The sequence below is a fragment of the Nostoc sp. 106C genome (assembly GCF_002154725.1).
Taxonomy (GTDB): Bacteria; Cyanobacteriota; Cyanobacteriia; order Cyanobacteriales; family Nostocaceae; genus Aulosira.
Genome location: NZ_MTAW01000089.1, coordinates 115,343 through 173,013 on the forward strand (window position 1 = coordinate 115,343; position 57,671 = coordinate 173,013).

A 57,671-nucleotide genomic window follows, 5' to 3' on the forward strand; every position below is an offset into this window, starting at 1 on the left:
ATTCCGCAGCAGCAACAAATTCCCCACCTGTAAATCGATATTGCCACCATGACCGGATTCTGTCCTGGCCTCGATGAAAGCTTGATTTTTTAATTGGATACTATTTGCATTAATTTTGAGACTGCCACTATCACCAGTGCCTTGATTGGTAACGGTAACAGTTCCTTGGTTCTTCAGGATGAGGTTTGGTGTCGTAATGTTAACCGTACCAGAATCAGCAGTCAGTTTATATTCTGATAGCCCAAATAACTTCTGCAAAACTGGGTTGAGAATCAGGGCAGAGGAGCTAATAGCACTTGGTGTTAATGGATTATAACCATTAACTTCAACAAATTCTGTAGCATCGATCTTCACATCCCCAGCGTGACCGATTAAGTATGAACTAGTGCCGATCGCACCACCATCTATAACTTTTAACCTGGCGGTATCTAGGGTTAAAGTTTTAGCATTGCCAACGTTGAAAGTGACTGAGGCAATTCTTGTGCCAAAAGGAGAGCTATTACTACTCTGCACGGTGGTATCTAGGTTGCGAACCACAATTTCACCGCTTGAACCAACACCCCGCGATACGGAAGACAGTCCGCCACCATAGGATACGAGTAAACTATCACCTTGGACAAGAATATTACCTGCATTTCCAGAACCAAAGGTACTGGTGTTAATAAAACTGCCACTGGCATTAAGGGGCGATAACCCAGATATTTCTACGTTTTTGGCATTAACCTGAATATTCCCACTGTCAGACGCCCCATAAGTGTTACTACTTAATATTCCTCCTTCATAGAGATTGAGTTTAGGGGTAATAACAGTGATACTGCTCCCAGTTCCCTGGCTCCAGGTTTCACTCCGAACCCCGCTGGCTGCACCAGTCAGATTGATGCTTTCGGTTGCCTGAAGATGCAAGTTGCCACCAGGAAGATTACCGTAATTTTGCGCCAGTAACAGTGAGCCATCGGTAAATTGAATCTGCTTACCTTGCACCTGCACAGAACCAGCATTGACTCCACTGACATCTAGTAGGGATTTTTGGGTAACTTGAATATCTCCAAAGCTGTGTACGTTCCCGTACCCCAGCGTATACCCTTGAGCCGTTGATATCAGGTCAACAGATTCTGAGCTACCCAAACTACCCAACTCAATATGACCAGTTTCAGCTGTCAGAGTGGCTCCATTTAGATTCAGATTACCACCCACCAACGCCAGAGTTTTTCCAGGTTCTACTTTCAGTTGTGTCAGACTAGGAGTACGGATAATTGGAGATAAGATATTAGCAATATTTAAGCTGTATCCCGTACTTTGAACGGCGATCGCTCCTGGATTTTGTCCCATTTGTAAGCCAACAGGCACACTCATCGTCAATACAGGGGGTGTTGTCGTGTCGGTAGCATTAAACTTGAAACCATCGCTGAAATTAATACTATTCGCTGTTGTTCCCACAAACGAGCCGCCAATATCCAATTTGGCATTTTGTCCAAATATAATCCCCGCAGGATTCATCAAAAACAAACTCACAGGATTATTCGCGTTGAGAGTTTGAATCAACCCATCAATATTGGAAACATTTCTACCACTTACCCGACTGAATATAGTTTTAATATTTGGTGTGTTAACTAAATCAAATGTTGCTGAACCACCTGTCGGGACAGAAAATTTACTGAAGCTATGAAATAAATTACTGCCTGCGGTACTACCATTGGTGATCGTGAAGTGATTGCTATTTGGGGAGACAATAGTATTGAGGCTACCATCAGAGGTAACTTGAGCATGGGCATAGCCGTGCCAAAGCAAAATGATTCCTAATGGCAGTATATAACCTACATAAATTCGATTCATCAATCCAAAATAAATAGGATATAATTTCATTTTTAGTAGATTTTTATATTGATTTTTGTAGTTAATTTAGTGTTCCCATAATCGTATTGTTGCTAACATTAACCAGCGACAAGGAAGGTATGAGAAATTTTTGAATTTTTCACAAAATTAACTCTGAGGAATCGCAGCACAGGTTAATGCTTGCTGAGTATGGGTAGAAGATTGTGCTGCAACTAACTCAACTTTTCCGTTAGCATTACGATGCCAAGAAGTGGCTTGGACAAGTTCTGGTGATGAAGGGATTTGAGTTTGTAAAGCTTGTGTTTTGCGGAATGCAGAGATATCGCGGATATCAGACCAAGTGCGATCGCTCCCTACTTCTCGTGTCGGATTTTGCGGCACACCACCTCGTCCTGTCGCCACGAAAGTACTACCAGTATTGGCAGAACAACCTGTAGCTATTTGTTGGGATGGATCGGTGACATTTACTGGTAATTCAACTAAACCCGAATTGGGATCGATACCAATATTATTAATTTCCACTGTCCCATTGACATTAAATGCGGAACTAGCTGTAATATCATTGGTCAAATCTGCTCTAGGAGTTAGAGTATTGCGGTATCCTAGACCGATAATACCTTGAGTAGTGATGTTAATATTACCACCACGACCTTGAACCGCATTGGCGATCATGTCGCTGTTTTCTAAACCTACAATCACAGGGGAGGTAATTGACAAGTTACCACCATTACCTGTGCCCGCAGATGTAGCAGAAATAACGCTATCGTGACGCATCAACAGATAATCTTGTAAGTTTAATCTGACATTTCCCCCGTTACCAGAGGCGGTGGATGCAGTGATGTTGCCTTGTTGGTCTAGAACAATTGAGTTAGCATTTATCTGTAAATCTCCAGCTTTACCAGTTCCATCATTTTTGACGCTCACCGCTCCTCCATCGATCAGGTGTAACAATGGTGTGTTGATTATTAAAGAACCTGAATTGCCAGTAGGTATCGGAGGGAGTTGAAAGATAGCTTGAGTAACAGCATCAGTCATCTCGGCGTTGGAAAAAATGCGAGCGGGTAATTCAGTGACACTACCTTCGGTAAAACTATCTGCAATATCGATGGATTCAGAAGCGTTGACTACCACGCTACCAGCCGAACCACTTGCTACAGTCGTAGAACCTAAAGACCCCCCCTTTTGGATTGTTAATCGAGCAGTATTGATAACTGCGCTATTTGCATTACCCGATCCCTGAGTGAAGGTAGCGAGACTACTGCCAGGATCTGTAATTTCCACTATATCGGTGGCATTTACTTGGATTGCTCCACTCTGTCCAGAACTGACAGCGACAGAAATAATATTACCGTTATCGAGAAGCTTGAGATCCCCAGTGGATACCGTGATGTTCCCTGCATTACCACTATTTAATGAAAATGTGACGATCGCAGTATAAATAGCTGGATTGGCGCGATTAAAGCCACCGATCTCGGTTCTACCGCCCACATTGGTGACAATGTTTGCACCTGCTGTTTGACTCCGAGTTCTAGTCACAATTCTTCCGCCATCTTGCAGGAAGAGGTTGGTGGCCGAGATTGCTATATCTCCTACCTGACCTGTACCAAAATTGTTACTTTGGATCAAACTTCCTAATTGACCGTTGGCTGTATTTCCTGTCAGACTTAGGGAACCTGTGGCATTAGCTGTAATTCCTCCAGAGGATTGTGTTCCCAGGTTTTGGAGCAAAGCAGCAGAACCCTCAGTCAAACTAATGTTTTGTCCTTGTAAGAGGATTGAGCCATTGCTACCAGTGGCATTCAGCAGCGATTGTTGCGCCAGATCAATATCATTAAATTGTTGCACGTTGGAATAATCACCAATCCAGCCTGTTGGAGTGGGTTTAAGTCCAACTTGTCCATTCTTGACACTGCCCACTTCTAGATGCCCACTGTCCTTGGTGGAAGCAACTCCACCGGAAAAGTTCACTCCAGCGCCAATCAAAGCTAGTGTTTGATTTGTTCCAGCTTGTAATCCGGGGGGGCTTTTGCTGGCATTAGCTTGACCAAAGCCAGTACTATCTGTCAACAGGTTTCCCCGTCCCCGCACGGTAATGGTTCCTGAGTTTTGACCCATCTGCAAGCCGATAGGTACACTCATAGTTAGTAAAGGAGTACTATTAGCATTTACTGCACTAAACTCTGCACCATCGCTAAATTTAATACTATTTGCTGTCGTTCCTAGAAATGAACCACCTATATTTAAACTGGCATTTTCTCCAAAAATAATCCCAGCTGAGTTAAGCAAAAACAGGTTGGCAGTACCATTCGCACGAATCAAACCATCAATATTAGATGTACTACCGCCAGTGACTCGCGCAAAGATATTCTCAATGGTGGTGGCGTTGTCGAACAAGGCAGAGCCTCCGGTAGGTACGGAGAATTGGCTGAAGCTGTGAAACAGATTATTGCCTGTGACAGTGCCATTAGTAATCGTGAAGTTATTGCCATTCTGGAAGACAGTAGTATTGAGGCTGCCATCTGAAGCTATCTGAGCATTTGCGTAGCTGTTGCCAAAGAACATGATTCCGATTGGTAGCAGTATAGAACCTGCCCATATTCGATTCATCAAACTCAAATAAACAGAAAACAGCCTCATTATTAGTCTCCTTTTATACCTAATTACTATTCCTTAAATGTTATTGTTCCTAACATGAGTGGGGAACTGTTTGAGCGCTGGAAGTCATGGCGCTTGCTTGACATTCAAAATATTTGAATTGCTGGACAAATCAACTCTTGGAACCGCAGCACAAGTTAACGGCGGCTGGATATGTGCGGGAGATTGTGCCGTAACTAATTCAACTTTGCCTTGGGCGTTACGATACCAGGAAGTAGCTTCCACAATGACATCTGGCAATGTAGGTGTTTTGGCAGTTACATTACTAGTTTGGCGATATGCAGAGATGTCGCGGGTATCAGACCAGGTGCGATCGCTCTTCACTTCTTGTGTGGGATTTTGCGGCATACCACCCCGTCCCGTAGCCACAAATTTACTGCCTTGCTTGCTGGCACAATCTGTAGCAATTTGCTGGGATGGATCGCTGACATTTGCAGGTAATTCTACTAAGCCAGAATTGGGATCTACGCCGATGTTATTAATTTCAACTGTGCCACTAATACCAAATTGGGAACTAGCGGTGATGTCATTTTCTGGGGTGAGTTCGGGACGAAACTGCAATCCAATTATTCCCTGAGTGGTGATTTGAATATTGCCACCCTTACCTTGAAAGGCATTAGCAATAATGTCGCTGTTTCCCACTCCAGCAACGATTGGTGCATTGATATTGATATTACCGCCATTACCATTACCGCCTGCGGTGGCTGCGATCGCGCTATTGCTACGCAGCAGCAACAACTTCCCAACATCTAAAGCGATATTCCCGCCATTACCCGATTCTGTTGCTGCTTGGATGCTGGCTTGACGCTCTAATCGAATGGTATGAGCTGTAATGTTGAGACTGCCACCATTGCCGCTACCTTGACTAGTAACACTCACTGTTCCGCCATCCATTAACATCAGGTTGGGTGTAGTAATGCTCACATTACCCGCATTGGCTGTTAGTATGTTTGGCAAACCAAATAGCTGCTGGAGTTGTGGGTTTAAGCTAAGGACAGATGAGTTGATGCTGCTGTAATTGCTTTGACTACGACCACTAATCTCGATTGATTCCGTGGCATTAATACTAATATCTCCACCATTACCTGTGAAGAAGGTAGTTGCAGCAACTGCCCCTCCATTGAGAATTTGTAACTTGGCGGTATCCAGCGACAATTTTTTAGCGTTTCCGGTTGCAAACGTGGTTGAGGCAATGTTGCTATAGAAGCCAAAGGGACTTTCTCCCATTACAGTCGTGTGATTGTTGCGAATTGTCACTTTTCCACTAGAGCCACTACCAAATGTAGCTGAACCTAATGAAGCTCCACCTGATACTACTAAACTATTGCCATTGACAAAGATGTCGCCAGCGTTACCCGAACTATAATAGCTAGAAGTACCAAGAGTACTAATGTCTCTAGGATTGCTTGGTGAAAATCCAGACAGTTCAATAGCAGTTGCCTGAATTTCGATATTGCCACTTGCAGCCGTTCCTATAGTTGAACTATTCAACCCTGCTCCCTCTTGGATTGTCAGCTTGGGAGTAATGACACTGATATTACCGCCTGCTGCGCTGCCGAAAGTTTCACTGCGAATTCCACTCCAAATTCCTGCATCGGTTCTACCAATCATGTCTATCGCTGCTGATGCTTGCAAGTGAATTTCACCACCGGGTAAATAACCGAAATTCTGCGTCAGTATGAGTGAACCATCAGTAAATTTAATGTTTTGCCCCTGAATCTGTACAGATCCTGCATTAATGCCACTTACATCAACTAGCGATCGCTGTGCTAGTTGAATATCGCCAAAGCTTTGCCCATTTTCATAACCCAAGGTATAGCCTTGTACTGTGGGTATGAGGCTGACCAATCCTACACCACTCACGCTGCCTAATTCTACTTGCCCCTGTTGAGCAGTTAGAGTTGCCCCATTCAGATCCAAATTGCCCCCTACCAAAGCTAGAGTTTGTCCTGGCTGTACCCGTAGTTCGCTAGCACTAGGAACCACACTGATCGGCGGCAATCCATTGGGATTGGGATTGCTCAAGGAGTGTCCTGTGCCTTGGACAGCGATCGCCGCCGGATTGCTGCCCATTTGCAAACCAATGGGAACATTAATGCTTAAAAGGGGCTGAGTTTGGGAATTAATCGCACTAAACTCTGCACCATCAGCAAACTTAATGCTATTTGCAGTTGTACCAACAAACGATCCACCAATATTCAGTTGAGCATTAGGGCCAAAGATGATGCCACTGGGATTGATCAAAAATAGGCTCACAGGATTATTACTGTTGATGGTTTGAATCATGCCATCAATGTGAGAAATGCTACCACCTGTAACCCGACCGAATATGGTAGTTATGTTTGGTGAGTTAACTAAATCAAAGATGGCTGAAGTACTAGTAGGAACGCTAAATTGCTGGAAACTGTGAAATAAATTACTGTTGGCAACACTGCCGTTATTGATGATAAAATTGCTACCACTTTGGGAAACATTTGTATTAAGAGTGCCATCAGATGTAACCTGGGCGTTGGCAAAGCCACACCAGAGAAATATGCTACCTGTCAAAATTCCATTAACCAAATCCCAGCAAACAGAGGGCGCTTTCATCTCTCGGTTTCCAACAATACTTATATAAATAGAGTTCCCTCAAAACGGCGAATACTGCACTGAGAAATACACTCCATTTTCTTGAAGCGATCGCTTTTCACCCTCTACTGATGTCAGCGGAATACCCCAATCCAAACGAGCTGAGAAGTTATTGCCCTGTTTCCATAGCAGCCCTAATCCCGTACCTACTAACGTACTTGGTGAGGGATTGTCGCCTTTGGTATTCCAACCTTTACCAACATCGATAAAGGGTGTCAGTTGCAGCACCCCTCCTAGCTTGGGCGCACGTAAAATTGGCAAGCGAAACTCTGCCGAAAACAACATGCCATTGTCTGTGAGTAATGTGTCTTGACGATAGCCTCGTACACTTACTTGTCCGCCCAGACCGAATTGTTCTAAAGGAACTAGAGAATCTGCTGCTAGTTGTAAATCGCCTCTAGCTAAAAACAAAGTATCTGGTGCTAACTGTCGCACCCACTGCGCCTGTCCCCGCCAGGCGAAAAAGCGGCTATCCGGGCCATCATCACTCACATTGGCATCGAACCAATCTACACCCAAGCTAAATTGCGATCGCACAGCAAACACGTGCTGATTGCTGCGCTGGGTATACTCCTGAAAGAAGCGGAGGGCAGAAATATTGGTTCTTCCTTGGGCATCTGCACCAGGCGAAAGTCGAAACGGGCCAATGTTATCAATGCCCAACTCTGTTTGGCTTTCTTGGCGCGAGAACGATAATCCGACAGCTAAATCCTGAGTAGGTTTTTGCAGCAATGGTTGGCGATAGCCAAATTCGTAAGATGTGGTATTTGATTGAATATCCAAGACGCTGAATGGTTCTTCAATCACGTTGTTCCAACCCTGGTTAAAACCAAACCAGAGAGTGCCGTTGTGAGGATTAATTGGTAGTGCGTAATTGAGATTGATTGTATTACTGCCATCGGTATTGGCGTATCCGACGCTCAGGGTGTCACCTAAACCAAGTAAATTGGCTTGTTGGAGATCTATTCCCCGACGGAAACTGCCAACACTGGGCGATCGCCCATTATCGAGGGTAGCTGTGAGTGAAAATGTGTCGGCTTCTTGAACCTCGACTTGCAATATATTGGTTCCCGGACTTACACCCATCTGCAATTCAGCTGATAGATTTTGAATCCGCGGATCGAGGCGCAGTAGTTGTAACTTTTCCATTAAGCGCGGGATATTTAAAGGTTTTCCCGCACCAAGTAGAATGCGATCGCGAATGTATTGACTGCGCAATCGTCTGTTACCAGTGATTTTGATTTCTTGCAGACTACCCTCGATTACCTGAATTTTGATTGTTCCGGCTTCTACTGTCTGCGGTGTAATCAATGCCCCTGTAGTGACATAACCGTTATCAATGTAAAGCTTGGCGATCGCATCTTTGATTTGCAGTAATTCTGCAAATGTCAGTTCTCTGCCAACGAAGGGATTGGTAATTGCAGCAAACTGTTGTGGTTTGAAGACTGTACTGCCAACAACTTCAATGCGATCGACTCGAAATTTGGCATTAGAGTCATCCTGTCCTGGAATTGATGGTTCTGGTAGTGTTGGTGGCGGAAGCAATTGATTGTTTTCTGGTGGCTTCGGTAATACATCCGCAGGTAAGGGAGTAGCAGGAACCTCTTCTATCCGTCCAGGCGGTAAGGTTTGAGGATTTGGAGTTTGGGCGAGTGCTTCCTGATACTGGCCTAGTACTGCTGCTAAAACAAAGCCGAATGTCAGAGGTTTCAGCTTAAAGCGAAATTTGAGAGGCCTATTCAATGTTGGCTTAGAGCCGACGGTAGTCATGTTTTAATCCTTTTGTCACTCCCCGACAAATTAACAATCAAGACAATTTGTAAGTAAAGCCAGTTTCGGTCAAGCTGTTGGTCAACCAATAGCCCTACTTCCAATCACAGGGAACTGTGCCCGTCAAATGTTCAATCAGAGATAATCAGTAAAATTCCCATGTGCTGCTTACAGTAATTGAGCTAAAGATAGAGAAGCTACCAATAAGCACCAATTAAATGAATACAAGTAATGATAAATTTTAGACTTTTATTATAAGTAATAATCCTGGGAAAATTCAGAAAAAATTAATTGTTAAATTACTCAATATGCTTGTTTGTAAGACTATATGTTGAGAAATCTTGATATGGAACAAAATGCAACTGTGCCTTTGTTTCCGCGTAATATACGCAATATCAGTTTGAACAAGAATGCGACAAATACATGAGGTAGGGGCGCACAGCTAGCTGTGCGCCCTTAAATGGTATAGATTGAAACAACCGATCAAAGAAATAGAAGATGTGCGTAGACATGAAGTGGCTTGTCGTTAGCAGTCCATGTGCAGGGCGAACCTTCAGGATGAAACAAAGCTAGGGATCGATTGAGTATTTATGCTTAAATAAAAATCACTTTGTTAGGAGATATCGCCTTTGACGGATAGGCAATTGGTGTTAATTTCTTTATTGGCAATCGATGCGGATAAGTTACGAATATTGCAAGAATGGTTAGATATTCTCAACTAAGTTAATAATTACTACCTGTCACTACAGTTCAAACGAGCAGACGTGGGGTGACATGTCCTGGCACTGAATAAAGCAGGACAATTTGCTGATGAAGTCCGAATCTTGCAACAAACGTTACTAAATGACTGCTGAAAGCTAATAGTAGAATAGGGTACAGAAAGCAGCACGGAAGGGAGGAAGGGAAATTGGATGAACTGAGGGCGGCTCTAGAGCTTGCAACTGAAGAAGAATTGCAAGACTTAACGGCAATTCTGTTTAGTCGTAAGTTTAATCCCTTAGACTACGTTCACACACCTGAACCGATCGAAGTCCAGAGTCAAGACCGCAAGGCTTGGTTAGATACACTAGAGGATCGTTTTCGCTTTTTGGCAGCAGATGGGATGACAGTATTGCGAGGACGCACTAACCAGGTAACTTATCGACAAGCGCTAATTCAAGTATGTAAGTATTTAAAAATACCTTATTCTAGTCAATTAGCAACGGTTGATTTAGAAGCAGAAGTATTTTTGCATCTATTAGGACATGTGTGGAAAAAGTTGCCGGAAAAAGAAAAGCAAAAATTAACTGTACAGGTGCAGCGTCACCTAATTAAATCAGAAGCCAAAGAACCGCTACCAATTTTATTGCAACGTGACCCCTTAGGATTAATTTTTAAAGGTGGTAGTGCCATAGCTGTCACTTCTGTTGTCCAACCACTTGTACTGAAACAAATTGCCCGCCAATTTGCTATACACTTTGCAACCTATCAAGTAGCCAAACAAGCAGCAATTGAAGGCTCAGCAGCAGCGACAACGCAGTTTCAAAGCTATTTAACGTTGCAAATGGCACAACGGGGTATGACTGTAAATGCAGCTCGTTATGGAGCAGTTCGCAGTGTCTTTGCCTTTATTGGGCCAGTCATGTGGGCTTGGTTTTTTGCAGATTTGGGGTGGAGAGCGATCGCTACTAACTACGGTCGGATTATTCCTACTATTTTTGCCTTAGCGCAAATTCGTCTTACACGTAGTGAATGTTGGGAGCTAGCTTGAACCAAGCTGTTTACCATCCCAATCCTGCTTTGCAATTACCTTGGAATTTGACTCAATTGGGACTTGTTCTCTTCCCATTGAGTCCTTTTTTCGGAGCTGTATTAATAGTTTTGGCATCCTTAATTACTTGGGGGCGGCAATTGGGCAAAATTATCCGCCGCCCCCTCAATTGGGGATTTGCTGTTCTGAGTATATTGCTGATTATTAGTGCTGGGTTTGCCTATGACAAAACCCCAGCTTTTGTCGGTTTATTTAATTTATTACCGTACTTTATCGTTTTTGCCGGACTGAGTGCCCTGATTCAGAAACCTGCCCAATTAAGACAATTGGCTTGGATTTTAGTAATTGCTTCCGTTCCCATCACAATTTTGGGCTTGGGACAGTTATTTTTGGGCTGGAGTTTGAATTTAACGTTTTTGTGGATTGTAGTAGAGTGGATCATCGCGCCTGGAGGAGAACCACCAGGTCGGATGTCATCAATATTAATGCACGCTAATACCTTAGCTGCTTATTTAGTAATAACTTTTACTTTAGGCTTAGGGTTGGGGCTAGAACAATGGCAGTTGATTAAAAGGAACACTCAATATTCATCAGTTCCCTTCATCTTTTTAACTGTAACGGGAATTCTCAATTTTATTGCCTTAATTTTTACCAACTCGCGCAATGGCTGGGCGATCGCAATTTTTGTCTGTTTAGCTTATGCACTTTACCAAGGTTGGCGCATTCTTGTAGGTGGCGTTGCTAGTGTCGTTACTTGCATCTTGTTGGCAGCTTTCGCTCCCTTATCCATCGCCCAGTTTTTTCGTCACTTCGTTCCAGCTTTCTTTTGGGCGCGACTAAATGACGATATGTATCCCGACAGACCAGTTGCTTTAATGCGTAAAACCCAATGGGAATTTGCCTGGTCTTTAACTCAGCAACATCCTTGGACTGGTTGGGGTTTACGCAATTTCACTGCATTATACCAAGCTAAAATGCAGATTTCCTTGGGTCATCCCCACAACTTATTTTTGATGCTATCTGCTGAAACTGGTCTGCCAAGTACTGTTTTATTTTGTGCTTTAATCGCTTGGATCTTAATTGCATCTATTAAACTACTACGAAACTCAAAATTTATACATCAAGAAGATAGATTAATATTTTTCAGTTATCTCGTAGTTGTATTTGGGTGGTTGTTATTCAATACTGTTGATGTCACTCTCTACGATTTTCGATTAAATACGCTTTCATGGTTAGTTTTATCTGCTGTTTGTGGAGTAGTCTATCGCTACGACCAAGACCATAGATTGAACGCTAAAGAAAACTAGCCCTCGAGACTATTTTGAGTATAAGGTATTGATTTTGCACACTAACTCATGAGGTTAGCCTGAGAGACTTAACAGCATAAATTATAATCTATAAGCGCATCAGCTTGATGATATGGATGTATAAACCACATCATATTTTCAGTGTATGCACTGGAGTCATTTCTCATTTGCAGTTAATAAAATTACTGTTATTCACGTCTGTGAGTGTGGCTAATTCAAGTTAGTCACTGTTGCTGATTGTTGGGAAGGTGTACGGATAACCCTTTTGGGGGTTTTCCTGCATGATAGGCATCTCTTGTAGATGCCTTTTTTTATATATTTTTTTGTGATTAACTCATCAAGAATATTGCTAAAAAAATAGCAGAATTATTCAATTTATAAGAATGATGCTCTATTGATTGTCGGAATTCTTAATAATATAAGCTGTGGAAATTATCAGCTTAAAATTTTTTATAAATAATGGAATTACAGATAAACAAGAAATACACACCGATAAATTATCTGTGTTTACACCGGGGTTCCGATTGCGGCGAGAAGGTTGGAAAGAGTTCCATTCAATAGATCGAACTTACGTTGACCAAGAGGATTGCACAAACGAATCGAGCTTTCATCTGCATCAAAGCGATCGCCGCAGTAATTCCTACGGTGTAAGTACTAGGTAGAATGGTTTTGTCCGTAATCGAAAAATGACGCCTCAGTAGCCAACCTTATGCTCACAACAGCTGACTTCCTTCAATACACCCAATGGTCAGGTATTGCCACTTTGGTATTTACTGTCTTGACGGTTCTGGCTTTTATTCTTAAATGGGGCATTCGCTTTCGACTGGTGGGTACAACTGGCTTTATGCTGGTGCTGACGAGTGGTTTATTTGCACTGTCGTTAGTACCCTTGAGTCGCACTGTGATTCCGGGCGCAGGGCGGTTCAGTCTAGTTTATGATAATGGTTCAACACAAGCAGTAATTGCTATCTCACCCCAGACTACGCCTTCAGCATTAGAAGCTACTTTACGTCAAGCAGCTAGTAATCTGTATTCTTATGGACGCTTAGGTTCACGAAATGACAACTATCTGACAATTCGTGCGCGGACTTTGCTCCACCCAGAACCAGGGGTTTCGATACCACTATACTTGGGACAGATCAAGCGATCACTAGCTAGTCGTGAAGACTCTGAGATCACTGTAGAAATTTACCCAGAAAAATTTGCTCAGTTGCCAAAGCCCACCGCTTAGAAATGTCGGTAAAAGAACGTGAGGCATAACGACAACAATTTGTTATGCCTCACGCTAAAGTGAAATCATACTGAAAATTAAAAGCTTTATTACCTATAAATTACTGTAAAATTTTAGCCTGTTGAATCCCAGTGAGTGATGCTTGGAGCGATCGCCTGATCATAAAATTAAATAACTCATATTTAAAACTTAGAACTTCAACATTTATGAACACTATGGATTTTCTAGCTTTTCTTATGCTGTGAATCTTCCGCTTGGGTGAAGTTATACGCAAGCCAAAGGATGTACTCTAATTCTATCGAAATCAAACCATTCCAAAAGTTATTCACACTGAAAATCAGGGGTGATTTTGTGCAATCTATGCTGTAAACACCTTATGAATGTTGGGTTTTGGGTTTATACGTATAAGTAAATGACTGTGAATGACAAATGTCTGAATGTAATATTAATTTTATATATTTGTGTAACAAATTCAAATATGATGAACTTATATTATACATCTCCAACGGTTGCCAAAAGTTAATTTCAAGCACCGCTCTTTCATGCTTTAGAAGTACCCCATCTATCGTTGCATGGTTATCTGCACCTGATGGCTAAATTCTATGGTCAGTTATGTCTTTTGAGGGTTCTCTATGTTATCTAGACAAGAATATAAAATAGATATATTAGGTAATATTCCTTTTATATCTATTCATATTGGTAGCCTGCTAATTTTTTGGGTAGGCTTTAGTTGGGCGGCGCTAATTACATGCTTTGCTCTCTGGTTCATCCGGATGTTTGGAGTGACAGCAGGATATCACCGTTATTTTTCACATCGCACTTATAAAACAACGCGTTGGTTTCAGTTTGTTCTTGCTGTTCTAGGCAATGCTTCAGCTCAGTTAGGTCCACTATGGTGGGCAGCACATCATCGTCATCATCACCGCTACGCAGATACAAAACAGGATATTCACTCGCCTATTGTTCATGGTTTATGGTGGTCGCATATTGGCTGGGTGATGTGTCCTCAATATTCCAAAACAGATGAAAGGAATGTCCGCGATTTTGCACAATATCCAGAGTTGCAGTGGTTAAATCGTTTTCACATGACTGTCCCTATTGTTTTAGCAATCATTTTGACTGGAATTGGCATACTCTTTCAGCACTATATTCCTCAGCTAAAAACGACTGGCTTACAAATGCTTGTCTGGGGATTTTTCTTAAGTACTTTACTGCTTTATCATTCGACTTTCACAATTAATTCTCTTGCCCATATCTTTGGGTATCGTCGCTTTAACACAACAGATACTAGTCGCAACAATTGGTTTTTAGCTCTAATTACTCTAGGTGAAGGTTGGCATAATAATCATCATTATTATCCGGCTTCAGAACGGCAAGGATTCTACTGGTGGGAAATAGATGTTACTCATTACATTCTGAAGCTACTTTCATGGCTAGGAATCGTTTGGAATTTAAGAACTCCTCCCAGACAAATTTATGAGCAATTGTCTTTAAAATCGGCAAATCAAACTTCTCAAATTATCAAGATTGCTGATAATGATGTCGATTAACGAAAAAACGTGAGTAGCACTTTGATTAGCTTCAGAACTGCTATAGGATTCGTTTTTGGTTTTTGAAATATTATGTAGAAAAACACGTAGGATTGGCATTGTGCATCATATCCTCGTTTTGGTGGGCAATGCCCACCCTACACTACTAGGTTCACCAGCACCTATGTAAATCACTACCGCATGTGCTATGCCACATTTTCAAGCGAGAACCTCCACAGGCGATCACTCTTGGATAAAAGCAGATAAACGCCCCACGTAACATTGCTGGCTGCTTATTCCTCAATTCGCAGATATTGTGTTGTTTGCATCAGTTATCGAATTTATATCCCTAGATTCTGAAATTGATATTTGTTATATGCGGCAAGGTTTTTCGCAACTGAGACTGCCTCATTTATTCAGTATAATCCTGCAAGCAGAATCTAGTTTGCCTGTTATCAGGAAAACATATTTTTTTTTGTATTTCAGTATACAATTATTATTTTTTTAGATTAAGATATTAATTTAGCAATTCCACTAATGAGAAAAAATTAATCAGCCTATGGGTAATTGGTAATGGTGTCAGGAAAAATTATTGGTTCTTCCTCAGCCCCAAACCCAAATGTTGAGTCATAGGAATTGCTAATGATGGCAAACAGCATAACTTATAGCTATTCGGCATAATCGTTATTTGTATTTTTAATTTGATTAAGGAATATCAAGGTTTTGGCAAACTAGTAATATGCCCAATCAATTTTCTACTCAAACCTTGTCTACTCAAACATCTAGTTCATTATTGACGCTAGCGATCGCGCCTGCAAAAGTAATTCGTGGTTCTAGCATCTTACAATCGGCATCAGCAGAAATCGCCAGTTTGGGAAGTCGTCCCTTAACTGTGGCGGGCGATCGCACTCTTGCCATTATCCAAAAGAGTTTGCAACCAATTTTAGAACAACGACAGTTACAATTAGCCCAAGCTGACTATGGTGCAGATTGCTGTGAAGCCAGCCTCAAATCTTTAGCTAAGGCAGCAAAAGCACATAAAGCGGATGTGATTATCGGTTTTGGTGGTGGCAAAGCTCTAGATACAGCTAAGTTATTAGCGCATCAATTGCAATTGCCAGTGGTGACAATTCCCACCTCAGCAGCTACCTGTGCGGCTTGGTCTGCCCTCTCGAATGTGTATTCTGAAGCAGGGGCATTTCTTTATGATGTGGCATTAGCTCGCTGTCCCGATTTACTGATACTTGATTACGACTTGATTCAAACTGCACCACAGCATACTTTAGTAGCTGGAATTGGGGATGCGATCGCTAAATGGTACGAAGCTTCTGTAAGTAGCGGACACTCACAACAAACTTTAACCATTGCCGCAGTTCAACAAGCACGAGTTTTGCGGGATATTTTACTGCAAAAGTCAACCGCCGCCTTAAACGAACCAGGTAGTGAGATTTGGCGAGAAGTTGTAGATGCCACAGTTTTAATGGCTGGGGTAATTGGTGGACTAGGAGGCGCGCAGTGTCGTACCGTTGCTGCCCATGCTGTGCATAATGGTTTAACTCATATTGCCGGACATAGCAGTATTCATGGTGAAAAAGTTGCCTATGGAATTTTGGTGCAACTGCGTTTAGAAGAAATGGTACAAGGCAATCAACTAGCAGCAGCGGCACGGCAACAATTGTTGAAGTTCTATGCAGAGATTGGATTGCCACAAAAATTAAGTGATTTGGGATTGGGCACAATTACCTTAGCCCAACTGCAAACAGCAGCTGAAATAGCGCTAGTTCCAAATTCAGATATCCATCGACTACCGTTTAAAGTGGCGCTGGAACAATTAATGGCGGCGATGGTTTCTACCACTGCACCAGTAGATAGTCGAGACACGGTAAATCGTGTCTCAGTCAGGGGAATAAGTGACGAGGTTGAGGAATGAGTTTGGATTGGATTGTCCCAGCAGAACGCATACAGAAGCTACCACCTTATGTATTTGCCCGTCTTGATGAATTGAAGGCAAAGGCACGGGAGCAAGGGTTAGATTTAATTGATTTGGGGATGGGAAACCCTGATGGCCCGACACCACAACCGGTGGTAGAAGCGGCAATGCAAGCTTTGCAAAATCCCGCCAATCATGGTTATCCACCTTTTGAGGGGACTGCTAGTTTCCGCCGTGCGATTACCAATTGGTACAATCGCCGCTATAGTGTGACTCTCGATCCCGATAGCGAAGCCTTGCCGCTACTGGGTTCTAAAGAAGGATTAGCTCATCTAGCGATCGCTTACATTAACCCTGGTGATATAGTTCTTGTACCTTCTCCCGCCTACCCCGCCCATTTTCGCGGCCCGGTAATCGCTGGAGGGCAAGTTTACAGCTTGATTCTCAAACCAGAGAACGACTGGTTAATTGATTTAGCAGCGATTCCCGATGAAGTTGCCGAAAAAGCGAAAATCCTCTATTTCAACTATCCCAGCAATCCGACAGCTGCTACTGCACCCCGTGAATTTTTTGAAGAAATCGTTGCTTTTGCCCGCAAATATGAAATTCTCTTGGTGCATGACTTATGTTATGCCGAGTTAGCTTTTGACGGTTATCAACCGACTAGCTTGTTAGAAATTCCCGGCGCAAAAGAAATTGGTGTAGAGTTTCACACCTTATCGAAAACCTACAATATGGCGGGTTGGCGTGTGGGGTTTGTGGTGGGGAACCGCCATGTGATTCAAGGTTTACGCACTTTGAAAACCAACTTGGACTATGGTATTTTTGCTGCCTTGCAAACCGCAGCCGAAACCGCATTGCAACTACCAGATGTCTATTTGCATGAAGTCCAACAACGCTACCGCACCCGCCGCGATTTCCTCATCCAAGGGTTAGGAGAGTTGGGTTGGGATATTCCCAAAACCAAGGCGACAATGTATCTCTGGGTAAAATGTCCTGTGGGTGTTGGTTCCACAGATTTTGCCCTTGATGTCTTGCAGCAAACTGGTGTTGTAGTTACCCCTGGTAATGCCTTTGGCGTTGCAGGCGAAGGATATGTCAGGATCAGTTTAATTGCAGATTGCGATCGCTTGAGCGAAGTTTTGCACAGGTTTAAACAAGCTGGGATTCATTACTGATATCATTTTCATCCATGATAACTAGACGCGAGCGATCGCGTCTTTTTAGTATTTATAGCAATCCAATTTGATTCCTAAACCACTCGTAGAGGCAGGGAACGCAGAAGAAGTTATAAAGGTGTACCTAGCTTCAAAAAAATCAAATAAACCTCGTCCATTTTGAAGCCTGGAGTAGTACGGGACGCAAAGCCCACTACGAAGAGCAGGGAGCATCTTGCTCCCACCACTTTTAAAACTATGGTTCTCAAAATAAGTAGAACGGTGTGGAAAAACAAAACTATGTTTTGAAAAATAAAATAGACTTAAACCCTCTTCCCTCCTGCCTTCTGCCTCCTGCCTCATGCCTCATCCCAACAATAAATATTCACGCCGACCTACTTAGATGTGCTTTACATAACTTTGATCCAAAACTAGTGATACAAATCTAGTTTTTTAACTCGTATTGTTACAATAAATTGTGATTTTATCAACAATTTTTTTTCATATTTAAATCAACTTTATTAAATAGAATCAATAAATCATTAATAGAATTTTTCTCACAATTATTTTGATTTTTCATCACATTTGTTATGTTAAAAAAATTATAAGTAAGCTACAATAGAAGATAAAGCTATGGCTAAGTATAGCCGTAGTCACATAAGTTAGGACATTTTGAAAGCGTGAATGCTAGGACTAGCACTAGTTTTACCTTCTGCCTTCTGCCTCCTGGCTCCTGCTATAGATAGAGGCACTGTAGATTGTGCCTTGTGTGATTGATTCCAGTGAAGTAAATAATTTGGCTCTGGAAAATACATTTTTTGACATTAAGAAAAGATTCGTAATTCTTCTTTTTATGCCTTGAGTGAATTTTTCTACAGGCAATTAAATTAAGGAGAATATTAATGTCAGTAGATAATACCTTAACACACCCAAAAAACAAGCTGCTTGCAGCTTTGCCATGTACGGAATATGAACGTCTTGCGCCTCATTTGCAGATAGTACGGCTCTCAAATCAACAAGTTATTTACGACATAGCAGAACCGATCGCATACGCTTATTTTCCCCAAGGTTCCATAATTTCTGAACTTGCCATGATGGATGATGGTTCTACAGTGGAAGTGGCTTTAGTGGGACATGAAGGTATGGCTGGCATTCCTATAATTTTGGGAGACAATATTTCATCCATCAAAGCTATTGTGCAGATCCCAGGCTATAGTGTGCGGTTAAATGCAGATGTACTCAAAACCGAATTTGATCGGGGTGGATCTCTGCAAAGACTGCTGCTGCGCTACGTACAAGCTGTAATTACCGAAATGGCGCAGGGAACAGCCTGCAATCGTCTTCATAGGTTGGAGAAGCGGTTGAGCCGCTGGCTGCTGAAAGTTTCTGACCGTCTGGGATCGCAAGAGTTTCCTCTTACTCAAGAATTTATTGCTGAAATGCTAGGTGTACGGCGTTCTGGTGTTACTGTCGCGGCTGGTATCCTTAGCCAATCAGGAATAATCAGCTACCACCGCGGTTACATTACTATATTAGATAGAGAGGCTTTGGAAGCCACATCCTGCGAGTGTTACCGGATAGTGAAAGCCGAATTTACTCGGTTATTGGGCGATTTGCCTGTGTGCAAGCATAGATAAATATTTTTATATTTGTATGTGCGAAATAGGACAGACATCTACTTCTGAGTGCGTTTAACTTTAATATGAGTGTAGATTAAAATGCTTTTCAGATGAGCAGTGCATTTGGATATAATTGCTACTCCAATTTTTGAACTTTCATTACGGTCGAAATCATGTTTAAGAAACCTATTTCGTTTAAGGGTTTACGCTTACTTGTGGTTGATGATGACCTTGATACAAGAAAGCTACTCACCATCCTGTTTGAATTGGAGGGGGCAGAGGTTATAGCAGCCACTTCAGCGAGCGAAGCTCTAGAAATAATCTTATGCTTCCAAGCAGATGTTTTAATTAGCGACATTTGCCTCCCAGATGAAGATGGCTATTCTCTGCTGCGGAAAGTCAAAAAACTTGACTTAGAGCGAGGTAGAAAAACCCCAGCGATCGCACTCAGTGCTTATGTTATGGATGAGGATCGGAAAAATGCATATTTAGCAGGTTATCAAAAGTATCTCCAAAAGCCGATTAACTTAGATGAGTTAGCTAAGGCAGTTAGTGAGTTAGTTCAACTCCAGCAGTATGCATGAAAAAGCACAAGAGCAAATAAGCAATGCCCAATAACTCATTTTTTAGCTTTTTTCCTAGCAGCATCTCGTACTTGTTGATTCATTAAATAGCCAAAGCCAGATGTCTCCAACCGCAGCACAAACTCTTCACGGGTGTTACCAAGCGCCTTAGCTGTAGCATCCAGGTTCCAGTTATACAAATCTAGCTGACTGAGTAAATAAACTCGACGAGTTTGGGCGGCAGATAGGCGATAAGTTTTCAGATACTCCAGTTCTCCATTCTCCCGAACGATCGCTTCTCCAATATGGTTTTCTTCTTTGGGAAGCAGGTTAGTGATAAATCTTTGCAGGACAAATGGGCCAGCAGTGTAAACTATCTGAGAACGCAGCTGGCGCTGTAACAGTCCTTCTGCCATGAATCCCTGAAAAGATGCCCAATCGAATCGCATTTTAGCGATCGCACTTCTCAAATCTGCCAAACTATTAATTTTAGACTCATTGACAGATAAATCCATTGGAAAAGGCGTGTCGAACATCAGACTGTACTCATAAATCAACTCGCCGTAGAAGTCCTCTAGTAAACTGGTGTGCAAAGCCCGATAGTCTTCTGGGGTGGGAACCACAAATGCTGATGCTAAAGTCTCGGCAACAAATACCAACACCCCAACCTGTCTGGGATGAATCTCAAATACACGCAAAGCGTCTTCCAATCCCGCAATATAATGTCCACTGAAAGACATTTCGGAGCGCGAACCCAGTCCGTGGGAAAGAGCATACTTAGAATACTCACTCCAAGCAATATCCGGGCCTGAGAAAAACAGTGAAAGAAAACCTTCCATTGCCAAGTGTAGAGGAAGAAATCTCAATTGATTCTTGGATTCGCGCTTGGCCATACGATGCATCAACCGCACGCTTGCACAACCACAATCCAAACGCTTACCGTCAGGCTTTAGCATCTGTCCGCCAAATGTGGCTATGGGGTTACCATCCTCACTCCAGGAAATTACTAAACCGTGGGGCACATAGGAGTAATATTTCATCCCTGCTTCCGCGGTTTTCCCTTCTAAGGAAACAATAGTTATGTCTTCGTTGTAACCACGTCGCACTAAACGTAAATCTCCCCGCACCTCACGCCGCAGTAGCGGTACAATGCGGACTGCGCCCCGGATTTGGGAAGGTGCAATTTCTAAACCTTTTAAGGATATATCTGTTAATAATTTGTGTTTGGTTGCCATATTTAAGAATCAGAATTTATATCGAGTAGCTAGTAAAGTTTGTAGTGTTACGCCGTAAGCTAACGCACTCTGGATTGTTGACGGTGCGTTGCGCTACGCGACAACACACGCTACTAGAGACAAAAGAACCACTTTTACCCTCTTCTTTGCGCCTTTGTGTCTTTGCGTGAGACAAAAAAGATGTAGTTGTTCTGCTCAAAAGCGCAACTCTCGACATCAAAGGTGCAACTTTCAGCCTCAAAGGCTCAACTTCCGACCTCAAAGGCTTACCTTTCATGTTTCCATCAACATTTGTTGCACTCGTTCAGCTAAATATGCTTCTAATTCTGATAAAGGTGCAGAACCATCAGCAAAACGAGCAAAGCCTAGCATGGTCGGTAAATCTTCTGCATTTCTCAATCCCACTGTGGGGATGGATGGGCTGAGGTTACGCAAAGAAAAATCTTCCGAGTTAAATACCGGATTGCAATGGATGATGGAAGTCCGTCGCCAGGGATCTAACTTAGTACGAAAGACCCGCAAAACTTCTGCTGCACCTTTGGGTGGATAGTTTTCGCAGCCATCAGAGACAATCACAACCAAATCTGCGCCAGAACCTAAAGCTGCTAATAGTGGTGTTGCTAAGTCAGTTTGTCCGTAGGGACGTACCTGCAAAGCGTCTTCTACGGGTATTGTCCAAAAAGGACGATATTCTTTTGATGCTGCTTGTAATAAATAGTGAGTAGCCAGGGCTACGCCCAAAGGACGGCGGCGCTTTTCACTCGATCCCGAACTGGAATAGCTACAATCTAAAACTGCTGCAACTTTACCGAGTTTTAAAGGCGCTTTTTTTAGCACAAAACGCGCCGATCTCTCTAAAGCTTGGTGAAAAACATCCCTTTGTTGTTTTCTCGTTTCCAAAGGCAACGACAGGATATACAATGCCAACTTAGTAAGAGGCAAGCGTCCTAAATCTAGATCAATTTCCACTTTCTCAGTACGTTCCGCTGCACCTTGCAAACGCAACTTTTCACCCACAGTCATCTGCTGTTGAATTCGGGTTAAAAACACATCGCGCTTAATATTGTGCTTAGTTGCCAATCCCTCTGCCACAGTAAAAGGCAAATTATAAATCGCTTCTGCACTGTAGTGTGCTTGGCGAAACTTCTCAAATAACTCAGTTGTGTAAACCTTTTGTTTCCAATTGCGGAAGAGAAAAGTACCCAATTCACCTTGAAGTTTCAGGTGCGCATGAGATGCGATTGCTCTTACCTTTGGGCGATACTTCACAGCATCAAAACTCACATCACGCCGCATACTCAGATAATCACGCGCGATCGCCCGACTACGACGGTTGTTAATTCGGCGGTGACGCAACTGCTGCAATACACCCCAAGCGCGTTGTGGTGGCAAAGCATTGAGTGCATGGGCAATTAATGCTCCTTCCTCTGCCTTATGTTCTGGCAATGTATCCTTTCCCGTTGCCAACAGCTTCAGGATAATTTGCGCTTGGTTGAAATGGTTAATCCCTGCTGCCAAGGAACGTGCATAAAGCAAGCGGTAATTACCGAGAATATAATCATGTAAAAAGTCTATTGATACTCGCTGACCATAAGCATCATCGTAAAACTCACGCTGTCCGGTGCAGGCAAGACAAGCATTGATAAACATAACTAAATCTTCTCGCGCCACCTGTTCAACGCGGTTAGTAGAGTTAGCAGTCATAAGAATAAAGTAAAAAAATATACGAATAATTATCTTTAGTTTTAGATTGGAGCATCGTATTACACAAAATTTTGGATTTAATGTTTCAGCGATCGCTTAAATATCCCCAAAATAGGTACATATCTAAAAAGTAGATATATAGCCTTATAGAAGGTATTAGAGTTTTGTAATACAAATGTAACACGCATCATTTTCAAACAGCTACACCTCGATCGTTGTTCGCTTCTCATCCCAACAGCTAAGGATAGTGCCCAATTGCCTGATAATGAACTTTGAGAAACCTTGTTTTCAGGGAATTAGGAAATCTACAGCGAGTAAATATGCAGATTAGCCAGGAACTATCGCTCCCAACTATGGGCTGTGGAACTTGGGCATGGGGAAACCAGTTGCTCTGGGGATACGATCAAAGCATGGATAACGAGTTGCAAGCCGTGTTTAACCTTTGTGTTAGCAACGGTGTAACTTTATTTGACACGGGTGATTCTTACGGCACTGGCAGATTGAAGGGACGCAGTGAGATACTTCTGGGAAAATTTTCTAGAGAATATCAAGGTATTAACACAGAAAAAATTTGCATAGCTACTAAGCTGGCTGCTTACCCCTGGAGATGGACAAGTCAATCAATGGTACAAGCTGGCAAAGCTTCTGCCCAACGCTTGGGAAGAAATGTAGACTTAGTGCAAATGCATTGGTCTACAGCAAATTATGCTCCTTGGCAAGAAGAGAGGCTTTTGGATGGACTGGCTGACCTTTATGAGCAAGGATTAGTCAAGGCTGTGGGATTATCTAATTACGGCCCTAAACGCCTCCAACGCGTGCATAAGAAGTTTAGCGATCGCGGTGTGGCGATCGCGACTTTGCAAGTTCAATACTCTCTGCTATCTACATATCCTGTGATCCAACTAGGACTTAAAGATGTTTGCGATCGCCTGGGGATTAAACTTATTGCCTATAGTCCTTTGGGATTGGGGCTATTGACAGGAAAATATTCCAAGACAGGGCCTTTTCCTAAAGGTATCCGCGGTTTATTGTTTAGGCAGTTATTGCCAGGTATCGACCCGCTTTTAGCCTGTTTGCGAGAGGTAGCACAATCTAGAAATAAAACTATGTCACAGGTAGCAATTAACTGGTGCATCAGTAAAGGAACTATTCCTATCCCTGGCGCAAAGACCGTGAAACAGGCACAAGAAAACATTGGCGCTTTGAATTGGCAGTTAGATTCTGGCGAGATAGCAGCACTCGATCGAGCGGCTGATAGTGTAGATAAAAAAATGGTACAGAATATTTTTCAGACTAAGTGAAATAGCTCTAAATCAAACTTTTTTTGTATAGTAATATCCCTATATAGTGCCTAAACTCTCTTTTTTGAGCCTGATGACTCAACACATTATCAAACCGTTGACACCATCTTTCAAAGCATGGAGGTATTGCTGCGGGAGTGAGTGGTTTATTTCATCAGCTTCTTTCAATGTAAAAGCTGTGCTGTTTAATCATTTTACTCTTTTTAACTTTTCTGTTTTGTTTAAGTAGAAAGGTGTGGAAAAACAAAACTATGTTTTGAAAAATCAAATAGGCTTAAACCCTCTTCCCTCCTGCCCTTCGGGTTCGCCAGTCGCTCATGGGGGAAACCCCCAAGACCGCGCTGGCTCACCTTCTGCCTTCTGCCTCATCCCAACGATAAATATTCACGCCGACCTACTTAAGTCCCGATAAATTCATACTGGAATCTCAATAATAAATTCTGTTCCTTCGTTCAAAACAGAGTGACAACTCAACTTGCCGCCGTGGGTTTCTTCCACGATTTGTCGAGCGATCGCCAGTCCCAATCCAGTTCCCTTCCCCACAGCCTTAGTAGTAAATAAATGGTCAAATATTTTTTGTTTAACTTCTTCATTCATACCTTTACCATTATCAGCAATTACAATTCTCAGAATTTGATTTGATAATGAAGTTGTAATTTTGATGTAGTTAGGCTTGGCTTGAATTTCTGTAAATCTCTTGCCAATATTTGATTCTTCTAAAGCATCAATGGCATTGCTTAGAATATTCATAAACACCTGATTTAATTGCCCAGGGAAGCATTCAATTGGCTGGAAATTATTATACTCAGTTACGACTGCAATTTCTGGACGTTGCTCATTTGCTTTCAGGCGATGTTTGAGAATTAAAATTGTACTATCAATGCCTTCATTGATGTTAAATGTCACTTTATAATCTTTATCGGCACGGGAGAAAGTTCTTAAGCTGGTGCTGATACTTTTTAATCGTTCAGCAGCCATATCCATTGCATCGATCATTTTTGGTAGGTCTTCTAAGCTATAGTCTAAGTCAATTTCTTCAGCATGATCGAGAATTTCTGCTTCAGGATTTGGTAGAGCTTTTTGATATAGTTTTAGGTGGTCGGTGATATCAATCAAAATAGGTTTAGCTTGTTGGAGACTAGCCGAAATAAAACCTAAAGGATTATTCATTTCATGAGCTACCCCAGCAACTAAGTTACCAAGTGCAGACATTTTTTCCTGTTGGATAATTTGCAGTTGGGCTTGTTGCAGTTCTTGAAGAGCATTTTCCAGTTCTTGAGATTTTTGCTCAATGGCAGCTTCAGCAAGTTTGCGATCGCTAATATCAATTAAAATACCATCCCACACCATTTCACCATCCTCGTCCAGTTCTGGCTGAGAAGCCGCTTTGATCCATTTGATATTTCCATTAGGTGCTACAATGCGCCATTCATGGCGAAATGGGGTGAGATTTTTCGCTGACTCCATAGTTAGGCGAAAAGCCTCTGCTCCATCGTCGGGATGTTCAAAATCACGCATACTACATTTCCCTGACATGAAATCTTCTGCGGCTACTTCGTAAAGTGTTTGACATCCAGAGCTAACGTAGGGAACTGAAGCTGAACCATCGGCTTTAATTCGGATTTGATAAATCATTCCCGGAACATTATCTGCTAGTTTCTGAAAACGGGCTTCACTATGCTGTAATTTTTCCAGAGATTGTTCTAACTGTTGTGCATAAATTTGTGAATCTTGATAAAGACGGGCATTATCTAGAGAAATGGCTGCTTGGGTACAAAGAAAGTTGAGAATGAGGATGCGATCGCTGGTAAATACACTACTAGTTGAGCGATTCTTCAAATACAAAATCCCAATTAAGTGTCCTTGATTGAGAATTGGCAAGCACAACAAACTTTTTGGTTGTCGTTGAATTAAATATTCATCAATTACAGGTAAATTGGTTTTGAGTTCGTCAATCATCACAACTTCTTGTGTGTTTTTGACGTACTGGATCAACTTGAGTGGTAAATTCGGGTTGTCCTCTAAAGGTTCGGCACAAAGTTCTGTAGTTTCAGTTGTAGCAATAGCTCTTACCAACCATTCTCCTTGAGTATTAGGTAGGATTAAGGCACAGCGATCGCCTCCAGAATGTTGCAGAATAATCTGTGTTAATTTGTGCAGCAGTTCATCCAGTTGAATCGTGCCAGAAATGGCTTGAGAGGCTTTGAAGATAGCAGCAAAATCGAGGGTACTGATGTTGGTGCTAGAAGAACGGCGCAAACCTGTGGGATTATGAACCGAGATAACGGAACTAAGGCTGCTCGATAGTGTTTCCAGCATATGCAGTGGTTGTACTCTCTGTTGGAGAATACCGTGTAGTAAATCAGGATAGCGGTTTTCTAAATCCTCAGCTTTGGCTTGTGCGCCCCAACGGGTGTAACAGTAGTATGCCTCCTGCATATAACTTGCGGCGACTTTCTGTCTGCCCCAATTCAGGTAAAATTTAGCTGCCAGTTCATTGCTGAGTGCTTCATCTTGCACATAACCGTGAGTTTTGGCTTGGGCGATCGCTAAATCGTAATGTTCCATTGCCTCAGCAAATTGACCAAGCACTCGATAGCGTTCTGCTGCCACAAGTGAAGAGCGATGTTGATGATTGAACGGAGCATGAGTAGCCCAAGTTTGTAGTTTTTCTTGATGAGCATTGATTCGCTCTAAAATGGCTGATTTTTCTTCAGCGTTAGCATCGGTGTAACGTGCTAGATGAATTAAAGCATCATAAAAAACCCGGACAACTACGATGAAATAGGCAATCACAGCATCACTATACTGCTCTGCTAAGGCTGCTTGTTGTGAGGCTGCTTTATATTCTCCGAACAAATAACAGAGAACAGCTTGATTGAGATGAAGATAGAATAACCCCGTGCGATTGCTAGTAGCTTGTAAGCTAGGCAAGATTTCGACGGCATTGAATACTTTGCCCTGTAAACAATAATGAACTTCAGCTTGTCCTAATAAGTTCAGAATCGCTTGCTGGTAACACTCTAAATATTTTAACGTTGCTTGTTGTTTGACCTGGCTGATGACTTGCTGATAAGTCTCCATTTCCTCAGCCAAATCATTTAATTCTCGACCACTCCAATAGCTATACTGACTATATGCCACTAAGTTCAACGCCACGCATTCCCAATCTCCAGTTTCTAAGCCGCTATGATAAGCTTCTAGCAAATATGGAATACTGTGATTTAATGGTTCTTTCCAGTGCCGAATAAAGCTGTTGACAATAAAGTAAGCCCTGCTTTTAAAAGCGTTAATCTGGTGTTGTTCTAGTAATTTTAATGAAAGTTGTCCAAACTCATACCCAGCATCAATATCCTCCATGACACCACAGAGAATCAATCCGTAGTCTGCATATGAAAAAATGGCAATAGGTGAATTTCCATACTGAATAGACATCTCCACTTGCTTGAAGATAAGTAGTGGTAGAAGTAGAGGAGCTGCAATATGTGCAGAAGGCACTAGTTTTGTCAAGATTTGCATAGCTGCCAGATGATGCGGCTCGCTCATCGCAGGCAAATCCAGCAAACGTAGGGGTTTACGACCTATCCATAGTTGCCTTGTCTGTTCGGCTGCTGCGCTAATATCTGCTATATTTGCCTGTATTGGAAATTCCACACCGAGTAATTTCAAAACTTGCAACCCAGTCTCAACTACTTCGGCAAATTTACCTTGAGACCGGAATGCCATCATTCGGACTTCATAGACTTTGATAGTATCTAGCAAAGAAGTGGCAGATTGCAACACAATCTCACCCCATGCTGCCAGCTTGTCAAAGTCTGTATTCAGGCAGACAGTTTCTAAACGCTCGTTATGCAGATTTAGGGTGAATTTATAATGTTTTGTCCAAGCATCGGCGGGCAGTAAGTCAATGCTTTGAGTGCAATATTTGACAGCAGCATTATAGGCGATCGCGGCTTTGGCTTTGCGCCCCGCCAGCAAATTCAGTTGAGCTAACTCCAGTTTTTTGTCAGGCTGAGTTATTAAATCAATGCCGATATTCAGGTGATTGACAATTTCAAAAATATATGTATCTAGTTGATTTACAGGTGTGTTCGCGTGCAATAATTGACCGATAGCCAGATGAGTAACTTGTTTTTGGTCATCGGGAATTAAAGAGTAAGCCGCTTGTTGGACGCGATCATGCAGAAAGCGATAAGTAACATTTTCAATATTATTATTAACTTCTTGCTCGTGGCTGAGATAAAACTTATAAACTTGACTTTGCGGTAAAATCAATCCTTCTTGCAAAACCTGCCACAAAGCATCTGCTACTTCCTGTGGCGACTGTTGTGAAACAATTGCCAAAGTAGTTAAATCAAAAGAGTTACCAATACAAGCAGCTAACTTCAGAATATTTTGCGTTTGTTTTTGCAATTTCTGTAACTGAGTCGCCATAAATTCCACTACATCATCAGTCACAGCTAGCGCATTGACTTGAGCAAAATCACATTCCCAATAACCCTGCTGGCGATTAAATTTAATTTGTTTATCTTCGTATAAAGCCTTGAGAAATTGCGTGATAAAAAAAGGATTGCCTTTAGTTTTGCGATTGATTAATTCTGTTAGGGGACGCGTTTGCTCTGTCGGACAATGTAAACTATCAGCCACTAACTGATTGGTATCGCTCAAGGAAAGAGGATTAAGAGTAATAGTCTTGACAGTCTTACCAGCTTTCTTGATTTCCTCCATCTTTAACATAAATGGATGTGCAGCTGACACTTCATTATCTCGATAAGCACCCAGCAACAGCAAATATTTTTGCTCTTCCATCAGCAGTTTAATTAACTGTAGAGAAGCCAAATCCGCCCACTGTAAATCATCCAGAAACATTACCAGTGGATGTTCCCTTGTGGTGAACACAGCAATAAACTTTTGAAACAGTAAATTAAACCGATTTTGTACCGCCGTTCCCGATAGTTCTGGTGCAGGGGGTTGTTTACCAATTACTTGCTTTAATTCTGGAATTACTTCAATCAAAACTTGCCCATTGTCTCCAACTACTTGCAGAATTTGATTGCGCCGCTGTACCAATTGTGCGTCTGATTCTGACAACAATTGCGCCATTAAACCGCGTAAAGCTTGCACAAAGGCGGACAAGGGAGTATTACGATTAAATTGATCAAACTTACCTTTGATGAAATAGCCCTGCTGACGAGTAATTGGTTTGTGGACTTCATTCACCACAGCAGTTTTCCCAATTCCAGAAAATCCTGCTACTAGCATGATTTCTGATGTACCGTAAGTCACACGCTCAAATGCTTGTAATAAACTAGCTACTTCTGCTTCTCTACCATATAATTTTTCCGGAATGAGGAAGCGATCGCAAACATCCCACCGACCAATCTCAAAATCTCTAATTTCTCCTATATCTCGGAGTTGAGCTAAACAAAATTCTAAATCACGCTTTAATCCCAAAGCACTTTGATATCTATCTTCGGCGTTCTTCGCCATTAACTTCATAACAATATCGCATAAGACTTTTGGTATTTTTTTCCTTATACTTTCTAGCTGAGGCGGCATTTTCGCCAGATGGCAATGTACCAACTCTATCGGGTCATCACAATTAAATGGTAATTCTCCTGTGAATAATTCATACAATGTCACACCTAAAGAATAATAATCGCTGCGGTAGTCTATTCCTCGGTTCATTCTGCCTGTTTGTTCCGGAGAAATATAAGCCAGCGTTCCTTCTAAAATATTTGGATTTTTAATTTCTGGCGTTTCTTTAGGCAAAAGCGAAGCAATACTAAAATCTATAAGCCTAACTTGTTTTGTTTGAGGATTAATCAAAATATTTGCTGGTTTAATATCTTTGTGAATCACAAAGTTTTGGTGTAAATCATGAAGAATCTGGGTTAATTGAATCGCAATCTCCAAAAATTCTTCAAGCGATAGGGTAGTATCTTTAATGTATTCTTTTAGTGAAATTTCCCCTCTGTCTTCCATCACTAAAATATAACTATTACCGTAGGCTTCTAGTGATAAAGGACGAACGATACCAGGAATGTTGAGATTTTTGCTAATTGTATATTGATTACGAAATTTTAATAGTTCATTGAAACTGGGATATTCAGATGTTAGAAGTTTAATGACGACTGCAAGTGATTCTTGCTCTCGGATAGCCCGATAGACTTTGGTTTTGTAGCCTGTATAAAGTTGAGAGCTTATTTGATATCCGGGAATGATAGGAGTGGAGCTTGCCGCCATTTCTACTGACCTCATGGTAAAATTTTACTTCCTGTACTTAGTATTCCCTGCCAGTATCTTAGTTTTTGCAAAACTATGAAAATCAGAACAACGTTATGGTGGCGTAGTTCTCAATCTCAGGTTTTGAGAATGTGTAACTGATAGAATAGTGTTGGTTCAAAGGATTGGTGATTTATCAGCTTCAACAACAAGCAACCGCATAGCATTGGAAAAGTGGTGGGCGAAGCCTTGCGATAGAGTTGATTTTTAGTAATACCAATTCCAGCAAAAAATGAGACAGATGCGTAGGTTGGGAAGCCACTTCACTCAAGTCGAGAAACCCGCCCACAGCGCTGGCTCCTCTTGACTCTTGACGACCTAAACAACTAAATATGCAATTTAGACGCGCATCAGCTTAACATGTATACAGCGTATTTCAAGTTGGTAAAGTACAGATACTCAATAGACTTCTTGCAAAAATCCGAATAAGAATAAAAAAACCACAGATGAACACAGATAAATATCGGTGTTCATCTGCGTTTATCTGTGGTTCGATATTCAAAAAATCGACTTATGCAAGAGGTCTAATCTCAAAATGTGGCATCAAGACTGTTTTACTTCTAAATTCTGAATCCTGAATTCTGCTGTATATTAAAAACTAAAATCCTTATCTTCTTTGCTACTCTGCGTCAGATAAATTATCCTGTAAATATGCAATCAAAAATTAGTGTAATTTTGAGGAATATCCTGAGAATTTGATAATTTACAACATTAAAATACTCAATTAGAGTTAGTTTTTTAAAAGCCCTAAAGACTACCCTTTAGGCTGAATGCCCTTAAACCGTTCTTGCGCTGCTTTAAAAGCTTCTTGCATCACAGACTGAATCTTTTTCGGGTCGGGTTTCTTACCACCCATCAAATCACCAAAGTATACACAAGCTGTTTCACCAAGCGACCAAGTGTAAGCCGCTGCCCAAGATGCAGCAATCACGCTGCCAAAACCAGGGACAAATTTGATTAACTCTCTTGCGATCGCTTGAGCTAGAAAACCACCTGCGATCGCACTTACAACTCCACCTGCTTGAGATGGTGTCAAAGTCTGCCCATACAAATTGCCCAGCGCAGTTACCATAGATACTTGCAAAGCAGTCAGCACTGGCATTGTCGCAAAAGGCAATGGTACAGCGGCAACGGTAGCTGCCGCGATCGCAAAGGGCAAAATGTAGCGGCGTCCCGTATCTCTGTAGAGGTTGCCAAGTTGCTTACCAGTTTCCTCTCGTTCCAATAACTGATAAATTGCTTTGGCTTCGGCTTCTGGAAGTAGTTCGGCTAAGTTATCTCGAAATGCTTCTAAACCATAAAATACCGGAGTGTAGCCATCTTCTTCTAAAGTGAAGTCGATGAGAACAGAGCGATCGCACACTTTAGCAAAATCTGCTTCGATTGCATCAAAGGCTCGATTCACTTGTTCATAATCTGGCGGGTAAACCGGATGATCGACTGTACCTGGAGGATAAACCTCATGCAAACAAGTAACTACAAGCAAGCAGGGAATATCTGGATACTGCTGACGCAAATCCTGGGCAATTTGACGCAATGTGTCAGTGGCAAAATCGTTAATTTTAACAGTCAAAATCAAAACTCTGGCACTGCGAGTTGATTGTTCTAGATCTCCAACCAACTCCTGAATAATTGTCTGAGTATCCTGCTTGACATCTCCCAATCCCACCGTATCTGTAAAAATCAGCAAAGGCAGGTCATCAGAAGGATAGGCATAGCGCTCGGTATGTTGCGTATGGGGGCGAAATCCTTGACCAACAATCTCAGGAGAAACTCCTGTCAATCCGCGCACAATCGAACTTTTACCCGCTTGGGGTTTACCAATCAACAGGGCTTCTGTAGTTGGCAATTCTGCTCGAACTGTCTCCAAAATCTCCGCAATCTGAGTTTCACTGACACTAAACCATTTAACAATCGTCTGTGCTACTTGGTCTACGGGTAATAATTGCACTAGGCGAGGTGTTGCCTTTTGCCAAACATCAGCAATCCGGTTTTGCCAAGAATCATCAGCAGGTTTCGCCGTGGGCAGAGTTTCCGACTCCAAGCGATCGCCAATAGATTCACTTAACTGCTGAGAATCCGCTGACAGTGAATCAGCATCACGTTGCTCAGTCATTGGTATCAAAACGGCAGATAGATGCCACACTAAATCCTGTCTATTATTTTAGGATGCACTGCCATTAGTTGCTATTTGTCAGGAGTTATATTTGGCATAGCACTCAGAAGCGTGTAATTTCCTACAAGATTGTCGCGACAGTTCTTTCATGTCTAGCATTAAAGGATTTTTATATTGTTGCTCACCACAAAAGTAGAGAAATACTTGGTTATTTGAGTAAGTGCGTTCGTCATCCGCGCAGTGTCGTTAATAGTAGTAGGCATCGCCTCTTGTAGCATGAGGCTAAGTACTTTTAAAATCAGCATCATGAGTATTATTGTTTTTGGCAGCATCAATATAGATTTAGTAGCGACAGTACCCCGATTGCCAATCGCTAAAGAAACACTATTAGGGCATGAGTTTTTTGAAGTACCAGGCGGGAAAGGCGCAAATCAAGCAGTAGCAATGGCACAGTTGGGAATTCCAACTCAAATGGTGGGGCGTGTAGGCGCAGATAGTTTTGGCACAGAATTGATTAACAATTTGCAAAACACTGGTGTCCGGACTAACAATATTCTTGTAGATGAGACTGTCAGTTCTGGAGTTGCGATTATCGCTGTAGATGACAAAGGTGAAAATCAAATTATTGTCATTCCTGGTGCTAATGGGCGTGTCAATCAAGAAGATGTAGCGCGATTGTCCCATTTATTACCAGGAAGCTCCGCACTACTATTACAATTGGAAATTCCAATTTCTGCTGTGGTAGCTGCTGCCAAAGTGGCACGCCAAGCAGGAGTGAAAGTTATTCTCGACCCTGCACCCGCACAATCTCATGTGCCAGATGAACTTTATTCATTAGTAGATATCATTACACCAAATGAGGTGGAAGCAGGGCAATTAGTAGAGTTTCCGGTAAATACAGAAGAGTCGGCAAAAAAAGCCGCAGCGGTTTTATTGCAAAGGGGTGTGAAATGTGCGATCGTCAAACTCGGTGCTAAGGGCGTTTTCTGTGCGACTGCTGAGGAAAGTTTTTTTGTACCAGCGTTTCCAATTCAGGTGGTTGATACGGTTGCTGCTGGTGATGCCTTTAATGGCGGTTTAGCAGCAGCACTTTATGAAGGAGTTTCTTTACATCAGGCGGTTGTTTGGGGTGCAGCTGCGGGTGCTTTGGCTGCAACAAAACCAGGGGCCCAAACTTCTTTGCCTGATAGGTTAACGCTTGATGCGTTTTTGAAGGAGAAGGGTGTTTCTTGAACCGCAGAGGACGCAGAGAGGGGATGAGGGGTACAAGGGAGAAAATGTCACCCGATACAATCGCATTACATCGCTATGCATTAACATTGTTACCTGATACAATCACATTGCATCCGGATGCATTAACATAGCACGCTAATATTTCCAGGCAAAGGAGATGAGGGATACAAATAATTAATGCCCTATGCTCAATGCCCCATGCCTACTTCCCAATATCCTCATTCCACAGTTCGGGATTAGTTTCAATAAACTCACTCATCATTTGTTCGCATTCATCAAGGCTGAGATCGATTACTTCTACGCCGTGAGATATCATAAATTCTTTAGCACCAGGAAAAGTTCTGGATTCTCCCGCGATAACTTTTTTAATACCAAATTGCACAACTGCGCCAGCGCACAAATAGCATGGCATTAATGTTGAATAGAGTGTTGTACCTCTGTAGTTGCCAACTCTCCCCGCATTGCGGAGACAATCAATTTCGGCGTGAGTAACAGGATCGCCATCTTGTACACGCCTGTTGTGTCCTCTGCCGAGAATTTTGCCATCCTTGACAAGAACCGAACCAATGGGAATTCCACCTTCTTGTCTGCCTTGTTTTGCTTCTTGAATTGCAGCTTGCATAAATTCATCCATTATTCAATTCTCCTTGTATGTCAAAACAACTCGTATTAATGGATCACGATGGTGGTGTAGATGATTATCTAGCAACTATGCTGTTGTTGACGATGGATCGTGTGGAACTACTTGGTGTTGTTGTCACTCCAGCTGATTGCTATGTGCAACCAGCTGTTAGCGCTACACGTAAAATCTTAGATTTGATGGGATTTTCTCATATCCCGGTAGCAGAAAGCACAGTGCGCGGTATCAATCCTTTCCCCTATCTCTATCGTCGTGATTCCTTTGTCGTTGATCATCTACCAATTCTCAATCAAAGCGAAACTATTAATACGCAGTTGCTTAGTGAATCAGGCCAAGATTTTATGGTCAGAGTTTTGCGTCAAGCGGCTGCACCAGTAACTCTGATGGTAACTGGGCCTTTGACGACAGTGGCGGTGGCTTTAGATAAAGCACCAGACATTGAAGCGAAAATTCAAAAGATTGTCTGGATGGGGGGTGCGTTAAATGTCCCTGGTAATGTAGAAAAGAATTGGGAACCAGGACAAGACGGTTCTGCGGAATGGAATGTTTATTGGGACCCAATTTCAGCAGCGCGGGTGTGGGAAAGCCAAATTGAAATTATTATGTGTCCTTTGGATTTAACTAATAATGTACCTGTGACATCAGAGTTAGTGCAAAAAATGGGACAACAGCGCAATTATCCGATTTCTGATTTGGCAGGGCAATGTTATGCATTAGTTATCCCCCAAGATTATTATTTTTGGGATGTGTTAGCGACGGCTTATCTTGGACACCCAGAATTTTATCAACTGCGAGAGTGGGAAACAGAAATTATTACTAATGGGCCTAGCCAGGGGCGTACTAAGGTAGTCCCTGGAGGTCGGAAAATTTTGGCAATGGATAAGGTAGATAAAGAAGCTTTTTACGCTTATATTTTGCAGCAGTGGGCACGCTGAATTGTAGATTTTTAAGTTTTTTCAAATTCTTGTATGGCAAGCAAGATTTTAGGTAGTTAATGAGGAAAGCGATCGCCTACAAGTGGATTTTGCCATCAGACATTGTAACCCAACTCAGATCTACGTTATTCATCTTTACTTGACCCAGTTTAGCCTCAACTAAATCTGCACCACGCAGGATTGCTGAATCTAAATCAACGTCTGTAAGAATTGCCCGACGCAGGTATGCTCCACTCAAGTTTGTATTATTCAAGTGTGCCCAACTTAAATCTGCTTCAGTTAAGTTTGCCTTAGTCAGCTCTGCCTGTTCTAAGTTTGCTCCACGTAGACCAGCCAAAATTAATTTCGCTGCAATTAAATTTGCTCTGTACAAATTTGCTCCTGTTAGATTCGCTCCGCTCAGGTTTACCTTACAGAGGTTTGCTTCTCTCAAGTTGGCACCCTCCAGGTTTGTTCGGCTTAAGTCTGCTTCTGTGAGGTTGGCCTTAGTCAGTTCTGCAAACTCCAGAATTGCTCCGCGCAGATCTGCCAAAATCAGTTTTGTCTCAATCAAAGTTGCGCGACAAAAGTTTGCTTCGGTTAGATTTGTCTCACTCAGGTTTGCTTTACTTAGCTTTGCACCCTTTAAGTTTGCCCTACTCAAGTTTGCCCCGTGAAGATTCGCTTCATCCAAGTTTGCTCTACTCAGGTTAACCTGATACAAGATTGCTTTCTTTAAACCTGCTCTCCACAAAACAACTCCGTTTAGATCTGCATTGCTTAAGTTAGCCTCATCTAGATCTGCGCCAACTAAATGCGATCCATTTAGACGTGTTCCATTCAGGTTAGCTTGCTTGAGAACTACCCCATTCAAGTCTGCCCCAACTAGGTTCGCCCCACTTAGGTCTACTTCAGACAAGATTGCCTTCTTCAAAACTACCCCACTTAGATCTACTTCTTGCAGGTGTGCTCCATGTAGATCTGCGGTATGAAAATCTCTTTCTCCTACTGCATAACGCCTCAGGAGATCTTCGGCGTTCATATAATTTGCCTCTCAATGTTATCTCTGGGCTTGTATACTCCACCTGAGAACTGAAATCACCTTGCATATAGCATCGGCTATTTCCTAGCCTGACTCACAGGCTTGCGGCACTTCTACTTGCACTTGTTCATCAACTATTCGTACAGGATAGATACACAGAGGAGATATTTGCTCACCTAGTTTGGGGAGAGTATTCAGTAGGTAAATACGTTTCGGGTAAAGATTCTCCCCCGTGCGGATGTCATATTGAAAATGATGCCAAGGGCAATCTATTACTCCTTGCCAGACCTTACCTCCCGCTAGTGGCAAGTTCTGATGTCCGCACAAACTCTGCAAAGCATAGAATTCTCCTTGGTCATTCATATGTGCTGTATTTGTACAACATGAGGATGACGATCGCTCTCCACAATGTTGCTTACTTCAATTTTGTAAGAATTAAGTGGAAAGTATCATCAGTTTTCACAATTATTCATAGTCGATATGAGTATGTTTTAATAATTAATTACTTTACATTGTGTAGTCATACTAAGTACGCATTCTGGGCTGATTTTGTGTAACATATATCTATTCCTGGAAAATTACTTTAGGAGCTTTATACTATGGCTCCTCAACTCAAATCTTACGAAGATGTTCTAGAGTATTGCCGTGAACGGGGAATGCGCTTAACTAAGCAGCGCCAGTTCATCCTGAAACTGCTGTGGGATACCGATGAGCATCTAACCGCAAGCGCGATCTACCATCGCTTGCGTCAACAAGACAAGAAAATAGGTTATACATCGATATATCAAAATTTAGTTATTTTGGTAAACGCTGGGGCAATTGAGCGGATTGAAAAGGCAGAAGGTAGTCTTTATAGCCATCCCACCCTTTGCCACTCTCATGTGCATTGTTTGGATAATGGACAAGTTATCGATGTGATGGTAATGCTTCCTCAAGAAATTATTACGGCTGTAGAAGCGCAGCTAGGTCTTGAGGTGAGCAACTATCGAATTGAATTTTTTGCACATCAGCCCCAACCAAGGATTTAAACATTGGTCTGCCTTTACTTGAATAGTTTAAGACAACAGTAGCCAACAGCGATCGCTAGTTATCAGAATGTAAAAAATAACTCAAAACTCAAAATTTAAAAACTAGTTAACTTTGGCTGATTTATCTCAAAAATAGAGGATCGACTCACGTAATAATAATGCTTTGAGAGATTGGAGCATTTCTATTAAGTAAGTTAGAAACCGCTAACTTTTGGGAAAAATACTGTAAATGAATCAGTTTTGTTGTCAAAAAGGTTACTAAAAATGACTACATCAGTTGAGCCACTTACCAAGATTCTGGGTTATCGAATTAGCGATCGCTTGTATGCAGGCTCTAGGACGCTAGTTTACCGTGCAATCCACGAGGTGGATCAACTACCAGTAGTCATTAAACTGCTCAAGCAGGAGTATCCCACATTCAATGAATTGCTGCAATTCCGTAATCAGTACACCATTGCCAAAAATCTTGAGCTAGCTGGTATTGTTCGTCTTTACAGCCTGGAACCTTACCATAATAGCTATGCGCTGGTGATGGAGGACTTTGGCGGTATCTGTTTGCGAGAGTGGATACACCAAGAAATCACGAGCAACTCAGATCGCCTGAGAGCGTTTTTGGAGATTGCGATCGCCCTAGCAACAATTGTTGATGAACTCTACCGCCAGCGTATCATCCACAAAGACATCAAGCCTGCCAACATTTTAATTAACCCAGACACCCAGCAGGTGAAGTTGATTGATTTTAGCCTTGCTTCTTTACTGCCTAGAGAAACTCAAGAAATTTATAGCCCTAACGTTTTGGAAGGCACACTCGCCTATGTGTCACCAGAACAAACTGGACGGATGAACCGAGGAATTGATTACCGCAGTGATTTCTACTCTTTAGGCGTGACTTTCTTTGAACTACTCACCGGACAGTTACCCTTCCAATCTCACGATCCGATGGAAGTAGTTCATTGCCATATTGCCAAACAACCTCCTAGTGCTGACAGCTTGAATCCTCATATTCCTCCCGTGCTGTCTCATATCATCAGCAAACTGATGGCAAAAAATGCCGAAGACCGCTATCAGAGTGCCTTGGGATTGAAACATGATTTAGAAATATGTCTGAACCAACTGCAAGCAACTGGGCAGATTGAGAGGTTTGAGATTGGACAACGAGATGTGTGCGATCGCTTCATCATCTCAGAAAAACTCTATGGTCGTTATAGCGAGGTCGCAAGTTTACTAGCGGCTTTTGAGCGAGTTTCTCAAGGACGCAGCGAACTCATGCTAGTGGCAGGTTTCTCGGGTATCGGCAAAACTGCTGTAGTCAGCGAAGTCCATAAACCGATTGTGCGGCAACGAGGCTACTTTATTAAAGGTAAATTTGACCAGTTTCAGCGCAATATTCCTCTGTCTGCTTTTTTACAAGCATTTCGTGACTTGATGGGGCAACTGCTTAGTGAAACTGATACCCAATTAGATCAATGGAAGAGCAAGATTCTCTGTGCTTTGGGAGAAAGCGCTCAAGTCATCATTGAGGTCATCCCAGAACTGGAGGGCATAGTTGGTAAACAATCTGCTGTTCCTGAACTCTCTGGGAATGCTGCTCAAAACCGCTTTCACATCCTGTTTCAGAAATTTATTCAGGTGTTCACGACCAGCGATCATCCTTTGGTAATCTTCATTGATGACTTGCAGTGGGCGGACTCTGCTTCTCTCAAGTTTATGCAACTGTTAATGAGCGAAATAGATAGCCGATATCTCTTACTGATTGGCGCTTACCGGGATAATGAAGTCTCTGCAATTCATCCACTGATGCTGACGCTCCAAGAAATTGAGAAGTCACAGGCTACAGTCAATACCATTACCCTTGCGACCCTAGATTTGTCGTCAGTGAATCAGTTGCTTGCCGATACATTCAGTTGTTCGCTAGAGTTAGCCTTGCCATTGACAGAGTTGATATTTAGCAAAACTCAAGGAAATCCCTTCTTCACAACTCAGTTTCTCAAAGCATTATATGAGGATGGACTGATTGCATTTAATTTTCATGGTGGTTACTGGGAATGTGACATTGCACAGGTGCGATCGCTTGCCCTGACTGATGATGTAGTAAACTTCATGGCAATTCAACTCCAGAAGTTGCCTCAAGCCACTCAACAAGTGTTGCAGTTAGCGGCCTGCATTGGTAATTCTTTTGACTTGGAAACACTAGCGATCGTTTATGAAAAATCCCCAATCCAAACTGCCAACCATTTGTGGATAGCTCTGAAAGACGGGTTGATTCTACCGCAGAATGATGTTTATAAGTTTTTTCAACAAGAAATATTCTTGAGCGATCGCGAGTCATTAGTAAACGATCGACCAAAAAAAATCACCACCAGCTATAAATTTTTGCACGATCGCGTCCAGCAAGCGGCTTATTCATTGATTCCCCAAGACCAGAAGCAAGCTACTCACCTCAAAATTGGGCGACGGTTGTTAAGCAATACATCAGCAGTAGACCAGCACGAGAAGATTTTTAATATTATTAACCATCTCAACCTGAGTGCTGAACTGATTGATAATCCTAGCGAACGAGAGCAATTAGCGAATCTCAATCTAATAGCGGGTCGTCAGGCAAAATCTACAACAGCCTACGAAGTTGCACTGAGATATTTTAATACAGGCATAATGTTTTTAGAAGCGGATAGTTGGCAAACTCAGTATGATTTAACACTGAGTTTGTATTTAGCAGCAGCAGAAGCAGAATACCTGAATACGAACTATCAGCAAGCAGATCGGCAAATAGAGACGCTTCTAGAAAATGTCAAAGATACATTACAAAAAGCCAGAGTTTACGAAATCAAAATTCAATCTTTAATTTCTCAGTCTCAAATGCAGTCAGCGCTAGATATAGCGTTAGAAGTTTTGCAGATGTTAGGTGTCAATTTAGAGCAAGAGGTGATTTCTACCTTAAAGATTGAAGCATTGCTCGACCTGCCAGAAATGACCGACCTGCATAAACTAGCCGCACTGCGAATTCTGATGACCGTCGGACCAGCAGTGTTCTTTGCTAACCCCCAGATGTATCCGCTGATTGTCTTTACGATGGTCAATCTGTGTATTAAGTATGGCAATTCTGGCCTCGCAGCCTACGCCTATGTAATCTATGGATTGTTCGTTTGCGGTGCGATCGGAGATATTGAATCTGGATACAAGTTTGGTCAGCTAGCTGTAAAGCTCTTGGATCGCTTTGATGGCAGAAAGCTCAAGTGCAAAATATACATGATCTTTAATGGCTGCATTCGTTGTTGGAAAGAACACTGGCGAGAAAGTTTGGCACCTTTGCAGGAAGCATTTCATATTGGGTTGGAAAGTGGAGATTTAGAATTTGCCTGCTACAGTGCTATGACATATTGTGATTTTGCCTTTCATACTGAACCAGAGCTAGAAACAAGAATTCATCAGCAGACTCAGTATATTGAGATTATGCAAAATTTAAAGCAGGAATCTCAGCAACTTCATAGCAAGCTAGGCAGACAATTCCTATTAAATTTAAGCGATCGCGCAAATGATAAATTGCGTTTGGTTGGTGATAGTTGCAATGAAGCAGAAATCTTACCAATATTGACTCAATATCAGTTGGCGCTTACCTTATTTGTTTTTTATTTAGAAAAGGCTATTCTTGCCTATCTATTTGCAGCCTATGCTGATGCTGTGGAAAATCTTCGGCTCTCAGAACAATACAAAATTGGTGCTATAGGAACAATTCATCTTGTAATATGTAATCTGTATACGTCTCTCTCGCTCCTAGCGCATTACCCAGATGTATCAGCTAGCGAACAGCAGCAATATCTTCAACAGATAGCAGACAACCAGACACAGATGCAACAGTGGGCAACTCATGCCCCAATGAACTATCAACATCTGTGGTGTTTGGTAGAAGCAGAAAGAAACCGGGTGCTGGGTAACAAAGCCGCCGCTATCGAAATGTATGACCAAGCTATAGAAAATGCCAAACAGCAGGGCTACATTCAGCAAGAAGCGATCGCTAACGAACTCGCCGCCAAATTTTATCTTCACTGGGGCAAACAGCACATCGCTCAAAACTACATGATTGAGGCTTATTACTGCTATACCCGTTGGGGAAGTAAAGCCAAGGTTATCGATTTAGAAACTCGCTATCCCCAACTTTTAGCTCCTATCCTCGAACAAGGATCTTTCGCTTTCTCAACTAACGAAACAATCGTTGTATCTAATCGAGTAAGTTCTCACAATTCCTCTTCTTTAGGTAATAGCACTGCTTCTGTTGCTTTAGATTTAGCCGTGATTCTCAAAGCCTCTCAAACTCTTTCGAGTGAAATTGAATTAGAAAAACTCGTCTCTAGTTTGTTGCACGTCGCCTTGGAAAATGCCGGAGCTGATAAATGTGCGTTGCTGTTATCTGAGAACGGTCGTTTACTGGTGCAGGCGATCGCTAATATAGATAATTCTGCAACGCTACTCAATCCACAACCGATGGAAGAAAGCCTGGAAGTTCCTCTTAGCCCCATCAACACGGTGAAACGTAGTTTGCAACCACTGGTAATTTTTGATGCAACTGTACATCCTAGATTTATCAATGACCCATACATTCAGCAGCATCAACCCAGGAGTATTTTGTGCAGCCCTATTTTGCATCAAGGCAACTTACTAGGTATTTTGTATTTAGAAAACAATCACTCGATTGGTGCATTTACTGACGATCGCGTCGATATCCTCAATCTTCTCTGTACTCAAGCAGCTATTTCTCTAGAAAATGCCCGTCTGTATCAAAAATCGCTGCACTACAGTCAACAATTAGAGCGATCTCTGCAACAGGTGCAGCAGATGCAACTGCAACTAGTACAGAGTGAAAAAATGTCAGCCTTGGGAAATTTAGTGGCTGGCGTTGCTCATGAAATCAACAATCCCGTCGGCTTTATTTCTGGAAATATTGAACCAGCCAAAAATTATGTCCAAGATTTGTTGGGGCTAATCAACCTTTACCAAGAAAAGTTTCCCGATCCCGGCTCAGATATCGAAGATGAAATTGAGGCGATTGATTTAGAGTACCTGCGCGAAGATTTACCCCAGTTACTCGACTCGATGAGTTTGGGTGCCAATCGCATTCGTAGTATCAGTATCAGTTTGCGAACATTCTCCAGAACTGATACTGATTACAAAGTACCTTTCAACATTCACGACGGTATTGACAGCACAATACTCATTCTCAGACATCGTTTGAAAGCCAACGAATTCCGTCCAGCGATTGAGGTGATTAAGAATTATGGTGTACTACCTTTAGTAGACTGCTTTGCTGGACAACTCAACCAAGTATTTATGAACTTGTTAGCAAATGCCATTGATGCCCTAGAAGAATCTAATCTAGGGAAGAGTATGGAAGCGATCGCTGCTAAACCTAATTGCATTACCATCCAAACCCGTGTAGCCCAATCAGGTCAGCACGTTGAGATTCGGATTGCGGATAATGGAGCGGGAATGTCTCAGGAAGTTAAGCAGAGAGTATTTGACCATTTATTTACCACTAAAGCTGTCGGCAAAGGAACCGGATTAGGATTGGCGATCGCACATCAAATTGTGGTGGAAGCTCATGGAGGCACAATTGAAGTAGATGCCATTCCCCAACAGAAGACAGAGTTTGTAATTACGTTGCCAATTAAGGCATAATACCAATTCAAAATTGCTTTGCTTCACTATTTTTCATACCTTACAGAAAGTCCTTCCACCAAAATAATGACACATTATTTTTTGATATATTTATAACCATGCTTTTCTGATTCACCTATTCCTATTTAGGAAAAGAAAGATTAAATCAAGTAGACAGGAGCTTATTTTCTATAGTTTAATGAAACTTGTAATAGCTCAAACTTGTTTTGAGTTATTGAAGGAAAGCTTGAGCTTTCACCAAAAGTAAAGATATTATGTCTTTACGAATAAAAATCTCGTTCAAGACTTTAGCATTCATATTTTAGAAAGCACAGCTAAGTTTTTCAACAGCTAAGAAAAAATGCTATATAAATAATGACAAAACGTTCCAATAGACAAGTAGAGGATAGTAAACAAAATTTTGAAAAATTAATGTTGAAGTAGCCTAAAATTTTTGGGAAGGGGTAAAAAATTTAGTGTTAGAGAGTTTCATTTCCTTACCAAAGCATTGGCTTATAGACAAGTAGTTCATTAAATATGCTGTAATATGAATAAATTGCAGAAATTTGGCTATTGGACTTATATTATTTTCACTATAGCTATTAGTGCGCTCCTCTTGCGAGTAAATTTTTGTTTGCTAACAGTATCAGCCAAAGATTATGCACATGAAAAATTAAATCCTGATACATTGATGCAATTAAAAAACATCAAACGACGGTTAAATGCAGGCGAAGGAAAAACTATGCAGGCATTTTTTCCAGAAGGATGGTTTTTTAGTCATATAGTCTATGGTTACAGTTGGGTAAATGTTGCGCTGTCTACAAAATCCGAACCACTTCGCCAGCAAGCAATTCAAGAAGTACGTTGGGTTTTATCTCAAATTGATACACCCGAAGGACGCGCACCTTTTACAGCAGATACCCAAGTTTCTCATGGCGTATTTTATTTAGGTTGGAGTAATCGACTATTGGGTGGACTATTAAAAATTCAGTTAGCAAAAGAGCGATCGCCCCAAGATATTACTCGATTTCATACCCAATCTCAAGAGTTAGCCCAAGCCTTTGCAACAAGTCCAACTGCTACCATTGATGCTTATCCCGGACAAGCTTGGCCTTGCGATCAAACCGTAGCTTTAGCATCTTTAGCTTTGCACAATGAATTGTTTGGTAGTAATTATCAGTCAGTAATTCAGCGTTGGATTAGCTATACTCGTCAGCATCTAGATCCGCAAACTGGATTAATTCCTCACAAAATTGACGCTACAACTGGACAAATTGATATTGGCGCACGCGGTACTAGCCAAGTTTACCTTCTACCTTTTCTTGTAGAATTAGATTCAGAGTTTGCAAAACAACAGTATGCTCAGTTTGGCAAACAATTTGTTCCTTCAGTTTTGGGCTTTTTCATTGTGAGAGAATATCCCATTAGCACTGATGGTGATGCAGATGTTGATTCTGGGCCAATTATCTTTGGCATTGGCCCAACCAGTACAATTGTTAGTATTGCTCCAGCACGTGCCTATAAAGATAGTCAGTTGTTTGAAAGTACGTTATTAATCACAGAAATTTTAGGATTACCCCTAGTATGGGGTGAGGAAAAATCCTATGCTTTAGGGTTATTGCTGGTAATTGATGATTTTTTAGTTTGGGGTAAAACTTTAGTACCCTGGACTCAGGTTAATTATTCCTCCTCTACAGAACAAACATTTGCAAAGAATATTCAGTTGTGGGTTTTATTTTCTGGACTTGTATTGCTTGTACTTTGGAGTCCGGTTGCAGGAAAGCAAATTTCCAAAAAACTTAGGTAGTTTAGGATTAAATAATAGCAAAAAAGCATGGCCAAGCTCATTTTAATCACAGGTATAAGTCGAGGTCTAGGTTACGCTATGACCGAGGGTTTTATTCGTGAAGGGCATACTGTCCTCGGTTGCGCTCGTTCACAAGCAGTCATTGAGGAACTAAGCCAAAAGTTTGCTTCACCTAATAATTTCGCGGCTGTAGATGTAACAAGTGAGCAGCAAGTAAAAAATTGGGCAAAATATTTATTTCACCAATATGAACCACCAGATATTCTGATTAACAACGCTGCAATGATTAATTATCCAGCGCCTTTGTGGGAGGTTCCCGCCAACGAGTTTTCCCACCTAATTGATATCAATATTAAAGGGGTAGTGAATATAATTCGTCATTTCGTCCCAGCAATGATCGAAAAAAACCGGGGCATTATTGTTAACTTAAGCTCTGGTTGGGGACGCTCTACTTCCCCTCAAGTTGCGCCATACTGTGCTTCTAAATGGGCAATAGAAGGACTAACTCGTTCTTTAGCCCAAGAATTACCTAATGGGATGGCTGCTATTCCTCTCAATCCCGGAATCATTCATACTGATATGTTAGAAATTAGTTTCGGGGAAGAAGCTGCTAATTATACACCCGTTTCTGAGTGGGTATTGAAAGCCGTTCCTTATATACTTAAATTGAAACCTACAGATAATGGAATTCCTCTCACTGTTCCTATATAGTAATCCGATTTAATTTCTGGATTTACTTATAGATGTTAACTATGCTCTAGCTTTAAACAAATCAAAAACCTCAATTACCTCTTGCATAAATGATTTTATTTGTTCAGGTTGAAGACGTATATTTTCGCGGTAATAAATAAAGCCTGTATCTGCTATTTCTAAAGATGGTGTCGTTTTTATGGGTGGGTAGAACCCTATTTTTGCTTCACAGAAGGTAAGTATCTTGTCGTTAAATACTAAGCGAATGGTATCCTCATTACTTCCTCGCAACAAATATTGTTCAGAAAATCTGGGATAAGCTTTAAACTTTATATCCTGAGAACCTAAAAAATTACCAAGTTGAGCCATAATACCCCTTGGTTTGAGTAAAAAATTAGGAAGTCTTATATTAGGATCTAAAAATAAAGCAACTGTTTGCCAATAATCATCTTTACCTTTGCCAACAAGTGCTGAGTATTTATAATCAAAAATGTATAATTTTACATCAACAAAATTTAAAAATAATACGTTTTTAACTAAACTATTCATTCCAGCATTTAATAATTTAAAATTATATAATTTTAGTTTAATACTATTAGTATCTTCTAAAAAAGTTGCTTTTATTTGAGTAGTCATAGCTTTAAATGTATTACTTCTTTTATTTTCTTGTTGATTCCTCCAAAATAAATAAGCAATATTTATAGCAAACACAATAGTAAATAACACTACAACGAGAAACGCTACTGGAAAATCCATGTTGATTAGCACTATTTTTGTGCGCAATGAGAATATTTCAACTTTAACTTAAACGTTGCTATCCATATCCCCGACTTCTTCAAGAAGTCGGGGATATAAATTTAGCTTATTTTAGCCTCATAATACAAAGTTTTTTGCTTTGCTTCGTGCAAGAGCGATGTCTTCAACGGACTACGCCTACGCACCCAATAAGCTATGGTATATGGTAATACCAATTCCAGCAAAAAATGAGACAGATGCGTAGGTTGGATAGCCACTCACGTGAGCGGGTTTCCCGACTTGAGTGAAGTGGCGTTTGAACTCAGTGAAACTCAACAATTAAAAGACTTTGGAATGTTGGGTTTCGTTCCTCAACCCAACCTACATCTACATCATATTTTTTGTGAAATGGTATAAGGCACTTCATGTCTATACGCCTATCTTTCGGACTAGCATGGGCGTGGAAAGCGCTATGACGTCGCTCCCCTATACTTAAGCCGAAAGAGTAAGTTATTTTTTCAAATAAAACCGTATGACTATAACAACAAAACAATTGTAAGGTTCAACTGGATGACTAATTTTTTCTAGAAACACAATTTTATTTAGCTTATTTGTAATTAAAATATCTTTTTGCTGCTTAATTTCATAGTAATTATTGGCAATGATAGCTATTGAGTAATCAAAACCTTTTTGTGACAGAGGTTTTAAAAATTCTGGCTATCAATAAAAAGATTGCTATCTTTGAGGAGAAATTACTTATGCCCCTTGATTACACTAATAAAAAATCGTTTGCTGATAACGGGCTAAATGTCACTCCTGTCTCCTCAGTAGATACTTTAAACACTAAAGATGACTACAGGTTAAAGACCAGTGTTCGTAGTAGCTTTGATCCCACTAACAATGCTTTTAAAACAAAAAATAGTAGAGATACATTTAGCGCACTGAGTTATGACTCTAGTACTGGTTATGGTAAGGTAAATGCAGCAGCCGCAGTTGCTAAAGCTATTGGTCAAAATACCTTTGCTGATGTTCCCGATGTAGGTGGAAATAGTTGGGGTGCTGACTTTGTGAAAGCGCCAGAAGTCTGGGCAAGGGGATATACTGGTCAGGATGTTGTTGTCGCTGTCATTGATACTGGAGTTGACTACAACCATGTAGATTTAAGGGATAATGTCTGGACTAATACCAAAGAAATTGCTGGTAATGGTGTCGATGATGATGGCGACGGCTACATAGATGATGTTCACGGTTGGAATTTTGTAGACAACACTAATGACCCCATAGATAGAAATGGTCATGGCACCCATGTTTCTGGCACTATTGCTGGCGAAAACAATGGCCTTGGTGTTACAGGTATTGCCTATAATTCCAAAATTATGCCCGTCAAAGTTCTCAACGATTCTGGTTCGGGGTCTGTTAGTTCTATTACTCAAGGCATTTACTATGCCGTGAATCAAGGAGCTAATGTGATTAATCTGAGCCTAGGTAGCGATTTTCCTAACAGTTCTCTAGCATCAGCTATTGAATATGCCAGCAAGAAAGGGGTAGTTGTTGTTATGGCAGCGGGTAATAATGGATTACCGATACTTTCTTACCCTGCTAGCTATGCAGATCAGTGGGGATTGGCAGTTGGGGCTGTGGATCAAAACAATAACATTGCAGACTTTTCTAATCAACCAGGAATCAGTCAACTCGCCTACGTCACAGCGCCAGGAGTTAATATCTACTCATCAGTGCCAGGCGATCAGTATGCTAATTATAGCGGTACATCTATGGCTGCTCCCCATGTTGCCGGGGTAGTGGCTTTGATGCTGAGTGCTAATCGTAATCTGACTGATGCGCAAGTGCGTCAAATTATTACACAGACCGCAGGCAATAGCGCACCAAATCCAGATACTGGCTTTAGCGCTGGCTCTTTGGTAAGCCAGTTTATTGCAGAGATAGCAGGAAATAGTACACAATTTTCTAATTCTAGCTTTGACGCTAGTGCGATCGCAGAAAATTATACTGTAGATTTTAGCTCGAACGTTCCGTCACAAACGGAAAGCAATGACAGTTTTGGAAATGCAAATCTCTGGTCAAAATTCCGTTATTATGACGACAATCTGAATACCAACAGTTACAACAGTCTCGGAAATGATCAGATGACTGATATGGAAAAAATGCTGCAACAATTTCAAAAACAGATGGATGATTTGCGCAAATTGTTTGCTAATATTTGAATCTCAAAGATTCTAGACCAGATAAGCGGGCAAGTTAATGTATTGCCTGACTTTATCGCAACTCGCTACAACAATCTAAATAACTTTTTTGCTAAAGCTTATTTTTTAAGATTAAGTTTAAAGTGGCTGAGATAAATTTTTTCAGCCACTTTTCTAGCTGGATTATACTTATGAGCAAAGTGATGATATTGCTATCCTATGCAGCTAGTTAGGCTTCTCGCTTGGTTGATTAACAGGAGATTTCTAGAATAAAAAATCGCATTCGGATGGCTCAACAATGCACTCACCATCTTTGAAAACCACAATTAACCATTCTTCTTCAAAAAGTTCATCGTAGTGCAAGTAAGCATCACAAAATGGTTGAACATTCTCAGGCTCAAGCAGAAGTAGTTCCCAAAATGCTTTAGCAATGCGCTCATACGTTTCAATGAATAAAGGATCTGGACTAAACCTTAACCCAACACGCAGGTCGTAATCTTCACAAATAAAGGGGTAGGCTAGCCAGTCACCATTTACAGAACATTGCTCACAAGCTACGAACATTTGTTCTATCAATGCGTATTTGTAGTCAGGAAATGGCAAACTTAACGGTGTAAAGCCAAATATAGCTGGAATTCTGGCACGTACCCACACAGCATCAACTAGTTCTGTGAAATCAGTTCGACAACTCTTGACAAGTTTTGGAACCTGATTTCCTAGATAGTCTGTAAGAGGAAACATTGGAGCTTCTTCCTCTCTACGATATGGCCTTATAGCTATTCCGTTGTATAGTTCTCCCAGAACAGGAACAAAAATAAATCCATTATGCTGCACAGGTTGCCCAAGCACTCGCCATAAGTACCCATGTTTGATAGTAATAGAAACCATTCATCAAGCTCGAACTTTCGCACATTTGGCTCCAACGCCATGTTAACCCGATTTACACAGTTCGGATTCGTACTGCTCGCGGTTAAATATGAATAAAGAATAAGTCTTTAGCCACAAGAGTTGTGACTGGAGCCAGAATTCATAATTTGCTGACCAGCTAAATGAACACACCACAAGATATGCAACAATACGCACCAGCAACTCAGCGCAATCGGGAATCCATTCTGGAGGTGCTTTTACAAGTACTGCCCAAAAGTGGCACTATTCTGGAAATAGCTAGCGGTACTGGCGAACATGCAATATTTTTTGCCCCGCGCCTCAGTCCTCGTAAATGGTTACCTTCTGATCCCAATCCACAATTGCGAGCCAGCATTACCGCCTGGGCTAAACAGTTTCCCTGCGATCATCTTTATCCACCTCTTGAGCTTGATGCTCGTCAACCTGTTTGGGCAGTGGAGGAAAATAGATTACCTGAGTGGCTGAGTGAAGCCTTGAAAGATTCACTAATTGTTGCCATTGTCAACATTAACATGATTCACATTTCACCTTGGTCAGCCTGTTTGGGGCTAATGGCGGGTGCTGGCCGTATCCTGCCGTCAGGTGGTATCCTCTATCTATATGGCCCGTTCAAACAAAGTGGAAAACATACCGCACCGAGTAATGCAGCTTTTGATGAGTATTTACGGGCACAAAATTCAGAGTGGGGTGTACGTGAACTAGAAGATGTTGTAGCAGCAGCGAGTATACATAACCTGAGATTTAAAGAAATTTACCAGATGCCAGCAAATAACCTGTCGGTAGTGTTTGAAGTGCAACAATAACCGTATGCAAAATGTTACTCTGTTCGGTGTGCTTGCGATCGCTATCGGTGCGATTCCTGGTGCTGTGAGTCGCTATTATTTAACTGAATTTTGCAAAAGAGCCATAGGTACAAACTTTCCTTACGGAACTTTTATTATCAATTTCACAGGCTGTTTGTTAATGGGCTTTTTCTTCACCTTATTTAAAGGAATTAAAGAATTTCCACCTGAGATAGACTTGCTGGTAAGAACTGGATTCTTGGGTGCTTATACAACCTTCTCAACCTACGGATACGATACATTAACACTGTGGCGCAATGGCAAGCAGCGAGCCACTATTTTTTACTGGGCAGGCAGTGCGATTTTAGCAGTATTTGGTATTATAGTGGGTCGTTATTTAGCGCAGCTAATTGTGGGATAATAGCGATTCAATTAAACAAAAATACCAATTTTTATCCAACTATTTAATTAGGAGGAAACTTTTAATAATGCAAAATGCTTTGATTCGCACTGTCATGGCTATCGCATTGGGTGCGATTCCCGGTGCTTTAGGACGCTACTTTATCACTGAATTTACCAAAGCGACTTTTGGAAAAGATTTTTCCTACTATGGCACGTTTTTCATTAATGTTACAGGCTGTTTTATTATTGCTTTGTTTTACACTTTAAACGAGCAAAAGTTTAAAACCCTTTCACCGGAAATTCGGTTAGCGATCGCAACTGGTTTTTGCGGTGCTTATACCACTTTTTCTACTTACGGATTAGAGAGTTTTACTCAAATAGATAAAGGCAATACAACAGTAGCTCTACTCTATTGGCTAGGTAGTATGGTAGTTGGGATGTTTGCTGTACAATTGGGTGTAATTTTAGGCAGCCTTAAGTCTCAGTCCAATTCATCTAACTTCTAGCGGCGTAAAGTTAACTTTCTAATAGAACTTGCTGGCAACTAGGAATTATTCCTGAATGGAGGTTAGCGGACTCGAACCGCTGACATCCTGCTTGCAAAGCAGGCGCTCTACCAACTGAGCTAAACCCCCATAAAATTAAAAAGGTAGGTAATTAAGCTACCGTCGTTATTGTAACTTAATATGGTTCATTTGCCAAAGGAATGAAGCAAGAAAATAGCCTAGTTGTTGCAACACTTTATAAATTCGTCAGTTTGCCAGATTTTGCCGAGAAGCGAGAGCCTTTGTTATCTTACTGCCAACAGCAAGGTATTAAGGGAACAATTCTGTTAGCACAAGAAGGGATTAACGGGACAATTGCAGGTTCTCGCCAGGCTGTTGACTCAGTTCTGGAATTTCTGCGTTCCGATCCTCGGTTGGCAGACTTAGAACATAAAGAATCTTATACTGACACTCCACCGTTTGAGCGTATGAAGGTGCGGTTGAAGTCAGAAATTGTCACTTTGGGATTGCCTGAAGTTGACCCCAATGAGCAGGTTGGGACTTATGTCAGTCCCCAAGAATGGAATGAGTTGATTTCTGATCCTGAAGTAACTGTGATTGACACCCGCAACGATTATGAGGTGAATATTGGCACTTTTAAAAGGGCAGAAAATCCTCAAACTACTACATTCCGTGAGTTTCCCGAATATGTTCGCCACCAGCTTGACCCGAATAAACACAAAAAGGTAGCGCTGTTTTGTACTGGCGGTATCCGCTGTGAAAAAGCCTCATCCTTTATGCTGTCTCAAGGCTTTGCAGAAGTTTATCACTTGAAGGGCGGTATTCTTAAATATTTAGAAGAAGTTCCCGCTAAAGAAAGCCTGTGGGAAGGAGAATGTTTTGTCTTTGATGAAAGAGTTGCTGTCCGTCATGGTTTGGAAGAAGGCAACTATGATATGTGTCAAGGTTGCGGTCGCCCAATTTCTGCGGAAGATAAGGCTTCACCTAAGTATGAAGAAGGCATTACTTGCCCTTACTGCTTTGATAGCCTCACCGAAGAAAAAAGAGTACGTCAGCAAGAAAAAAGGCGACAGTTTCTCTTTAAAATTAACCATAAAAATGGATAATTACAACTCTTAGAACAGAAAGCCCAGCGGCAATTCCCTGAGTTTAGCCAAATTCAGGGAATTGTTATAACTTCAATATACAAGGATATGTTATGCCGTAGGCTAACGCAGCATCGAAAATTTTCGGTGCGTTAGGACTTATGTCCATAACGCACCCTTGTATATTGAAAGAAGTGGTAGTAAGGAATCCAAAATCTAAAATTGATATTAGGCTGCTTGCGGATTGAGGTGAAGCATCTGCCAAGTAGTGTAAGTACCGATGGGACTCCAGAGTAAATAAGGAACTAATAACAGCGCAGCCCAACCAGAAGTAGTTAAAACTGTAAGTGTCAATAATAGCCCAATAATAAAGCCTGTGCCGCCGATAATCGTACCTATTTTCAGGCTGCGGAGTCGAAACATAACAGGCGTGTAGGCAATAGTCACAATTTCTAGAAGCAGGTATAAAGCCATCAGTAACCAAGTGCTACTGGTTTCTGGGTTTCTTTCCCAAACAATATAAGCTGACCAAGCACCGCAAATAAAAATTACCGTCCAGATAATGGGAATTGCTGCTTCAAAAGTTAGCCATCTGGGTCTTTGCAATCGCTCGAACCACTTGCGATCGCTTGGTGTAATAAAATTGGCCGCTAAGGCTACTACGAAAGCTACACCCCCAATTACCATCCACGATCTAATCATGCCGCCTTATCCTTTGCGATCGCTAGCAACTACTGAAATATCCAGTATTCAAGTCTAATCTTGACAATTTAGTCTTGTTTTCTCATCATCCTTGGGTTCGATAAGTCGTTATCAGTCAGGGATATTTCTCTACTCTGTCAAGATTGACACGGAGACGCTCAGAGTAAGAAAATTTCAGTTCACCGCGTCTCCGTGTCGCTGTGTTTCTGAGTCAACTTCGGTGCTGCTAATCTACTTGCTTTAATAGTCCCTGTACTATTTCCACGGCAAGGGTTTTGTATCCTACTTTTTCAAATAAAACCACCATTTTATCTGCTTCATAGCGCATTACCTGCCCAGTACCATAGTTGGTATGAATTACATAGCTATTCACAGGGAACGGTTGAAAAGTTGCTTCTTCGACAGTAATTCCCGATTGGCAGTTGTCGCAAAATTTACATTTCTTATCTACAGGTTCGCCAAAGTAGTTCAGTAGATACTCGCGACGACAATCGCGTAATTGGGCGTAATTTTGCATCATTTCCAGACGCGATCGCATAAATTGTTGTCGTCGCTGTTGTGCTAGGGTGGCTGCTTGGACTGAGGTCGTTTGGTCAACTTCGACTTCACTGGTGGTTACCTCACCAGTTGGTAAAATTTCTACAGCCTCTACTTCTTCCAAGCGACTCACAGCTTTTGTAATTTTGCTTTGAGATAGGTCTGTTACTTCCTGTAAATCTTCTAAATCGAGTGGCTCATCAGCCTGTTGCACTGCTTCGGCTACTTGTAAAACTTCATTAACATCTATTTTGCCACCACCAGCAAAAAAGCGACGGATTTGCAAATCATTAGGACAGTAAAACAGAATTGCTTGTGCTTTCTCTCCATCTCTTCCAGAACGCCCAATTTCTTGATAATAAGAGTCCAGAGAATCGCTGATGTCATAGTGAAAAACAAAGCGCACATTCGATTTATCCACACCCATACCAAAAGCACAAGTAGCAACAATTACTTCTAATTCATCTGCCATGAATGCAGCTTGTACTTGCTCTCTTTGCGCTGTCTTCATTCCTGCATGGTAATGAGCAGCTTTAATACATCTTTCCTGTAAAATTGCTGACAGTTTCTCTGTATGCTTGCGAGTAGCTGCATAAACTATTCCAGGCTTTTTAGCAGCAGTAATATGCTTGAGAAAAGCATTCAGCTTTTCGCTTTCCTCGTGAAATGTTTCAACACCCAGCCAAATATTTGGGCGGTCAAAACCACGCACAAATATCTGTGGTTCGCGCATCCCCAAGCGTTCGACAATCTCATCCCGAACTACAGGAGAAGCTGTGGCGGTAAGCGCTAATACAGGAGGATGATCAAGCGCTGCAATAACTGCTCCCAGGCGTAGGTAGTCAGGACGGAAATCATGTCCCCACTCACTAATACAGTGCGCTTCATCAACTACAAACAGAGAGGGTTTGACATTTACCAAATGTGTCAGTACTTCTTCATTATTAAATTGCTCTGGAGACAGAAACAGAAATTCTAATTGTTGGTTTTCTAAGTTAGTAAAAATTTCTTGGCGTTGAGAGTTGCTAATCGTAGAGTTGATTGCAGCCGCTTTTGCTATATTCTGTTCTTTAATCGCTTGTACTTGGTCATGTTGAAGAGCAAGTAAGGGAGAAATAACTATTGTGATACCAGGAATTAGTAAGGCAGCAATTTGGTAAATTGCAGATTTACCAGAACCCGTAGGCATAACAGCTAGGGTATCGTAGCCTTCAATAATTGCTTTGATGACTTCTTGCTGTCCTGGACGTAAGCAATCATAGCCAAAAGTTTGTTGAGCAATCTGGTTAATGACTTGACGCTGTTTAGGCATAAGGAATTAATGCCACTGTTGCGGCTCCCAATTACTATATAGTTGCGATTGTATTTCCCAGGAAGTGGTAGTGATTCTGTCTGAGGATGGGGGTATGGGGCAAGCTAATAGACATATTCTTGATGATTAGGGGAGGAGCTAATCAGATGGAAAGTAATATGCAAACTGAATCAGAAACGCGCTCGCTAGCACCAGTCATTCAAGGAATCGCTAATACCATTCGCATCACAGGCTGGCTTACCTTCTGGGTACAGTTGGGACTGGCTGTGGTTTCTGGCTTGGCTTTGTTGTTTGCTGCTACTGGACGAGGCTTTGCCGATCAGCCGAATGCAGGTCTTGGGGTGGGGATGTTTTGGGCTGCGTGTGGAATAGTTGTATTATTATTTAGCGTCTATTGGGATTTTCGTTACACTCGCATCGGTAAGCGCCTAGGAAATCCGAATCCAGCGCTTCATCCTAGTAAAGCAGATACAGTTAAGGCAATTCGGCTAGGAATTATCGCAGCTTTGATAGGTATACTTTTAACTCTCCTCGGTGCTGGTTCAACGGTAGGAGTGTTGGTAGCAAAATCTATCTCCCAGCCTCCGGGAGTAGCAATCACCGATCCTTATAAAATTATTCGAGCGCTTGATGTCTTTGTGGCGGTAGCAAACATCAATGGAATTGCAGCTCATTTCGTTGGTACTGTCTCTTCACTGTGGTTATTTGAGCGAGTCCATCAACATTAATAATTTGTAAAAGGAACCTTAGATGAACACCGATAAACACAGACAAATATCGGTGTTCATCTGTGTTTATCTGTGGTTCAATATCCAAAATATCGACTTATACAAGAGATTTAATACTCGCGAACGAGTCTTTAATACTCGTGAATGAGGCTTGGAACTCCGTTAACGAGTCTTTGATACTCGCGAATGAGGCTTGGAACTCCATTAACGAGTCTTTGATACTCGTGAATGAGCCTTTGAGACTTAGAGAAATAATATTATTTCACCCAATCAGGTAAGACGGGTGGATGAAGTCTACTCCCTACTGCCACTTGTAACCTAAAAGAGCAGCTGAATTCCAGGGAGAATAACTAATGTTGTCCTTAAAATTCTACGATCGCCTGAAATCCTGGTTCGAGATTCAGCCTAAGTCTGACAAGCAATCTGATGTTGCAGTTAACCAAAAACAACCTGACATTCAAGTAGAATCAGAGAATCAGGCGAGACGCCGAACGGCTTTACAAGTAGAAGAAGATTTGCGGCGTATTCGAGATCAATCATATCTCTTACGACCCAATGTCTTTTAAACTAATCCCGAACGCAATGCGACGACTGCTGCTTGCACGCGATCATCCACTGCTAATTTATTCATAATCCCCCGTACGTGAGTTTTCACAGTATTGGGACTGAGATAGAGTTTTTCGGCAATCTCTGGGTTGCTTAACCCGTCTACCATCAGTTTCAATACTTCTAACTCACGCTGCGAAAGATTAGCAGTGTTTCCCTTGGCTGTGGGGGTTCGGAGATTTTCAATTACTCGCCGCGCAATTTGGGGATCGAGATAAGTTGCACCATCAACTGCGGCAGCGATCGCGCTCAAAAGTCGCTCTACACTAGCACCTTTGATACAATAGGCATCTGCACCGCTAGACAAGGCCGCAATAATTTCTGTCTCCGTTTGGTGAGATGTCAGCATCACTACATGAGTTTCTGGTAATGCGGCTTTAATTTGCTGTGTCGCTGCAATTCCATCGAGTCGCGGTAACCCGATATCCATCACTACCAAATCAGGTTTGAGTTGGAGTGCTGCTTGCACACCCAAATAGCCATCTTCCGCTTGTCCGACAATTTCCAACTGGGGATGAACCATTAATGATTGTTCAAGTCCCAGTTGCATCATCGGATCGTCTTCAACAATTAATACCCGCAACGGCGGCGCATCTGTTGGCAGATTTAAGAAGGAGCCAGTATCTGGAGACATTCTCAATTGGTTAGTATTTATCTGTTATCAATTAGGGGTCATTAGTCACTTGTTTTTTGTCCTTTGTCTTTTGTTCTTTGTTGTTTATCTGATAGTCAATGACTAATGACTAACGACCAATGACTAACGACCAATGACTAATGACCAATGACCAAGTTTACTATTCTTCTACGCGATATCCTAACTCTGCTAAACTAACGCGAGACTGACGCCATTTTGGCTGGACTTTGACGAACAATTCTAGGTAGACTTTGCCAGAAATCAGCTTTTGAATTTGTTCGCGAGCTTCACTACCAATGGCTTTGAGCATTGAACCACCTTTGCCAATGAGAATTCCTTTTTGGGAATCTCGCTCGACGTTGATGGTGGCGAGTACGCGAGTAATACTTGGAGTTTCTTCGACCATGTCAATCGCGATCGCAACCGAATGGGGAACTTCTTCGCGAGTTAACAGTAAAATCTGTTCGCGAATTAATTCGCCCATAATAAAGCGTTCTGGTTGGTCAGTTACCAAGTCAGGCGGATAGTAAAATGGTCCGGTCTCTAAATCTTCAATTAATAACTTTTGCAGTTCTGGCAATCCCACACCAGTCTTGGCAGAAAATTTTACTGTTTGCCATTGGTGTGACTTAGCTAACTGTGTATAACTGTCATCTATCAATTGGGAGTCTGTGGGTTGTTGATCGATTTTGTTCACTCCCAAAATCACTGGCGTTTGACTACGACTCAGTAACTCAGCAATAAAGCGATCGCCTGCACCACAAGCCACCGTTCCATCTACCACAAATAGCACTACATCCACTGACTCAATGGCTATTTTGGCATTTTGCACCAGTACCTCTCCCAATTGATGATGAGGTTTATGAATTCCTGGTGTATCAACAAAAATTAGCTGCGCTTCTGGCGTAGTTAAAATACC

General features: G+C 41.7%; 42 protein-coding genes and 1 tRNA gene (2 of these 43 running past the window's edge). 24 read left to right on the plus strand and 19 right to left on the minus strand.

The features are described from left to right. From BV375_RS10580 to BV375_RS10595, 4 genes are all read right to left on the minus strand, one after another. Positions 1 to 1,863: the 5' portion of an S-layer family protein gene (locus BV375_RS10580; protein ID WP_086760147.1), read on the minus strand. Its footprint begins 645 nt before the window's first position; the window shows 1,863 of its 2,508 coding nt (coding positions 1–1,863); the start codon lies at positions 1,861 to 1,863; its stop codon lies beyond the left edge, outside the window. Positions 1,864 to 1,980: 117 nt separating this feature from the next. Beyond that, complete coding sequence (locus tag BV375_RS10585) at positions 1,981 to 4,470, minus strand: S-layer family protein (protein ID WP_086760149.1); 2,490 nt, start codon at positions 4,468 to 4,470, stop codon at positions 1,981 to 1,983. A gap of 84 nt (positions 4,471 to 4,554) precedes the next feature. Beyond that, positions 4,555 to 7,077 carry an S-layer family protein gene (locus BV375_RS10590; protein ID WP_086760151.1) on the minus strand — a complete coding sequence of 841 codons (2,523 nt, stop codon included), beginning with the start codon at positions 7,075 to 7,077 and terminating at the stop codon, positions 4,555 to 4,557. Positions 7,078 to 7,116: 39 nt separating this feature from the next. Next, positions 7,117 to 8,886: a ShlB/FhaC/HecB family hemolysin secretion/activation protein gene (locus BV375_RS10595; RefSeq protein ID WP_086760153.1), complete on the minus strand. Its 1,770-nt coding sequence runs from the start codon at positions 8,884 to 8,886 to the stop codon at positions 7,117 to 7,119. Positions 8,887 to 9,793: 907 nt separating this feature from the next. On the opposite strand from BV375_RS10595, the gene BV375_RS10600 reads away from it, so the two are divergent. The 9 genes from BV375_RS10600 (at position 9,794) to BV375_RS10635 (ending at position 19,993) form a co-directional block, all read left to right on the plus strand. Beyond that, positions 9,794 to 10,636 carry a YaaW family protein gene (locus BV375_RS10600; protein ID WP_086760155.1) on the plus strand — a complete coding sequence of 281 codons (843 nt, stop codon included), beginning with the start codon at positions 9,794 to 9,796 and terminating at the stop codon, positions 10,634 to 10,636. Next, positions 10,618 to 11,943 carry an O-antigen ligase family protein gene (locus BV375_RS10605; protein ID WP_086760157.1) on the plus strand — a complete coding sequence of 442 codons (1,326 nt, stop codon included), beginning with the start codon at positions 10,618 to 10,620 and terminating at the stop codon, positions 11,941 to 11,943. Before BV375_RS10600 ends, BV375_RS10605 begins: the two co-directional genes overlap by 19 nt. Before the next feature lie 425 nt (positions 11,944 to 12,368). Beyond that, positions 12,369 to 12,605, plus strand: a complete 237-nt coding sequence (locus BV375_RS35915; protein ID WP_143842054.1) for a hypothetical protein — start codon at positions 12,369 to 12,371, stop codon at positions 12,603 to 12,605. Positions 12,606 to 12,652: 47 nt separating this feature from the next. Then, a complete protein-coding gene (locus tag BV375_RS10610; RefSeq protein ID WP_086760159.1) occupies positions 12,653 to 13,174 on the plus strand; it encodes a Ycf51 family protein in 522 nt (173 codons plus the stop codon). Between the two features lie 632 nt (positions 13,175 to 13,806). After that, a complete protein-coding gene (locus BV375_RS10615) occupies positions 13,807 to 14,724 on the plus strand; it encodes a fatty acid desaturase (protein ID WP_134075926.1) in 918 nt (305 codons plus the stop codon). Between the two features lie 718 nt (positions 14,725 to 15,442). After that, complete coding sequence (locus BV375_RS10620) at positions 15,443 to 16,633, plus strand: iron-containing alcohol dehydrogenase family protein (protein ID WP_086760161.1); 1,191 nt, start codon at positions 15,443 to 15,445, stop codon at positions 16,631 to 16,633. Next, complete coding sequence (locus BV375_RS10625; protein WP_086760163.1) at positions 16,630 to 17,811, plus strand: aspartate aminotransferase; 1,182 nt, start codon at positions 16,630 to 16,632, stop codon at positions 17,809 to 17,811. The genes BV375_RS10620 and BV375_RS10625 overlap by 4 nt, the downstream gene beginning before the upstream one ends. Positions 17,812 to 18,692: 881 nt before the next feature. Then, positions 18,693 to 19,427 carry a Crp/Fnr family transcriptional regulator gene (locus BV375_RS10630; RefSeq protein WP_086760165.1) on the plus strand — a complete coding sequence of 245 codons (735 nt, stop codon included), beginning with the start codon at positions 18,693 to 18,695 and terminating at the stop codon, positions 19,425 to 19,427. A 155-nt stretch (positions 19,428 to 19,582) separates the two neighbouring features. Continuing rightward, positions 19,583 to 19,993, plus strand: a complete 411-nt coding sequence (locus BV375_RS10635; RefSeq protein WP_086760167.1) for a response regulator — start codon at positions 19,583 to 19,585, stop codon at positions 19,991 to 19,993. A 35-nt stretch (positions 19,994 to 20,028) separates the two neighbouring features. Here the strand turns inward: BV375_RS10635 and BV375_RS10640 are convergent, their stop codons facing one another. From BV375_RS10640 to BV375_RS10645, 3 genes are read right to left on the minus strand one after another with little or no spacing between them, the layout of a single operon-like run. Then, positions 20,029 to 21,207, minus strand: a complete 1,179-nt coding sequence (locus BV375_RS10640; protein ID WP_086760169.1) for a hypothetical protein — start codon at positions 21,205 to 21,207, stop codon at positions 20,029 to 20,031. A gap of 16 nt (positions 21,208 to 21,223) precedes the next feature. Beyond that, positions 21,224 to 21,484: a hypothetical protein gene (locus BV375_RS35920; protein WP_143842056.1), complete on the minus strand. Its 261-nt coding sequence runs from the start codon at positions 21,482 to 21,484 to the stop codon at positions 21,224 to 21,226. Continuing rightward, positions 21,481 to 22,911, minus strand: coding sequence for a hypothetical protein (locus BV375_RS10645; RefSeq protein WP_086760171.1), 1,431 nt, complete (start codon positions 22,909 to 22,911; stop codon positions 21,481 to 21,483). The genes BV375_RS35920 and BV375_RS10645 overlap by 4 nt, the downstream gene beginning before the upstream one ends. Positions 22,912 to 23,231: 320 nt before the next feature. Here BV375_RS10645 and BV375_RS10650 point away from each other — a divergent pair, with 320 nt between their 5' ends. Continuing rightward, complete coding sequence (locus BV375_RS10650; RefSeq protein ID WP_086760173.1) at positions 23,232 to 24,212, plus strand: aldo/keto reductase; 981 nt, start codon at positions 23,232 to 23,234, stop codon at positions 24,210 to 24,212. A 414-nt stretch (positions 24,213 to 24,626) separates the two neighbouring features. Here BV375_RS10650 and BV375_RS10655 read toward each other — a convergent pair whose 3' ends face one another. Beyond that, positions 24,627 to 30,458: an ATP-binding sensor histidine kinase gene (locus BV375_RS10655; protein ID WP_086760174.1), complete on the minus strand. Its 5,832-nt coding sequence runs from the start codon at positions 30,456 to 30,458 to the stop codon at positions 24,627 to 24,629. A 793-nt stretch (positions 30,459 to 31,251) separates the two neighbouring features. Then, positions 31,252 to 32,613, minus strand: a complete 1,362-nt coding sequence (locus BV375_RS10660) for a 50S ribosome-binding GTPase (RefSeq protein ID WP_086760176.1) — start codon at positions 32,611 to 32,613, stop codon at positions 31,252 to 31,254. Positions 32,614 to 32,919: 306 nt separating this feature from the next. Between BV375_RS10660 and rbsK the strand changes: the two genes are divergently transcribed. Continuing rightward, the gene (rbsK, locus tag BV375_RS10665) at positions 32,920 to 33,846 is read left to right on the plus strand and encodes a ribokinase (RefSeq protein WP_086760178.1); all 927 of its coding nucleotides are present in this window, start codon (positions 32,920 to 32,922) and stop codon (positions 33,844 to 33,846) included. A gap of 202 nt (positions 33,847 to 34,048) precedes the next feature. Here the strand turns inward: rbsK and BV375_RS10670 are convergent, their stop codons facing one another. After that, a complete protein-coding gene (locus BV375_RS10670) occupies positions 34,049 to 34,480 on the minus strand; it encodes a nucleoside deaminase (RefSeq protein ID WP_086760180.1) in 432 nt (143 codons plus the stop codon). A 17-nt stretch (positions 34,481 to 34,497) separates the two neighbouring features. Here BV375_RS10670 and BV375_RS10675 point away from each other — a divergent pair, with 17 nt between their 5' ends. After that, positions 34,498 to 35,421, plus strand: a complete 924-nt coding sequence (locus BV375_RS10675) for a nucleoside hydrolase (RefSeq protein ID WP_086760182.1) — start codon at positions 34,498 to 34,500, stop codon at positions 35,419 to 35,421. Between the two features lie 76 nt (positions 35,422 to 35,497). Here BV375_RS10675 and BV375_RS10680 read toward each other — a convergent pair whose 3' ends face one another. After that, entirely contained in the window at positions 35,498 to 36,442 is a 945-nt protein-coding gene (locus BV375_RS10680; protein ID WP_086760184.1) for a pentapeptide repeat-containing protein, read from the minus strand. 84 nt (positions 36,443 to 36,526) lie between these two features. Then, a complete protein-coding gene (locus BV375_RS10685; RefSeq protein ID WP_086760186.1) occupies positions 36,527 to 36,805 on the minus strand; it encodes a Rieske 2Fe-2S domain-containing protein in 279 nt (92 codons plus the stop codon). Positions 36,806 to 37,041: 236 nt separating this feature from the next. On the opposite strand from BV375_RS10685, the gene BV375_RS10690 reads away from it, so the two are divergent. From BV375_RS10690 to BV375_RS10705, 4 genes are all read left to right on the plus strand, one after another. Next, complete coding sequence (locus BV375_RS10690; RefSeq protein ID WP_086760188.1) at positions 37,042 to 37,470, plus strand: Fur family transcriptional regulator; 429 nt, start codon at positions 37,042 to 37,044, stop codon at positions 37,468 to 37,470. A 264-nt stretch (positions 37,471 to 37,734) separates the two neighbouring features. Continuing rightward, the gene (locus tag BV375_RS10695; protein WP_086760190.1) at positions 37,735 to 43,140 is read left to right on the plus strand and encodes an ATP-binding sensor histidine kinase; all 5,406 of its coding nucleotides are present in this window, start codon (positions 37,735 to 37,737) and stop codon (positions 43,138 to 43,140) included. Positions 43,141 to 43,753: 613 nt separating this feature from the next. After that, positions 43,754 to 44,926, plus strand: a complete 1,173-nt coding sequence (locus BV375_RS10700) for a hypothetical protein (protein WP_166507426.1) — start codon at positions 43,754 to 43,756, stop codon at positions 44,924 to 44,926. Positions 44,927 to 44,953: 27 nt separating this feature from the next. Then, the gene (locus BV375_RS10705) at positions 44,954 to 45,637 is read left to right on the plus strand and encodes an SDR family oxidoreductase (protein ID WP_086760194.1); all 684 of its coding nucleotides are present in this window, start codon (positions 44,954 to 44,956) and stop codon (positions 45,635 to 45,637) included. 39 nt (positions 45,638 to 45,676) lie between these two features. Here the strand turns inward: BV375_RS10705 and BV375_RS10710 are convergent, their stop codons facing one another. Continuing rightward, positions 45,677 to 46,372, minus strand: coding sequence for a hypothetical protein (locus BV375_RS10710; protein WP_086760196.1), 696 nt, complete (start codon positions 46,370 to 46,372; stop codon positions 45,677 to 45,679). Positions 46,373 to 46,633: 261 nt separating this feature from the next. On the opposite strand from BV375_RS10710, the gene BV375_RS38690 reads away from it, so the two are divergent. Together BV375_RS38690 and BV375_RS10715 are read left to right on the plus strand one after the other, a co-directional pair. Next, positions 46,634 to 46,768, plus strand: coding sequence for a hypothetical protein (locus tag BV375_RS38690; RefSeq protein WP_279432921.1), 135 nt, complete (start codon positions 46,634 to 46,636; stop codon positions 46,766 to 46,768). Between the two features lie 341 nt (positions 46,769 to 47,109). Continuing rightward, complete coding sequence (locus BV375_RS10715) at positions 47,110 to 48,573, plus strand: S8 family peptidase (RefSeq protein ID WP_086760330.1); 1,464 nt, start codon at positions 47,110 to 47,112, stop codon at positions 48,571 to 48,573. 243 nt (positions 48,574 to 48,816) lie between these two features. Here the strand turns inward: BV375_RS10715 and BV375_RS10720 are convergent, their stop codons facing one another. Next, positions 48,817 to 49,440 carry a hypothetical protein gene (locus BV375_RS10720; protein ID WP_086760198.1) on the minus strand — a complete coding sequence of 208 codons (624 nt, stop codon included), beginning with the start codon at positions 49,438 to 49,440 and terminating at the stop codon, positions 48,817 to 48,819. 161 nt (positions 49,441 to 49,601) lie between these two features. On the opposite strand from BV375_RS10720, the gene BV375_RS10725 reads away from it, so the two are divergent. The 3 genes from BV375_RS10725 to crcB (BV375_RS10735) all read left to right on the plus strand — a co-directional run bounded on the left by BV375_RS10725 (position 49,602) and on the right by crcB (BV375_RS10735) (position 51,148). After that, positions 49,602 to 50,261, plus strand: coding sequence for a DUF938 domain-containing protein (locus BV375_RS10725; protein WP_086760200.1), 660 nt, complete (start codon positions 49,602 to 49,604; stop codon positions 50,259 to 50,261). Between the two features lie 4 nt (positions 50,262 to 50,265). Further along, positions 50,266 to 50,661 carry a fluoride efflux transporter CrcB gene (gene crcB, locus BV375_RS10730; RefSeq protein ID WP_086760202.1) on the plus strand — a complete coding sequence of 132 codons (396 nt, stop codon included), beginning with the start codon at positions 50,266 to 50,268 and terminating at the stop codon, positions 50,659 to 50,661. Positions 50,662 to 50,728: 67 nt separating this feature from the next. Then, positions 50,729 to 51,148: a fluoride efflux transporter CrcB gene (gene crcB, locus BV375_RS10735; protein WP_086760204.1), complete on the plus strand. Its 420-nt coding sequence runs from the start codon at positions 50,729 to 50,731 to the stop codon at positions 51,146 to 51,148. A gap of 56 nt (positions 51,149 to 51,204) precedes the next feature. Here crcB (BV375_RS10735) and BV375_RS10740 read toward each other — a convergent pair. Further along, positions 51,205 to 51,277: transfer RNA gene (locus BV375_RS10740), tRNA-Ala, on the minus strand. Between the two features lie 71 nt (positions 51,278 to 51,348). Between BV375_RS10740 and BV375_RS10745 the strand changes: the two genes are divergently transcribed. After that, positions 51,349 to 52,254 carry a rhodanese-related sulfurtransferase gene (locus BV375_RS10745; RefSeq protein WP_086760206.1) on the plus strand — a complete coding sequence of 302 codons (906 nt, stop codon included), beginning with the start codon at positions 51,349 to 51,351 and terminating at the stop codon, positions 52,252 to 52,254. A gap of 207 nt (positions 52,255 to 52,461) precedes the next feature. Here BV375_RS10745 and BV375_RS10750 read toward each other — a convergent pair whose 3' ends face one another. Next, complete coding sequence (locus tag BV375_RS10750; RefSeq protein ID WP_086760208.1) at positions 52,462 to 52,935, minus strand: TspO/MBR family protein; 474 nt, start codon at positions 52,933 to 52,935, stop codon at positions 52,462 to 52,464. Positions 52,936 to 53,161: 226 nt separating this feature from the next. After that, positions 53,162 to 54,784, minus strand: coding sequence for an ATP-dependent DNA helicase RecQ (locus BV375_RS10755; protein ID WP_086760210.1), 1,623 nt, complete (start codon positions 54,782 to 54,784; stop codon positions 53,162 to 53,164). Between the two features lie 158 nt (positions 54,785 to 54,942). On the opposite strand from BV375_RS10755, the gene BV375_RS10760 reads away from it, so the two are divergent. Continuing rightward, complete coding sequence (locus tag BV375_RS10760; protein ID WP_086760332.1) at positions 54,943 to 55,512, plus strand: DUF3611 family protein; 570 nt, start codon at positions 54,943 to 54,945, stop codon at positions 55,510 to 55,512. A 353-nt stretch (positions 55,513 to 55,865) separates the two neighbouring features. Next, complete coding sequence (locus BV375_RS10765) at positions 55,866 to 56,078, plus strand: hypothetical protein (RefSeq protein WP_086760211.1); 213 nt, start codon at positions 55,866 to 55,868, stop codon at positions 56,076 to 56,078. On the opposite strand, the gene BV375_RS10770 is transcribed toward BV375_RS10765, so the two are convergent. Both BV375_RS10770 and era read right to left on the minus strand, forming a co-directional pair. Next, positions 56,075 to 56,752: a response regulator transcription factor gene (locus BV375_RS10770; RefSeq protein WP_086760213.1), complete on the minus strand. Its 678-nt coding sequence runs from the start codon at positions 56,750 to 56,752 to the stop codon at positions 56,075 to 56,077. The genes BV375_RS10765 and BV375_RS10770 overlap by 4 nt on opposite strands. 160 nt (positions 56,753 to 56,912) lie before the next feature. Further along, positions 56,913 to 57,671, minus strand: partial view of a GTPase Era gene (gene era / locus BV375_RS10775; protein WP_086760216.1) — the 3' portion only. Its footprint extends 216 nt past the window's final position; the window shows 759 of its 975 coding nt (coding positions 217–975); its start codon lies beyond the right edge, outside the window — the gene reads right to left on this strand; its stop codon occupies positions 56,913 to 56,915.

Bases quoted from the DNA above. Each gene is read 5' to 3' on its own strand.
- BV375_RS10620 (WP_086760161.1), top strand. From the start codon at position 15,443: ATGCCCAATCAATTTTCTACTCAAACCTTGTCTACTCAAACATCTAGT.
- BV375_RS10645 (WP_086760171.1), bottom strand. From the start codon at position 22,911: ATGACTGCTAACTCTACTAACCGCGTTGAACAGGTGGCGCGAGAAGAT.
- BV375_RS10745 (WP_086760206.1), top strand. From the start codon at position 51,349: ATGAAGCAAGAAAATAGCCTAGTTGTTGCAACACTTTATAAATTCGTC.
- BV375_RS10610 (WP_086760159.1), top strand. From the start codon at position 12,653: ATGCTCACAACAGCTGACTTCCTTCAATACACCCAATGGTCAGGTATT.
- BV375_RS10625 (WP_086760163.1), top strand. From the start codon at position 16,630: ATGAGTTTGGATTGGATTGTCCCAGCAGAACGCATACAGAAGCTACCA.
- BV375_RS35920 (WP_143842056.1), bottom strand. From the start codon at position 21,484: ATGAAAGGTAAGCCTTTGAGGTCGGAAGTTGAGCCTTTGAGGCTGAAA.
- BV375_RS10690 (WP_086760188.1), top strand. From the start codon at position 37,042: ATGGCTCCTCAACTCAAATCTTACGAAGATGTTCTAGAGTATTGCCGT.
- BV375_RS10725 (WP_086760200.1), top strand. From the start codon at position 49,602: ATGAACACACCACAAGATATGCAACAATACGCACCAGCAACTCAGCGC.
- BV375_RS10770 (WP_086760213.1), bottom strand. From the start codon at position 56,752: ATGTCTCCAGATACTGGCTCCTTCTTAAATCTGCCAACAGATGCGCCG.
- BV375_RS10640 (WP_086760169.1), bottom strand. From the start codon at position 21,207: ATGGCAACCAAACACAAATTATTAACAGATATATCCTTAAAAGGTTTA.
- BV375_RS10660 (WP_086760176.1), bottom strand. From the start codon at position 32,613: ATGACTGAGCAACGTGATGCTGATTCACTGTCAGCGGATTCTCAGCAG.
- BV375_RS10650 (WP_086760173.1), top strand. From the start codon at position 23,232: ATGCAGATTAGCCAGGAACTATCGCTCCCAACTATGGGCTGTGGAACT.
- BV375_RS10720 (WP_086760198.1), bottom strand. From the start codon at position 49,440: ATGGTTTCTATTACTATCAAACATGGGTACTTATGGCGAGTGCTTGGG.
- BV375_RS10755 (WP_086760210.1), bottom strand. From the start codon at position 54,784: ATGCCTAAACAGCGTCAAGTCATTAACCAGATTGCTCAACAAACTTTT.
- crcB (WP_086760202.1), top strand. From the start codon at position 50,266: ATGCAAAATGTTACTCTGTTCGGTGTGCTTGCGATCGCTATCGGTGCG.
- BV375_RS10630 (WP_086760165.1), top strand. From the start codon at position 18,693: ATGTCAGTAGATAATACCTTAACACACCCAAAAAACAAGCTGCTTGCA.
- BV375_RS10595 (WP_086760153.1), bottom strand. From the start codon at position 8,886: ATGACTACCGTCGGCTCTAAGCCAACATTGAATAGGCCTCTCAAATTT.
- BV375_RS10715 (WP_086760330.1), top strand. From the start codon at position 47,110: ATGCCCCTTGATTACACTAATAAAAAATCGTTTGCTGATAACGGGCTA.
- BV375_RS10685 (WP_086760186.1), bottom strand. From the start codon at position 36,805: ATGAATGACCAAGGAGAATTCTATGCTTTGCAGAGTTTGTGCGGACAT.
- BV375_RS10705 (WP_086760194.1), top strand. From the start codon at position 44,954: ATGGCCAAGCTCATTTTAATCACAGGTATAAGTCGAGGTCTAGGTTAC.
- BV375_RS10760 (WP_086760332.1), top strand. From the start codon at position 54,943: ATGCAAACTGAATCAGAAACGCGCTCGCTAGCACCAGTCATTCAAGGA.
- BV375_RS10605 (WP_086760157.1), top strand. From the start codon at position 10,618: ATGTTGGGAGCTAGCTTGAACCAAGCTGTTTACCATCCCAATCCTGCT.
- BV375_RS10635 (WP_086760167.1), top strand. From the start codon at position 19,583: ATGTTTAAGAAACCTATTTCGTTTAAGGGTTTACGCTTACTTGTGGTT.
- BV375_RS10750 (WP_086760208.1), bottom strand. From the start codon at position 52,935: ATGATTAGATCGTGGATGGTAATTGGGGGTGTAGCTTTCGTAGTAGCC.
- BV375_RS10670 (WP_086760180.1), bottom strand. From the start codon at position 34,480: ATGGATGAATTTATGCAAGCTGCAATTCAAGAAGCAAAACAAGGCAGA.
- BV375_RS10585 (WP_086760149.1), bottom strand. From the start codon at position 4,470: ATGAGGCTGTTTTCTGTTTATTTGAGTTTGATGAATCGAATATGGGCA.
- BV375_RS10590 (WP_086760151.1), bottom strand. From the start codon at position 7,077: ATGAAAGCGCCCTCTGTTTGCTGGGATTTGGTTAATGGAATTTTGACA.
- BV375_RS10765 (WP_086760211.1), top strand. From the start codon at position 55,866: ATGTTGTCCTTAAAATTCTACGATCGCCTGAAATCCTGGTTCGAGATT.
- BV375_RS10655 (WP_086760174.1), bottom strand. From the start codon at position 30,458: ATGGCGGCAAGCTCCACTCCTATCATTCCCGGATATCAAATAAGCTCT.
- BV375_RS10615 (WP_134075926.1), top strand. From the start codon at position 13,807: ATGTTATCTAGACAAGAATATAAAATAGATATATTAGGTAATATTCCT.
- rbsK (WP_086760178.1), top strand. From the start codon at position 32,920: ATGAGTATTATTGTTTTTGGCAGCATCAATATAGATTTAGTAGCGACA.
- BV375_RS10695 (WP_086760190.1), top strand. From the start codon at position 37,735: ATGACTACATCAGTTGAGCCACTTACCAAGATTCTGGGTTATCGAATT.
- BV375_RS10675 (WP_086760182.1), top strand. From the start codon at position 34,498: ATGTCAAAACAACTCGTATTAATGGATCACGATGGTGGTGTAGATGAT.
- BV375_RS10680 (WP_086760184.1), bottom strand. From the start codon at position 36,442: ATGAACGCCGAAGATCTCCTGAGGCGTTATGCAGTAGGAGAAAGAGAT.
- BV375_RS10710 (WP_086760196.1), bottom strand. From the start codon at position 46,372: ATGGATTTTCCAGTAGCGTTTCTCGTTGTAGTGTTATTTACTATTGTG.
- crcB (WP_086760204.1), top strand. From the start codon at position 50,729: ATGCAAAATGCTTTGATTCGCACTGTCATGGCTATCGCATTGGGTGCG.